The organism is Neorhizobium sp. R1-B (genome assembly GCF_004368875.1).
In the GTDB taxonomy this organism is placed as follows: domain Bacteria; phylum Pseudomonadota; class Alphaproteobacteria; order Rhizobiales; family Rhizobiaceae; genus Neorhizobium; species Neorhizobium huautlense.
In genome coordinates this window covers 115,343-173,013 of record NZ_SOEM01000011.1, presented here as the reverse complement: position 1 = coordinate 173,013, position 57,671 = coordinate 115,343, and the positions used below count along the sequence as shown (strand labels likewise).

The 57,671-nt window shown below is 59.4% G+C and carries 39 protein-coding genes and 1 pseudogene (1 of these 40 cut by a window edge); 12 read left to right on the top strand and 28 right to left on the bottom strand.

What is annotated here, in order from left to right; all coding sequences use genetic code 11:
- The first annotated feature begins 62 nt into the window (after positions 1-62).
- Together EDE05_RS16610 and EDE05_RS16605 are read left to right on the top strand one after the other, a co-directional pair.
- Positions 63-218 carry a DUF3309 family protein gene (locus EDE05_RS16610; protein WP_105374655.1) on the top strand — a complete coding sequence of 52 codons (156 nt, stop codon included), beginning with the start codon at positions 63-65 and terminating at the stop codon, positions 216-218.
- Positions 219-256: 38 nt separating this feature from the next.
- Positions 257-511 carry a YMGG-like glycine zipper-containing protein gene (locus EDE05_RS16605; protein ID WP_105374654.1) on the top strand — a complete coding sequence of 85 codons (255 nt, stop codon included), beginning with the start codon at positions 257-259 and terminating at the stop codon, positions 509-511.
- Between the two features lie 246 nt (positions 512-757).
- On the opposite strand, the gene EDE05_RS16600 is transcribed toward EDE05_RS16605, so the two are convergent.
- Both EDE05_RS16600 and EDE05_RS16595 read right to left on the bottom strand, forming a co-directional pair.
- Positions 758-1,486: a beta-ketoacyl-ACP reductase gene (locus tag EDE05_RS16600; RefSeq protein ID WP_132411352.1), complete on the bottom strand. Its 729-nt coding sequence runs from the start codon at positions 1,484-1,486 to the stop codon at positions 758-760.
- A 124-nt stretch (positions 1,487-1,610) separates the two neighbouring features.
- On the bottom strand, positions 1,611-2,792 hold the full coding sequence (locus tag EDE05_RS16595; RefSeq protein WP_105374652.1) for an acetyl-CoA C-acetyltransferase: 1,182 nt from the start codon (positions 2,790-2,792) through the stop codon (positions 1,611-1,613).
- Positions 2,793-3,040: 248 nt separating this feature from the next.
- Between EDE05_RS16595 and phaR the strand changes: the two genes are divergently transcribed.
- Complete coding sequence (gene phaR, locus EDE05_RS16590) at positions 3,041-3,616, top strand: polyhydroxyalkanoate synthesis repressor PhaR (protein WP_105374651.1); 576 nt, start codon at positions 3,041-3,043, stop codon at positions 3,614-3,616.
- On the opposite strand, the gene EDE05_RS16585 is transcribed toward phaR, so the two are convergent.
- From EDE05_RS16585 to mtgA, 4 genes are all read right to left on the bottom strand, one after another.
- On the bottom strand, positions 3,617-4,024 hold the full coding sequence (locus tag EDE05_RS16585) for a hypothetical protein (RefSeq protein ID WP_105374672.1): 408 nt from the start codon (positions 4,022-4,024) through the stop codon (positions 3,617-3,619).
- A 123-nt stretch (positions 4,025-4,147) separates the two neighbouring features.
- The gene (gene rpmF / locus EDE05_RS16580) at positions 4,148-4,333 is read right to left on the bottom strand and encodes a 50S ribosomal protein L32 (protein WP_003535764.1); all 186 of its coding nucleotides are present in this window, start codon (positions 4,331-4,333) and stop codon (positions 4,148-4,150) included.
- A gap of 148 nt (positions 4,334-4,481) precedes the next feature.
- A complete protein-coding gene (locus EDE05_RS16575; RefSeq protein ID WP_132411350.1) occupies positions 4,482-5,129 on the bottom strand; it encodes a glutathione S-transferase family protein in 648 nt (215 codons plus the stop codon).
- A 72-nt stretch (positions 5,130-5,201) separates the two neighbouring features.
- A complete protein-coding gene (gene mtgA, locus EDE05_RS16570; protein WP_207914851.1) occupies positions 5,202-5,948 on the bottom strand; it encodes a monofunctional biosynthetic peptidoglycan transglycosylase in 747 nt (248 codons plus the stop codon).
- Positions 5,949-6,078: 130 nt separating this feature from the next.
- Here mtgA and EDE05_RS16565 point away from each other — a divergent pair, with 130 nt between their 5' ends.
- Positions 6,079-6,993 carry a polyprenyl synthetase family protein gene (locus EDE05_RS16565; RefSeq protein ID WP_132411346.1) on the top strand — a complete coding sequence of 305 codons (915 nt, stop codon included), beginning with the start codon at positions 6,079-6,081 and terminating at the stop codon, positions 6,991-6,993.
- 15 nt (positions 6,994-7,008) lie between these two features.
- Positions 7,009-7,641 (top strand): LysE family translocator, encoded by a 633-nt coding sequence (locus EDE05_RS16560; RefSeq protein ID WP_207914850.1) that lies wholly within the window; start codon positions 7,009-7,011, stop codon positions 7,639-7,641.
- A 25-nt stretch (positions 7,642-7,666) separates the two neighbouring features.
- Here the strand turns inward: EDE05_RS16560 and EDE05_RS16555 are convergent, their stop codons facing one another.
- From EDE05_RS16555 to EDE05_RS16535, 5 genes are all read right to left on the bottom strand, one after another.
- Positions 7,667-8,326: an OmpA family protein gene (locus tag EDE05_RS16555; RefSeq protein ID WP_105374648.1), complete on the bottom strand. Its 660-nt coding sequence runs from the start codon at positions 8,324-8,326 to the stop codon at positions 7,667-7,669.
- Positions 8,327-8,499: 173 nt separating this feature from the next.
- Complete coding sequence (gene ispG, locus EDE05_RS16550) at positions 8,500-9,750, bottom strand: flavodoxin-dependent (E)-4-hydroxy-3-methylbut-2-enyl-diphosphate synthase (RefSeq protein WP_132411344.1); 1,251 nt, start codon at positions 9,748-9,750, stop codon at positions 8,500-8,502.
- Positions 9,751-9,879: 129 nt separating this feature from the next.
- Complete coding sequence (locus EDE05_RS16545) at positions 9,880-11,070, bottom strand: MFS transporter (protein WP_132411342.1); 1,191 nt, start codon at positions 11,068-11,070, stop codon at positions 9,880-9,882.
- A 217-nt stretch (positions 11,071-11,287) separates the two neighbouring features.
- A complete protein-coding gene (gene pyc / locus EDE05_RS16540) occupies positions 11,288-14,749 on the bottom strand; it encodes a pyruvate carboxylase (RefSeq protein WP_132411340.1) in 3,462 nt (1,153 codons plus the stop codon).
- Positions 14,750-14,877: 128 nt separating this feature from the next.
- A complete protein-coding gene (locus EDE05_RS16535) occupies positions 14,878-15,618 on the bottom strand; it encodes a LuxR family transcriptional regulator (RefSeq protein WP_132411338.1) in 741 nt (246 codons plus the stop codon).
- 306 nt (positions 15,619-15,924) lie between these two features.
- Here EDE05_RS16535 and EDE05_RS16530 point away from each other — a divergent pair, with 306 nt between their 5' ends.
- Positions 15,925-17,694, top strand: coding sequence for a glucan ABC transporter ATP-binding protein/ permease (locus tag EDE05_RS16530; RefSeq protein ID WP_105374644.1), 1,770 nt, complete (start codon positions 15,925-15,927; stop codon positions 17,692-17,694).
- 76 nt (positions 17,695-17,770) lie between these two features.
- Here EDE05_RS16530 and EDE05_RS16525 read toward each other — a convergent pair whose 3' ends face one another.
- A complete protein-coding gene (locus EDE05_RS16525) occupies positions 17,771-26,266 on the bottom strand; it encodes a glucoamylase family protein (protein ID WP_132411336.1) in 8,496 nt (2,831 codons plus the stop codon).
- A 406-nt stretch (positions 26,267-26,672) separates the two neighbouring features.
- On the opposite strand from EDE05_RS16525, the gene EDE05_RS16520 reads away from it, so the two are divergent.
- Positions 26,673-27,836, top strand: a complete 1,164-nt coding sequence (locus EDE05_RS16520) for a M20 aminoacylase family protein (RefSeq protein ID WP_245505148.1) — start codon at positions 26,673-26,675, stop codon at positions 27,834-27,836.
- Positions 27,837-27,909: 73 nt separating this feature from the next.
- On the opposite strand, the gene EDE05_RS27420 is transcribed toward EDE05_RS16520, so the two are convergent.
- The 6 genes from EDE05_RS27420 to EDE05_RS16495 form a co-directional block, all read right to left on the bottom strand.
- Complete coding sequence (locus tag EDE05_RS27420; RefSeq protein ID WP_281033654.1) at positions 27,910-28,044, bottom strand: hypothetical protein; 135 nt, start codon at positions 28,042-28,044, stop codon at positions 27,910-27,912.
- 176 nt (positions 28,045-28,220) lie between these two features.
- A complete protein-coding gene (locus EDE05_RS16515; RefSeq protein ID WP_132411334.1) occupies positions 28,221-29,195 on the bottom strand; it encodes a threonine/serine dehydratase in 975 nt (324 codons plus the stop codon).
- Positions 29,196-29,275: 80 nt separating this feature from the next.
- Positions 29,276-30,106: an endonuclease/exonuclease/phosphatase family protein gene (locus EDE05_RS16510; RefSeq protein WP_134101957.1), complete on the bottom strand. Its 831-nt coding sequence runs from the start codon at positions 30,104-30,106 to the stop codon at positions 29,276-29,278.
- A 73-nt stretch (positions 30,107-30,179) separates the two neighbouring features.
- On the bottom strand, positions 30,180-31,640 hold the full coding sequence (locus EDE05_RS16505) for a phosphatidylserine/phosphatidylglycerophosphate/cardiolipin synthase family protein (protein WP_132411330.1): 1,461 nt from the start codon (positions 31,638-31,640) through the stop codon (positions 30,180-30,182).
- Between the two features lie 74 nt (positions 31,641-31,714).
- Positions 31,715-33,070: an aspartate aminotransferase family protein gene (locus EDE05_RS16500; protein ID WP_105373081.1), complete on the bottom strand. Its 1,356-nt coding sequence runs from the start codon at positions 33,068-33,070 to the stop codon at positions 31,715-31,717.
- Positions 33,071-33,203: 133 nt separating this feature from the next.
- Positions 33,204-34,637 (bottom strand): M20 family metallopeptidase, encoded by a 1,434-nt coding sequence (locus EDE05_RS16495; RefSeq protein ID WP_132411328.1) that lies wholly within the window; start codon positions 34,635-34,637, stop codon positions 33,204-33,206.
- A 502-nt stretch (positions 34,638-35,139) separates the two neighbouring features.
- On the opposite strand from EDE05_RS16495, the gene EDE05_RS16490 reads away from it, so the two are divergent.
- The 5 genes from EDE05_RS16490 to EDE05_RS16470 all read left to right on the top strand — a co-directional run bounded on the left by EDE05_RS16490 (position 35,140) and on the right by EDE05_RS16470 (position 40,543).
- Entirely contained in the window at positions 35,140-36,735 is a 1,596-nt protein-coding gene (locus EDE05_RS16490) for an ABC transporter substrate-binding protein (RefSeq protein WP_105373083.1), read from the top strand.
- Positions 36,736-36,894: 159 nt separating this feature from the next.
- Positions 36,895-37,899: an ABC transporter permease subunit gene (locus EDE05_RS16485; RefSeq protein WP_105373084.1), complete on the top strand. Its 1,005-nt coding sequence runs from the start codon at positions 36,895-36,897 to the stop codon at positions 37,897-37,899.
- 15 nt (positions 37,900-37,914) lie between these two features.
- Complete coding sequence (locus EDE05_RS16480) at positions 37,915-38,832, top strand: ABC transporter permease subunit (RefSeq protein WP_132411326.1); 918 nt, start codon at positions 37,915-37,917, stop codon at positions 38,830-38,832.
- A gap of 2 nt (positions 38,833-38,834) precedes the next feature.
- Complete coding sequence (locus EDE05_RS16475) at positions 38,835-39,704, top strand: ABC transporter ATP-binding protein (protein WP_112800557.1); 870 nt, start codon at positions 38,835-38,837, stop codon at positions 39,702-39,704.
- Positions 39,701-40,543: a dipeptide ABC transporter ATP-binding protein gene (locus EDE05_RS16470; RefSeq protein WP_132411324.1), complete on the top strand. Its 843-nt coding sequence runs from the start codon at positions 39,701-39,703 to the stop codon at positions 40,541-40,543. Before EDE05_RS16475 ends, EDE05_RS16470 begins: the two co-directional genes overlap by 4 nt.
- Before the next feature lie 94 nt (positions 40,544-40,637).
- On the opposite strand, the gene pbpC is transcribed toward EDE05_RS16470, so the two are convergent.
- From pbpC to EDE05_RS16425, 10 genes and pseudogenes are all read right to left on the bottom strand, one after another.
- Positions 40,638-42,719, bottom strand: a complete 2,082-nt coding sequence (pbpC, locus tag EDE05_RS16465) for a penicillin-binding protein 1C (protein WP_132411322.1) — start codon at positions 42,717-42,719, stop codon at positions 40,638-40,640.
- A 15-nt stretch (positions 42,720-42,734) separates the two neighbouring features.
- Positions 42,735-48,170 carry an alpha-2-macroglobulin family protein gene (locus tag EDE05_RS16460; RefSeq protein ID WP_134101954.1) on the bottom strand — a complete coding sequence of 1,812 codons (5,436 nt, stop codon included), beginning with the start codon at positions 48,168-48,170 and terminating at the stop codon, positions 42,735-42,737.
- Positions 48,171-48,307: 137 nt separating this feature from the next.
- The gene (locus tag EDE05_RS16455) at positions 48,308-49,054 is read right to left on the bottom strand and encodes an SDR family NAD(P)-dependent oxidoreductase (protein WP_132411318.1); all 747 of its coding nucleotides are present in this window, start codon (positions 49,052-49,054) and stop codon (positions 48,308-48,310) included.
- Between the two features lie 9 nt (positions 49,055-49,063).
- Positions 49,064-49,381 carry a DUF296 domain-containing protein gene (locus EDE05_RS27240; protein ID WP_245505150.1) on the bottom strand — a complete coding sequence of 106 codons (318 nt, stop codon included), beginning with the start codon at positions 49,379-49,381 and terminating at the stop codon, positions 49,064-49,066.
- Positions 49,382-49,915: 534 nt separating this feature from the next.
- A pseudogene (locus EDE05_RS27235) lies at positions 49,916-51,559 on the bottom strand (acyl-CoA synthetase); the annotation flags it as partial.
- Positions 51,556-52,725: an acetyl-CoA acetyltransferase gene (locus EDE05_RS16445; protein WP_105373092.1), complete on the bottom strand. Its 1,170-nt coding sequence runs from the start codon at positions 52,723-52,725 to the stop codon at positions 51,556-51,558. The pseudogene EDE05_RS27235 and the gene EDE05_RS16445, both read right to left, overlap by 4 nt.
- Before the next feature lie 16 nt (positions 52,726-52,741).
- Positions 52,742-53,623 carry an IclR family transcriptional regulator gene (locus EDE05_RS16440; RefSeq protein ID WP_132411316.1) on the bottom strand — a complete coding sequence of 294 codons (882 nt, stop codon included), beginning with the start codon at positions 53,621-53,623 and terminating at the stop codon, positions 52,742-52,744.
- 35 nt (positions 53,624-53,658) lie between these two features.
- Positions 53,659-54,678 (bottom strand): TRAP transporter substrate-binding protein, encoded by a 1,020-nt coding sequence (locus EDE05_RS16435; protein WP_132411314.1) that lies wholly within the window; start codon positions 54,676-54,678, stop codon positions 53,659-53,661.
- A 47-nt stretch (positions 54,679-54,725) separates the two neighbouring features.
- Positions 54,726-56,582: a TRAP transporter large permease subunit gene (locus EDE05_RS16430; RefSeq protein ID WP_132411375.1), complete on the bottom strand. Its 1,857-nt coding sequence runs from the start codon at positions 56,580-56,582 to the stop codon at positions 54,726-54,728.
- A gap of 301 nt (positions 56,583-56,883) precedes the next feature.
- On the bottom strand, positions 56,884-57,671 hold the 3' portion of the coding sequence (locus tag EDE05_RS16425; RefSeq protein ID WP_132411312.1) for an SDR family NAD(P)-dependent oxidoreductase. It continues 16 nt past the right edge of the window; 788 of the gene's 804 nt are visible here — the last part of the coding sequence; its start codon lies off the right edge, out of view; its stop codon occupies positions 56,884-56,886.

Genomic DNA, 57,671 nt, shown 5'->3' with positions numbered 1-57,671 from the left:
AAAACGCCAAGCCACGTTTCCTCGCCACATCCGAACCGGATTGCCCAGTGGAGTAAAAAGCCATGCTCGGAACCATATTGCTTATCATCCTCATCCTACTGCTCATTGGCGCTTTGCCGAATTGGGGTTATAGCCGAGGTTGGGGCTATGGTCCGTCCGGCGGATTGGGCCTCGTAGTACTGATCATCATCATCCTGCTATTGATGGGCAGGATCTAAAACGGCGTAGCCGTGCGTAAAAGGGAAGGGAAAATCACATGAAGAAGATTCTGGTAGTAGGCTGCATGATCGGCACGCTCGCCTCCTGCACGTCCACTGAACGGGGCACGGCAATCGGTGCAGGCACCGGTGCCGTTATCGGCGGTGCTGTGACCAACAGCTGGGGCGGCGCAGCGGTCGGCGCTGTCGCGGGCGGTCTCGTCGGCGCGGCAATCGGCGAGTCCGAAAAGCGGCGCGGCTACTGCGTCTACCGCGACCGTTACGGCCGCACCTACGAGGCTCGCTGCCGCTAAGCCGCACGAGCGGAAGATATTGGCGACCGGCGTAGGGCAACCGACGCCGGTTTTTCTTTGCCTTAACGCGCTGGCGTCAACCTTTGGAGTAAAGCCGGAACAAATCGCTGACGAATCGGCGACATCGGCTGCTTCTCGGTTTGTTCACCACAATATCTCGTATTATAACAACACGTTAACCATATTGGCAGGCGGGATCGCCTGCCAATATGGCCCCTAGTCACGGCAGACGGTTAATGGCGGAAATTATCCGGCCATAAACTGGCCGCCGTTTGCCGAAAGCGTCGACCCGGTAATGAAGCCTGCTTCGTCGGAAGCAAGGAAAACGACGCAGCGGGCTATCTCCTCCGGTTCGCCAAGACGACCGACCGGAATCTGCGGAATGATCCGTTCGTTGAGCACCTTTTCCGGAACAGCTCGCACCATCTCTGTGCCGATATATCCCGGGCAAACCGCATTGACGGTGATGTTCTTCGCCGCTCCCTCCTGAGCAAGCGCCCTGGTGAAGCCGAGATCACCTGCCTTGGCCGCGGAGTAATTCACCTGCCCCATCTGGCCTTTCTGGCCATTGATGGAAGATATGTTGACGATGCGACCGAACCCGCGGTCACGCATCCCGGCCCAGACCGGATGCGTCATGTTGAAAAGTCCTGTAAGATTGGTACCGATCACCTCGTTCCATTGTTCCGGGGTCATCTTGTGGAACATGCCATCGCGCGTGATACCGGCATTGTTCACAAGGACATCGATCGGTCCGAGTTCTGCTTCGACTTTGGCGATACCTTCAGCGCATGCTTGGTAGCTCGATACGTCCCATTTGAAGACCGGAATTCCCGTCTCGTTATAGAAGGCTTTTGCCTTCTCCTCATTGCCGGCAAAGTTGGCCGCCACCCGATAACCCGCGGCCTTGAGCGCAATTGAAATCGCCGCCCCGATACCACGCGTTCCTCCCGAAACCAATGCAACCCTGCTCATGCCACTTCCCTTCCCTTTGTGATACGGTCCTTCTGCGTAACCAAATGCTTACGGATTTTGACAGACTCGCGCCAGGAACAACTCCGCCTTCCGGCTTCGAGCAAGCGGAGCTATCCCGCGAAAATCACATTGCTTCGAGACACATGGCAACGCCCATACCGCCACCGATGCAAAGTGTTGCGAGACCCTTCTTGGCGCCGCGACGCTTCATTTCGAAGAGAAGCGTATTAAGAACGCGGGCACCGGATGCCCCAATCGGATGGCCGATGGCAATGGCACCGCCATTGACGTTGACGATCGAGGGATCCCAGCCGAGGTCCTTGTTGACCGCGCAAGCCTGCGCCGCAAAGGCTTCATTCGCTTCGACAAGATCGAGATCATTGACAGACCAGCCGGCTCTCTCCAGCGCCTTGCGGGAAGCAGGAATCGGGCCGGTACCCATGATCTGCGGATCGACACCGGCGGTAGCCCAGGAAGCGATGCGGACCAAAGGCGCAATGCCTCGGCGCTTGGCTTCTTCTTCTGTCATGAGCACGGTGGCCGCCGCACCGTCGTTGAGGCCGGATGCGTTGCCGGCAGTGACCGTGCCTTCCTTGTCGAAAGCCGGGCGGAGCTTTGTCATCGCGTCCATTGTTGCACCCGCACGGATGTACTCGTCGTTATCGACGGTCACGTCGCCTTTTCTCGTTTGAATGACGTAGGGAATGATCTCATCCTTGAAACGGCCTGCAGCTTGCGCCGCTTCTGCCTTGTTTTGGGAAGAGACGGCAAACTGATCCTGCTCTTCGCGGGAGAGCTGCCACTGGCGCGCAATGTTCTCCGCCGTAATCCCCATGTGATAGCCGTAGAAGGCGTCTGTGAGCCCGTCCTTGATCATCGTATCGATCATCTTGAAATCGCCCATCTTCACGCCACCGCGCAGATGAGCGCAGTGCGGAGCCATGGACATGGACTCCTGGCCGCCTGCGACGATGATCTTTGCGTCACCCAAAGCAATCTGCTGCATTCCGAGTGCCACGGCACGCAGGCCCGAACCGCAAAGCTGATTCACTCCCCAAGCGGTTGCCTCCTTGGGAACACCGGCTTTCATCGCAGCCTGGCGCGCCGGATTCTGGCCTTCGCCCGCCGGCAGCACCTGCCCAAGGATGACCTCGTCCACGTCGGACGCATCGACACCGGCGCGGGCAAGCGCGCCTTTGATCGCCGCAGCGCCGAGTTCGTGGGCCTGGACATTGGCGAAGGCACCGTTGAACGAGCCGACGGCAGTGCGGGCAGCCGATGCGATCACGATGGATGGATTAGCCATGGGAGGTCTCCTCTTATTCGATATTGCTCACGAGACTGGCAAAGCTTGGCCGCAGAGTCAAACGCCGGGGCGCATCAGCAGGCTGTGTTGGAAATTGGCCTTGAGATTTCGCGGATTTGCTGCGCAACAAAGCAATCGCCGCGCCGCACAAATCGATTGTCAGCCTGCTTCATTTAGGCTTACATTCCTCTTGGGAGCGCAACGCCATCGACAAAAAACAACCACGTTGACGGGAGCAGGAGGCAATTATGGCGAAGACCGAAGGCGAAATCATAATCAAGAAATATGCCAACCGACGCCTCTACAATACAGGCACCAGCACTTATGTGACGCTGGAGGACCTGGCAAAAATGGTCAAGAAAGGAGAGGAGTTCCTGGTTCAGGATGCCAAGACCGGCGAGGACATTACCCATTCCGTTCTGACGCAGATCATCTTCGAGCAGGAATCAAAGACGGGGAACACCCTGCTGCCCATCTCGTTTCTCCGGCAGTTGATTTCCTATTACGGCGACCAGATGCAGATGGTCGTGCCGACTTTTCTCGAACACTCGATGAAGACCTTTACGGAGCAGCAAACGCAGATGCGGGAGCAGATGGCCAAGGCCTTTGGCGATACGCCGCTCAGCAAAAACCTGCAGGCGCCGATGCAATTGATGGAAGAGCAGGTGCGTCGGAACACTGAGATGTTCCGTCAGGCGGTGCAGATGTTTTCCCCCTTCACGGGCCAGCCACCAGCCGCAGCTCAAAAGAAGGCGGATTCGAAGGATATCGACGAACTGAAAGAACAGCTTCGCAACCTTCAAAGCCGGCTCGACAATCTCTGATTAAAGCCCGATCGATACATCCCGCCCGGCCGAACGGATCGCGACTGCAAAGCCGCCGATGACGTCGATGAATGTTATGATCATCAAGATGAAGAATATCTGCGTTGCAGCATCTCTGACCAACAGGAATTCCGTCAGATATCCGACGAAGGTCAGCATTGAGAGCATGTGATTGAAAAGCGAGCCGCGACCGTTGCGGCTCGCCTTCAGGATTTCCACGAAGAGAAAAAACAACGCAACCACGATCAGAACGTCGCCCAGCGTCATCGTCCACTCCGCGCCGGAGAGCATCCGCAGCGAGATCAAGACATTGTCGAGCGAAGCCACTCCGCCCCCGCCCATCGTTCCCAACATCGCAAGATTGTAGAGAACGAACGGAATGATCATCAACGGCAGGGCAGCGAGCATGGCAGACTCCAAACAATGATTGGTCGGCCGGACTGTGATGGCTGCTCGCGCTTTCCGCAAGACATCGCTGAAACAAAAAAGGCCGGCAAAGCCGGCCCTCATGCAAACTGCCTGCTAAAACGCTTACGCGTTTTCCTTCGGCGTCAGAACCTGGCGGCCACGGTACATACCGGTCTTCAGGTCGATGTGATGCGGACGGCGAAGTTCGCCGGAGTTCTTGTCTTCGATATAGGTCGGAGCCTTGAGCGCGTCGGCGGAGCGGCGCATACCGCGCTTGGACGGGCTCGTTTTTCTCTTCGGTACAGCCATTTTCGTTACTCCACTTTCGTGCAAAACATGATCCCCGGCCGGAACTGAGGCCGATTGGGCATGTCTCGATCTCGGAAATTTGGGCGGCTTATACATGCCCTGCAGGGGTTTGACCAGTCCTCAGCGGGATTTTTTGTAAATATGAGGCTTACGCCTCGTCTTCCGGCACGATCCAAGTTTCGGCAAGCGCCGCTTCCTGCCATTGGAGCCAAGCGGGATGGGATTTCATCGCCGCCATGTAAGCGAGCGTATCTGCATCCGACACAAGATCATAAACGTCAAACCGATTAACGACCGGTGCGAACATCGCATCCGCTGCGGAGAACTCGCCGAATAGAAATGGCCCGCCGGACGTCGCGCGCAGTTCCCGCCAGATCGCGGAAATCCGGGCTACGTCGTCCATCACGCCTTCGGCCAGTTCAATTTTGCGCTTTGGCCGTCGGATATTCATCGGGCAGGCGTTGCGCAACGCTCTGAACCCAGCAAGCATCTCAACCGAAATCGACCGGGCTATCGCTCGGTCGGGCGCCGCTTTTGGCCAGACGCGCCTTTCGGGGAAAAGCTCGGCGACATATTCAATGATCGCCAGCGACTCCCAGACGCGCAGGTCCCCATGATGCAGCACGGGCACCTTGCCGGTTGGCGATATCGGCTTGAACCTCGGATTCCCTGCTGGAAAATCGAACGGTATCAGCACCTCTTCGAACGGAATCCCAGCTCCCGTCATCGCAATCCATGGGCGGAAGGACCATGACGAATAGTTCTTGTTGCCGATATAAAGGATGAGCTTTTCCACGACGGCGCCTCCAGCAGGTTTTACCTGCCTATAATCGGCCCGCCGGACAACAACCAATGAAATTGCGCGAAGTCAGCCATAAATGCATTTGATATAATCGGCGGAGCTGCGGGCACGCCGCTCGACGACTGCGGCCAAGCGCTGCATTCCGCGGCCGGGCTTGCCCGCGGCCCGGGTGATGGGATTGGGAAGCGCCACAGCCAGAAGCGCTGCCTGCCGCGCGTTGAGCTTTGCGGCCGGCACTTTAAAATGATATTGGGCTGCCGCCTCTGCCCCGTAGATGCCAGGGCCCCATTCAGCGATATTGAGATAAATCTCCATTATCCGACGCTTCGACCACACGAAGTCGCCGCCGATTGCGAGAGGCAGTTCGAGACCTTTGCGGATGAACGAACGACCATTCCAGAGGAACAGGTTCTTGACCGTCTGCATGGGAATCGTGCTGGCTCCGCGTGTCGCTTCGCCGTCAAGGGCATCCTCCACCACACCGCGCATCTGGGCCCAGTCAACGCCACCATGGAAGCAGAACTGTCCGTCTTCCGACATCATGACCGAACGCACCAGGTTGGGCGAGATGTCGTCGAGACTAACCCAGCGCCGATCATAGCCACGGAAAAGGATCAGTTCTGAGAGCATCAAGGTCGAGACAGGGCGAGTAAACGGTATGGCGTAGACCAGGATCAACAGGTAGGGCAGCACCAGGACGACGACCGCAATTGAGAGAAAGCGACGCGTCAGCCTATTGGACAACAGACGGTCCCGCCGCGTCCTCATGACGGACTCCTCTTCGTCCGCGTGCTGTTCGGGTGAAATGTCCAATATCCCGCTTATCCCATGCTTAGCAATTTCATAACCGGTGAATGCTTCCAAGGCGAGTCCGGCGCCGAAACTTCCGGTGTACTGGTAAATCTCCGTTGCTTGCCAACGGTTGGCATGCCAAACAGCGGCCATGACGGACACCAAACCTGCATTTGACGAGCGCTTACGACAAAGCGCTTCCGAGACGGAAGCCTTGCTTGCTTCGGTGCTTTCCGATGCCGCCCTGCCGGATGAGATCGCACGCCCGGCACACCTGATGGCAGCCATGCGGCACGGCTCCTTGAACGGTGGGAAAAGGCTTCGGCCCTTTCTGTTGCGCGAAAGCGCGGTTCTTCTCGGCGGGTCATCCGATGCCGCGCTTCGTGTCAGCGTGGCGCTCGAATGCCTTCACTGCTATTCGCTGATTCACGACGATCTTCCGGCCATGGACGACGACGATCTGCGGCGGGGCCAGCCGACCGTTCACAGGGCTTTTGACGAAGCGACAGCTATCCTCGCCGGCGATAGTCTTCTGACCTATGCTTTCGACATCATCGCGGCTCCGGAAACCACGCTTGCGGACAGGCTCAAGACAGAGCTTGTGCTGGCACTGGCGCGGGCAGCAGGCCCTGGCGGCATGGCAGGCGGACAGGCTCTTGACCTTGCCGCAGAAAAATCAGCGCCGGATGAAGCCGGTATCGTGACCTTGCAGGCAATGAAGACCGGTGCGCTGCTGCGGTTTGCTTGCGAGGCAGGCGCCATCGTCGCCGGGTCGCCGGCGGCCGATCGGGAAAGACTTCGTCTTTTCGGCCAAAAGATCGGCCTTGCCTATCAGCTCGCCGACGATCTGCTCGACCTCACCTCCGATGCCTCCACCTTGGGGAAGGCGGCTGGCAAGGATGCCGCGCGCGGCAAGGGAACGCTGGTCGGCCTCCATGGCAGGGATTGGGCTGAAAAGAGGCTCGAAGTACTGACCAATGAAGCTATCGGCCTTCTTGCGCCCTACGGAGAAAAGGCGCTTATTCTGCAGGAAGCGGCGCGCTTCATCGCCAGCCGAGACAATTGACCCCGAGGGAAGACCTTGCCTGAGATCCTGATCTATATGTGGCCCGCCTATGTCGCCTATATCATCAACGTCGCAAGCCCCGGCCCGGCCAATTTCGCGATCATCGGCGCCTCGATCTCGCAAGGCCGCCGCGCCGGGTTGATCACCGCACTCGGTATCGGATGCGGTTCTTTCACCTGGGCCTGCGCCGCAGCGCTTGGCCTAGCGGCGCTGCTGCGCAACTATGCGCTTGCACTGGAGATCCTGAAAATCCTTGGCGGGCTCTACCTGATCTATCTCGCCTGGAAGGCTTATAAATCCGCACGCTCACCGGATGCAAAAGCCGCAATCGGCAATGCCCGGACGGATTATACGGCACGCCAGCTTTGGTTGCGCGGCTACATGATCCACCTGACCAATCCGAAGGCTATCTTTGCCTGGCTGGCGATCATTTCGCTGGGTCTGCCCGAAAACGCGTCGACTTCGGCGATCATCCTGATCATTGCCGTCTGTATGATATCCAGCCTGACGGTCTTCACCAGCTATGCAATGGTGTTTTCGACGTCCCGCGCGCTGCGCGGCTACAGGGGGGCGCGGCGCTGGATCGAAGGCACGATGGCCGTCTTCTATAGCGTTGCCGGGTTCAAGCTTCTGACGAGCCGCATCTAGACGACTCGTCAGAGTTTTTCAAAAATCAGCCCTGCGTAATCGGAGCGATCGCCACTTCGACGCGGCGGTTCTGCGCGCGACCATCCGAGGTCGCGTTAGACGCAACCGGTTGCGACGGACCAAAACCCATCGTCGACATGCGGCGCTGGTCGACCCCGCGGCCTGCCAGATAGTTCGCAACCGACGCAGCACGGCGTTCCGACAGCCCTTGGTTATGCGAGAGGCTGCCGGTCGAATCGGTATGCCCGTTTACATCGATAAAGGTCTTGTTGAACTTGTTCAGCACGACCGCTACCGAATCGAGGGTTCTGTAGAATGGCGGGATCACCTGATCCTGGTCGGTCGCAAAGGTGATGTTGGACGGCATGTTGAGGATGATGCGATCGCCGACGCGCGTCACGGAAACGCCCGTGCCCTGAAGCTCGGCACGTAATTCCGCTTCCTGATTGTCCATATAGGCGCCAATCCCGCCGCCGGCCAGCGCACCGATACCGGCGCCGATCAGAGCATTGCGACCCGCATGGCGTCCTCCCGTCAGCCCGCCGGCAAGTGCGCCCAGGCCGGCACCGATCACGGCACCACCAGCGGTGTTGGAAACCTTTTGTTCACCCGTATACGGGTCGGTTGTGGTGCAGGCAGAGAGATAGGTCGCGCAAAGTGCGACGATTGCGATTTTCTTGAGCATGAAGTTGAAGTCCCCGTCGTCAATGGTGACATCTCATTTACCACGAATTGCGGCAATAGCGAGGAGAGGCTTCGGCACTCGGTAGCCCCTTTTGTCCAACAGCTGGCATTCCGGGACTGACCAACCTCGTCGACGATTGCAACGTGTTGGCGTGGCGGCTCTTGGGAACCAAATTACTCTGCAGCCGAGCGGTGCCCGAAGCGCTGTTCGATATACTCGATGACGAGTTTCTCGAAATCGGCGGCGATATTCGGGCCGCGCAGCGTCATAGCCTTCTGGCCATCGATGAAAACCGGTGCCGCCGGCGTCTCGCCGGTGCCGGGCAGCGAAATCCCGATATCGGCATGCTTGCTTTCGCCGGGCCCGTTGACGATGCAGCCCATGACGGCGACGTTAAGCGCTTCGACGCCTGGATATTTCTCGCGCCAGACCGGCATGTTCTTGCGGATGTCGTTCTGGATGTTCTGCGCCAGCTCCTGGAAAACTGTCGACGTCGTGCGGCCGCAACCGGGACAGGCCGCGACCACCGGCACGAACTGGCGGAAGCCCATGACCTGCAGCAGTTCCTGCGCCACCTGAACCTCGCGGGTGCGGTCGCCGTTCGGCTCCGGCGTCAGCGAGACCCGGATCGTGTCGCCGATCCCATGCTGCAGCACATAACCCATTGCCGCAGACGAGGCGACGATGCCTTTCGATCCCATGCCGGCTTCGGTGAGGCCAAGGTGCAACGCGTGGTTGGAGCGCTCGGCAAGCATGGAATAGACAGCGATCAGGTCCTGCACCTGGCTGACCTTAGCCGACAGAATGATTCGGTTGCGTGGCAGGCCGATCTGCTCGGCAAGCTCTGCGGAAATTAGCGCGGATTGGACGATGGCCTCATGCATGACCTGACGGGCGGAAAGCGGCGAACCCTCGGTGGCGTTGCGGTCCATCAACGTGGTCAGGAGATCCTGGTCGAGCGAACCCCAGTTGACGCCGATGCGCACCGGCTTGTCGTAGCGGATCGCCATCTCGATGATGTCGCCGAACTGCTTGTCCTTTTTGTCCTTGAAACCGACATTGCCCGGATTGATGCGATATTTAGCCAGCGCTTTGGCGCAGGCCGGATGGTCGGCAAGCAGCTTATGGCCGATATAGTGGAAATCGCCGACCAACGGCACGTCCATGCCGAGCCGCAACAAGCGCTCGCGGATTTTTGGTACCGCTGCAGCACTCTCGTCACGGTCGACGGTGATGCGGACGATTTCCGAACCAGCCTTGTAGAGCGCGGCGACCTGCGCGACCGTCGCATCAATGTCGGCAGTATCCGTATTGGTCATCGACTGAACGACGACGGGCGCGCCGCCGCCGACGATGACGCCACCGACATCGACCGCAACGGTGGCACGCCGCGGCTTGGGATCATAATCGACGGGTGAGGACATGGAGCTTCTCGTCGCCTTGAAAATAGGAGCGCCTTTCAGGTGGCGTATGGTTTGCGGGTTGTCAACCGGCCCGCCACGCACTTTATCGCAGCAGGCGCTCTTCTTCCATCAGCGCGCGATTGCGCCTTTTTAGTGATGGGCGTTGTCGGCGTGCCTTGCAAGCGGTGACAGCAGCAAGGCCACTGCGATCAGGATGGAGAGGGCTGCAAAGATCACAGCAAGCCCGGTGTGCTCGGCAATGAAGCCGATTGCCGACGGCGCCACGAGAATGCCGGAATATCCCATCGTCGTAACGACCGAGAGACCGACACCGGGTGCCATCCCGGGCAGGTTGCCGGCGGCGGAAAAGGCGATCGGCACAATGTTGGAAATGCCAATACCCGTCAGCGCAAAGCCCGCGATCGCCATTGCCGTATTCTCGGCAAAGCCGATCAACAGCAGACCAAGGATTGCAATCACTGAACAGACGCGAAGCGTCATGACGGCGCCGAACCGGTCGCGGATGAGGTCACCCGCAAAACGCATCGCCGCCATGGTCAGAGAGAAAGCAGCGAACGCGAAACCGGACAGCGTGACGGAGGCCGCAAGTTCGTTACGGAGATAAAGCGCACCCCAGTCGAGGATGGCGCCTTCCGGTATCATGCAGAACAGGGCCATGATGCCAAGGAGCCAGGGAAGCGGCGAAAGCGGCAGGCGACTCTTGCCATGATGCCCCTCGTCGGGATGCGGTGCGTCATGCAACACCGTCCGCCAAGCCGCGACGATCATCAGCGCCGCCAGTGCTGTGACGAGGATCGCATGGGGGGAAACCCCTATATGCTCGATCAGGAAGCCGCCGGTCGAGGAGCCGATCAGGCCGCCTAAGCTCCAGAAGGCGTGGCAGGAGGACATGATGGCACGCCGCATGCGCTTCTCGACCGACACCGCATTCGCATTCATCGCGACATCCATTGCCCCGATCAGGCCCCCAAAAAGGAAGATGGCGATTGCCCCGGTCCAGATCCCGCCGACCCAGGTGAGAAACAGCAACGTCGGCGTGAGCAAAACCGCCGTCCATTTGGAAACCTGGCTCGATCCGAAGCGGGCGATCTGGCTGCCGGCGAGCGGCATCATCACGATCGATCCGAGCCCGAATGTCAGGATCATCAACCCGAGAGCCCCTTCGTCCAGGCTGAGACGGCTTGCAAATTCCGGAATTTTTGGAGCCCATGCGCCCACCATGAAGCCGTTCATCAGGAACAGCAGCGATACGCCTACCCTTTCGCGGGTAATGAATTTTTCAGACCGAATAGGAGGGTTGAGAGGTGCGCGAGTATCCATACGTCCAATCCTTCTGGTTGTCGCGACCATATTTAAATCGATTGAAATTGCAACGGCGCATTGGCGGCCCGTCTCTCACAAATTATGTGCGAACGAAACCGGCGACGATCCAAAAGGTTCTCAGGATTGGCCGCAGGACAAAAGATTGGAGGCGCCATTCCGAATGGATGGCGCCTCTGGCCTCGATGCATTTCAAGAAATAACGTCAGTAAAAGAATCAGCCGCCGTAAACGATCAGCAGATCCTTTGCATCGATCTGGTCGCCAGCCTTGACAAGGACCTCAGCGATCACGCCGTCCTTTTCCGCATGAAGCGCGGTCTCCATCTTCATCGCTTCGATAGAGAGCAACACGTCGCCAGCCTTGACCGATTGGCCGGTGGAGACGGCGACTGTCGAGATCACGCCAGGCATGGGCGCGCCGAGATGCAGACCATTGCCAAGCTCAGCCTTGCGGCGAATCGCGCCCCCGGATGCGCCATGCGCCCGGTCCGGCACCTTGATGCGGCGCGGCTGACCGTTCAGTTCGAAGAAGGCCGTCACCATGCCCTGCGCATCGGTAGCGCTCATCGCCTGGTTGACGATGACCAGCGTCTTGCCTTTCTCGATATCCGCAAACAGTTCCTCGCCATCTTTCAGCCCGTAGAAATACGCAGGTGTCGGCAGGACGGAAACCGGTCCATAGGTATCGATCGCCAAGGCAAAGTCGGTAAACACCTTGGGATACATAAGATAGGAAGCGAATTCGAAGTCGTCGATCTTTCTGCCGAGCTTCTCCTCGATGACCTTGCGTTCTGCATCGAGATCGGCTTCCGCCAGCAGCGAGCCCGGACGCGCTGTATAGGGCTCTTCGCCCTTCAGCGCCTTCTTCTGCAACGCTTCCGGCCAACCGGACGGCGGCTGGCCAAGATCGCCCTTCAGCATGGAAACGACCGATTCCGGAAAGGCGATATCCTTGGCTGGGTTCTCGACATCGGCCACCGTCAGGTCCTGGGAGACCATCATCAGCGCCATGTCGCCGACGACCTTCGAGGACGGCGTCACCTTGACGATGTCGCCGAACATTTGGTTCACGTCGGCATAGGTCTGGGCGACCTTATGCCATTTCGTTTCAAGGCCGAGCGAGCGGGCCTGCTCCTTGAGATTGGTGAACTGGCCCCCCGGCATTTCATGGAGATAGACTTCGGAAGCCGGTCCCTTGAGATCGCTTTCAAAGGCTGCATATTGGCCCCGCACCGCTTCCCAATAGAAGGAGATGCGGCGGATCCATTCCGGATCAAGACCCGGGTCACGCTCGGTGCCCGACAGCGCCTCGACGATCGATCCGAGGCACGGCTGCGAGGTATTGCCAGATAGCGCATCCATGGCGGCATCGACGGCATCGACGCCTGCGTCGACTGCGGCAAGCACGGTGGCAGCAGATATGCCGGACGTGTCATGCGTATGAAAGTGGATCGGCAGGCTGGTGGCCTCGCGCAGCGCCTTGAACAGGACGCGAGCGGCGGCGGGCTTCAGAAGGCCTGCCATATCCTTCAGCGCGATGATATGGGCACCTGCCTTTTCCAGTTCCTCGGCCAAAGCGACGTAATATTTGAGGTCGTATTTCGGCCGGGCAGAGTTCAGGAGGTCGCCCGTATAGCAGATCGCCGCTTCACAGAGCCTGTTTTCCTCCTGAACGGCATCCATCGAGACACGCATGTTCTCGACCCAGTTCAGGCAATCGAAAACGCGGAAGAGATCGATGCCGCCTTTCGCCGCTTGGCGGACAAAATATTTGACGACGTTATCAGGATAGTTCTTGTAGCCAACGCCGTTGGCTCCGCGCAAAAGCATCTGCAGGAGCAGGTTCGGAGCCCCCTCGCGGATCAACGCCAACCGCTCCCAGGGGTCTTCGGTCAGGAAGCGCATCGAGACATCGAAGGTCGCCCCGCCCCAGCACTCCAGCGAAAAGAGAGTGGGAAGCGCCCGTGCATATACGCCGGCGACGCGGGCGATATCATACGTGCGCATCCGGGTCGCGAGCAACGATTGATGTCCGTCACGCATCGTCGTGTCGGTCATCAGCACGCGCTGTTCACTTCGCATCCATTCGGCGAACTTCTTCGGACCAAGGGCATCGAGGCGTTGTTTCGTGCCGTCTGGGATATCACCGTTGATGTAAGGGATGATCGGCTTTGCCATCTGTTCTGAAGGCACTGGCCGGCCCTTGGTTTCCGGATGGCCGTTCACCGTTACGTCGGCAAGATAGGTCAGCAGCTTGGTTGCGCGATCCTGCCGTTTGACCTGCTCGAAGAGCTCAGGCGTCGTGTCGATGAACCGCGTCGTATAGGAATTGTCGCGAAACTTCGGGTGACCGATGATCGCTTCGAGGAAGGTGAGATTGGTCGCCACGCCGCGAATCCGGAACTCGCGCAGCGCCCGATCCATGCGGCTGATCGCCTCCTGCGGCGTCGAGCCGGCGGCTGTCACCTTGACCAGCAACGGGTCATAATAGCGGGTGATGACCGCGCCCGAATAGGCCGTGCCGCCATCGAGGCGGATGCCGAAGCCGGCCGCCGAACGATAGGCGGTGATACGGCCGTAGTCCGGAATGAAATTGTGCTCGGGATCTTCCGTTGTGATGCGGCACTGGAGCGCATGACCGTTGAGGCGGATATTTTCCTGGGTCGGTACGCCCGATTCCGGCGTGCCGATCGCAAAGCCTTCGAGGATATGAATCTGCGCCTTGACGATATCGATGCCGGTGACAACTTCGGTCACCGTATGCTCGACCTGGATACGCGGATTGACTTCGATGAAGTAGAATTTGCCGGTTTCGGCATCCATCAGATACTCGACCGTGCCGGCGCCGATATAATTCGTCGCCTTGGCGATCTTCAGCGAATAGTCGGCCAATTCCTGCCGCTGCGCTTCCGACAGATAGGGGGCCGGGGCACGTTCCACGACCTTCTGGTTGCGCCGCTGGATCGAACAGTCTCGCTCGAAAAGATGCACGGCATTGCCGTGGGTATCGCCGAGAATCTGGCTCTCCACGTGGCGTGCCCGCTCCACGAGCTTTTCCAGATAGACCTCGTCCTTGCCGAAGGCAGCCATGGCCTCGCGCTTGGCTTCAGTCACCTCGCGGGCGAGATCTGCTTCGGCGCGGATGACGCGCATTCCGCGCCCGCCGCCGCCCCAAGAGGCTTTCAGCATCACCGGATAGCCGATCGTCGCTGCCATTCTGGCCACTTCCGCCAAGTCATCCGGCAGGGGCTCCGTTGCCGGAACGACCGGTACGCCGACTGAAATCGCCAGATTGCGGGCAGCCACCTTGTTGCCGAGCTGACGCATCGTCTCGGCCCTCGGGCCGATGAAGGTGATACCGGCAGCGTCGCAGGCTTCGACAAATTCCGGGCTCTCCGAAAGAAGCCCATATCCGGGATGGATGGCGTCCGCGCCGGACAATTTGGCAACGCGGATAATTTCGGGGATAGAGAGATAACTTTCGATCGGGCCCAGGTCCCGCGGAAGATGCGGGCCGCGGCCAACCTGATAGCTTTCGTCGGCTTTGAAACGGTGCAGCGAGAGTTTGTCCTCCTCCGCCCAGATCGCAACCGTTTTAATACCCAGTTCGTTCGCAGCCCGAAAAACGCGGATCGCAATTTCAGACCGGTTGGCAACGAGAATCTTCGAAATCGGCAAAACGGACCTCCCCAGGCGCCATCGAAATGCTGCACTGCGAAGAACCCATATCGCCTTAATCGCCTCAGTGCAATTTCCCTGGAAGCCTGGCGCTAAATTAATGTCATAATTCGGTCATCGGCGGTTGCTCAAGTCACCAATCCCATGCGGAAGGCAGAGGCAACGACATGCTGACGGTTCTTTGCCCGCAGCTTCTCCTGCAAACCGTTGATATACCAGTCGACGGTATGGCTGGATATCTCCAGCGACTTTGCGATTTCGTTGGAGGTCAAGCCCTCTGCAAGCAATCCGACGACTTCCATCTCTCGGCGCGTAAGCTGCGTGTCGACTTGGGTTGCGGCCTCAAGCGCTGCAGCCTCACCCCGCATCTCCATAAAGCGCCAGAAGACCTTTTTCGCTGCCGCATCGAAAAGCGCTATCTCCGCAGGCGAAAGATCGACGGGCCTGCCACCGACCGTCATCGTTCCCAGAAGCCCGTTACGACCATAGACCGGAAAGATGTAGCCGTCCTGTAGACCGTAACGAATTCCTTCCTGCATCATTCGTTGCATGCGCTGCCGGTGCGGATCGTTCCTGAGCGTAAAAAGCGCGTCGCGCCAGCGGAACGGCCTTTGGGCGATGCTCAACATCCGGATGGTCGGATCAATGAGAACATATCTGCGGGTGACATACACCTGCGGCCAACCGCTGGGCCAACGGCCTGCCAACAGCAGGTCCATAGGATTTTCGTTGATCCGGGGCTGTATCAGCACGCCATAGTATTCAAAGCCATAGGCGGCCAGCAGGGATTCTAGCTGGGCCGTCAACTCCGCTTCCGCCTTGGTCTCGCCTGCCAATACCAGGAGCTGTATGATCAGCTGAATGTTCAAGACTGCCCCCGAAATGCCCATCTGGCGTCTTTGCTTGCGTGAAATTTCAGTTAATTCCCCGGGCCATAGTTGACCAGCATAGTTATCATTCGTTGAAGGTATACCGCAAAATTTAGCCTCTTGACGGCTTGAAAAGAGTTACTTCGGGGTTAGCCGGGAGGTCAGGTTTACAAAGGCTTGCCGTATAAGGAACATTTCTGGCAGAAGGGCTATTAATCGCCCGCTTCGTCGCGGAATTGCCGTTTCCGATCTTTAAGTACCAAGCACGACCGCAGTTGCGGCTCCATAAGAATGAGGTGGTATTCGTTGACGCTGTTCCAGGTTTACGCCCGAGCACTGAAATATCTGGCGAAGAACAAATGGCGGGTTACCGCAGTGGTTGTCGCCAATATCGTGCTCGCGATCATTACTATCGCCGAGCCGATCCTTTTCGGCCGAATCATCGATGCCATTTCCTCAGGTGGCAACGTTACCCCTGTGTTGATGCTCTGGGCTGGATTTGGTGTTTTCAATACAATCGCCTATGTGCTTGTTGCAAGGGAAGCTGACCGGCTTGCCCATGGCCGCCGCGCATCCTTGCTGACCGAAGCCTTCGGCCGAATCATCTCCATGCCGCTCGCGTGGCACAGCCAACGCGGTACGTCGAATGCTCTGCACACCCTACTGCGTGCCGCCGAAAGCCTGTTCGGTTTATGGCTCGAATTCATGCGCACGCATCTTGCCACGGCAGTCGCTTTGGTTCTCTTGGTTCCGACAGCCATCTCCATGGACTGGCGATTGAGCCTCGTGCTTCTGGTGCTGAGCATTCTCTACTGGATCATCGGCGTGACGGTGATGAATCGCACCAAGGAAGGGCAAGCCTCCGTTGAAAGCCACTACCACACAGTCTTTTCACATGTGAGCGACGCCATCAGCAACGTCTCGGTGCTGCATAGCTACAATCGAATTGAAGCAGAAACCAAGGCGCTAAAGAACTACACGAAAGACCTGCTCGCCGCCCAGTATCCGGTGCTCGATTGGTGGGCTCTTGCCAGTGCTTTGAATCGCACGGCCTCGACAGTATCGATGGGTGTTATTCTTGTGATCGGCACCGTGCTCGTCCAACAGGGCGAACTGCGTGTCGGGGACGTCGTCGCCTTTATCGGCTTTGCAAATCTTCTCATCGGGCGCCTCGATCTTCTGCGCCAGTTCGCCACGCAGATTTTTGAAGCCCGCGCCAAGCTCGAAGATTTTTTCGCACTTGAGGATTCGGTTGAGGAACGCGCTGAACCGGTCGATGCCGGTGAGCTCTCCGACGTTCGAGGCGAGGTGGAGTTTCGAAACGTCTCCTTCGGCTTCGCCAGCACGAGCCAGGGCGTCCACAACATCTCCTTCACCGCAAATGCCGGGGAGACGGTTGCGATCGTCGGCCCGACAGGTGCCGGCAAGACGACCCTTATCAACCTCCTGCAGCGGGTCTACGATCCCCAGGAGGGCAAGATCCTCATCGACGGCACCGATATCAGCAAGATCACGCGCAAATCGCTCCGCCAGTCCATTGCCACCGTGTTCCAGGACGCGGGACTGTTGAACCGTTCGATCAGCGAGAATATTCGCCTCGGGCGCGAGGGCGCCACCGAGGAGGATATCGCGAGAGCGGCCGAAGCAGCGGCGGCGACAGAGTTCATCGAAAGCCGGTTGGTCGGTTACGAGACCCCGGTCGGAGAGCGTGGCAATCGCCTCTCGGGCGGCGAACGGCAACGAATTGCCATTGCCCGCGCCATCCTCAAGAACGCACCTATCCTCGTTCTCGACGAGGCAACCAGTGCATTGGATGTGGAGACGGAGGCACGTGTGAAGGCCGCGATCGACAGGCTGCGCCAGGACCGTACCACCTTCATCATCGCCCACCGGCTCTCGACCGTTCGCGATGCCAACAAGGTGATCTTCCTCGACAATGGCCGGATCATCGAGATGGGCACCTATGACGAGCTCAGCCAGAGCGGTGGCCGTTTTGCTTCGCTTCTCAAGGCCAGCGGTATTCTCAATGACGAGGATGAGAAACAGCCCGAAGGGCCGCTGCCGCAAACGGCCTGAACCGTAGCGGACGACGCGACAAAGCCCGCCGTCATTTCCATGGCGGCGGGCTTTTTTGTTTCACCGTGACCTGATCTCAGTTGGTGAACTCAGTTACTCGTGTCGACGACGTATTGAGGAGGAACCCTTCTCCCTCGCTGACGGACTGCCCATTGATGGTGACTTTGCCACTTTCCACCGCGATCTTGTGCGCGACTTCATCAATGGTGATTTCAGCAGTGAAGCCGTTCCAGCCTGCCGGCAGCACGGGATTCACGAACAACCGGTCGCCTTGGCGCCGGATGCCGAGAATGCCTTCGACTGCAGCACGATAAAGCCAGCCGGCGGAACCCGTATACCAGCTCCAGCCGCCTCTGCCGGTATAGGAGCCGTGCCCATAGACGTCGGCGGCAACCACATAGGGTTCCACGCGATAGGTATCAGCCGCCTCACGGCTGAGCGCGTGATTGATCGGATTGAGGATCTGGAAGCATTTCCAGGCATCCTCTCCCCGCTTCAAAGCAGCAAGAGCCAGCACCACCCAGATCGCCGCGTGCGTATACTGGCCGCCGTTTTCGCGGACGCCGGGCGGATAGGCGCGGATATAGCCGGGATCTTTGCGCGTTTCCTGGAAAGGCGGGGCGAAGAGACGGATGATCCCTGCCTGCTCGTCAACGAGCTTTTCCAGAACGGCGTTCATCGCTTGGCTCGCCCGCTCGGGATCGCCTTCGCCCGAAAGCACGCTCCAGGACTGTGCCAGCGAATCGATCCGGCATTCGTCGCTCGAAATCGAGCCAAGCGGAGAACCGTCGTCGAAGTAACCGCGGCGGTAATAGCTCCCGTCCCAGCCCGCTTTCTCCAGCGCCTGCTTCAGAGTCTCCAGATGCGCCGTCCAGCTTTCGACACGCGGTTGGTCGTTTCGCTCGGAAGCGTATGGCAGGAAGCTCCGCAAGGCACTTGCCAGGAACCAGCCTAGCCAGACGCTCATACCGCGGCCGCCTATACCGACACGGTTCATGCCGTCGTTCCAGTCGCCGCCGAGGATCAAAGGCAGGCCTTTTTCCCCGGTGCGGGCAACGGCAATATCGAGTGCCTTGGCGGCATGCTCGTAAACGGTAGCCGTTTCTGAGGATATCTCCGGCTTGAAGAACGAGTCGTGCTTGTGTTTTTCGAGAATAGGACCTTCAAGAAAAGCAACCGGCTCATCCAGCAGCGATTTGTCGCCTGTCGCCGAGACGTATTGATGCGCCGCATAGGCGAGCCAGACCACGTCGTCCGAAATCATCGTGCGGACACCGGCGCCGGAATTCGGCAACCACCAATGTTGCACGTCGCCTTCGTGGAATTGGCGCGACGCGGCGTGAAGGATTTGATGCCGCGCCAGCGACGGCTCCTGAACCAAGAAGGCCAAAGTGTCCTGCAGTTGGTCGCGGAAGCCATAAGCTCCGGACGACTGATAGAAGGCGGTGCGCGCCATGATGCGGCAACCGAGCGCCTGATATGGAAGCCAGTGGTTGACCAGGTTATCGAGAGACTTGTCCGGCGTGGAAATCTTCAGGCGACCGGTAAATCCTCTCCAAAACTCGCGATTTGCGTCGAGAACCGTTTCGAAATCCTCTGCCCGCAGCTCGGCGACAAGCGCCCGAGCGTCTTCCTGGGTCTCGGCATCGCCCAGGAAGAAGGTTATCCTCTTCTCTTCGCCGGGCGCCAACTCGATGTCATAGGAGAGTGCCGCGCACGGATCGCCATCAAGATCGAGAGAACCGCTAAGAGCGGAAGCGGACACGACTGCCGCGGGCAGCTGTACCGAACCGAAGCGGCCGATGAATTCGCGCCGGCTTGTCGTAAAGCCGGATGGCATCTCCCGCATGGCCATGAAGGCAAAGCGGCGGTGGTCGATGCTGTAGGGATTCGTGGCAAAGAGCGTGCCCGCTTCCTCGTCGCGGGTAGACAGAATGAACGGGATGGTCCGGGCAGGATTGTTACCCAGCAGCCATTCCGCATATCCGTACACGCGCAGCCTGCGAACTTCGGAACCGATATTGCGGAGGAAGAACGACGTGAGCTTTGCCGGGCGCGTGCGGTCAACCGTCTGCGTCAGCTCGAGTTTCAAACCGTTGTCTTCTGATGCGAACACCGAATAGCCGAGCCCGTGCCGGGCTTCGAATTTTATTTCCGGCTTGCGCGACAGAGCCGCGAAGGGGGTCGACACAGTGCCGCTGTCCTGGTCGCAGACGTAGAAGGCCTCGCCCGGCCGATTGATGACCGGATCGTTGCTCCACGGCGTAAGCTGGTAGTCGCGAGAGTTCCGAGCCCAGGTGAAGCCTGCCCCTTCCGCCGACACATGGAAGCCGAACTTTTCGTTTGGGATCACGTTGATCCACGGCTGCGGGGTTGCCTGCCCGCCCCTGAGGCGCACGACATATTCGCCGCCGTCCTTTGAGAAGCCGCCATATCCGTTCCAGAACTCAAGGTCGGCAGGTGCTTCCGCCTCAGCGGGCGGCTGGAAGACTTCGCCGTTCAGCAGCGGACGCCGGTCTATCTCGATTACCTGATCCTTGGCGGGTGCGAAAATGGATGCTGTCCGGTTGAGCTGGTCACTGATCTTGCCGTTGCGCGCATGCAAAACGACGCGCGATGCGGCTACAAGACCTTCCGACGCCGTCTCGTCCAGGATGTCGCGGCGAAGGGAGAAGACATGCTGACGCTGCCCTTCCTGCTGACCGAGACGACGGGCATTCTCCGACAGATACTCGATCGCGTGCTGCATTTCCTGCGCATAGGAGGCCGCGCGTTCGTTGAAGATCACCAGATCCGAGATGACGCCACGCGAACGCAGGTATTCCTGAGCGCTCATCGCCTCCTTCGCGACCGCCATATCAGCATCGTCGTTGATACGCAGCGTGAAGATCGGGAAATCGCCCGAAATCGCCGAAGGCCACAGAGACGATTGCGGCTGCATTGAAGTCTGAATCGTCGCCTGGTCCGCCCGGAGCTGCATATCCGGATAGATCAGGTAACGCGCCAGATGCTGGAAGGCCGCGGCATCCTGGGACGATACGCCGAGATGGCGCATCTGCACCTGCGTACGGGTCCAAGCCTGCGTCAGTTCAGCCTGGAAAGCGTCCGGATGACGATACCGCTCGATCGCCTGGTCAAGTTCCTCGCGTTTGGGAGCGGCAATCGTCCAGAAGATGACGCTCACCTTCTTGCCCGCCGGTACCCTCACGACGCGGCGCAGCGACAGGATCGGGTCGAGCGTAAAGCCGTCCGTTCCGGAAAGCGTCGCGCCGGGGTCGAAGGCTGCCGCTTCCGCAAGCGTGCGACCACGGCCGAGGAACTTCCGTCTGTCGGTCTCGAACTCCGTGGGCCGTGCAGACCCTGCGTTGTCGGCAGCAAGATGCGCAATCACCATGTCGGGATCGCCGGGATTTCGCTTGTTGCGCCACGCCCGGATCACATCGCCGCGTTTGCCGATCTCGGTGCGGACAAACATCCGCGAAAAGACCGGGTGGGCATTGTCGTCATCTTCTGACGCCAGCACGGGCTCCATATAGGAGGTGACCTCGATGAAGCGGTCTTCCGTGCCCATGTTCAGCAAGGTCAGGCGGCGACCTTCCGCATCGTGCTCGGTCGCGACGATGCACTCCACGGTGCTGGTAAAATCGCCGATGGTCTTGTGGAACTCAGCGCGCTCGTCGCTGAATATCGCCTTGCTCGTCTCGCCCTCCGCACGACGGGGTTCCGACGTTGCAGACCACCATTCGCCGGTCGCGGTATCGCGAAGGAACAGGAACTGGCCCCATCGATCTTCCGTGGGATCCGGCTTCCACCGGGCAACCGACATGCCGTTCCAGCGGGAATAGCCGGAGCCGGTTGCGGTGAGCATCACCGAATAGTGACCATTCGACAGAAGAACCAGTTCGCGGTCTTTGGTCGCCGGATTGGTGATCGTGCGGATTTCTGGACGCAGCAGCTCGCCCTGACCCTTGCCAGGCGTTTCCTCGTGCTTTGCGCTCATGACCGGTATGTCGCGCGGAGCTTTTTCCTGCAGAAGCAGTTCGGCTGCCTCGATCACGGGATCGGAATGGAAGAATTCGCGCAGCAGACCGTTCATCACGACGTTGGCGATCGCAGCAATCGACATGCCGTGATGGTGCGCATAGTAGTTATACACCACCGCACAACGCTGCCCCTCCGGAACGCGGGTCGGCGTGAAGTCGACGGCGTCGTGGAAGCCAAACATGCCGAGCGCGCCGAGGGAGCGCAGCTCCGCCAGGTTTTCAGCAGCCGAGATTGGATCATATTGACTGGCGAGGATCGAGGCATAGGGAGCGATAACGGCGTTCTGGCCGAGCCCTCGCTTGAGACCGAGCGTCGGCACACCGAAATTCGTGTACTGATAGTTGAACAGATGATCGCGGGCGTTGAAGGCCGCTTCCGAAATGCCCCATGGCGTGCCAAGCCGCTTGCCGTGGTTCATCTGCTCCTTGACCACGAGATTGTTGGTCTGGTTCAGGATGCCCCCTTGCCGCTCCTGCATGACGAGCGGCGGCATCAGATATTCGAACATCGAGCCCGACCAGGAGACCAGGGCCCCCTGCGCACCGATCGGCACGACCTGACGACCCAGGCGATACCAGTGCTCCGTCGGCAGGTCACCCTTGGCGATCGCAAACAGGCTAGTCAGGCGGCATTCGGACGCCAGCAAATCATAGCAAGCTTCGTCCAATTCGTTGCTGTCGACACGATAACCGATCGAAAGCAGCCGGCGTTCCTTGCGGAACAGGAAGCTGAAGTCCATCGAGAACGCGATCGTCCGGGCACGGTCCCTCAACGCAGCCAGCCGCCCGCGCAGTGACTCCATATTGGAATTATCAAAGACGTTGTCGGCGATATGCGCTTCGCAAACGTTGACGAGGGATGCTGACCAGCGGGTTACCTCGTCACTCTGAACCGAACGAACCTCATGATCGAGATTGGTCGCCAGTTTCTGGATCTCACGCGCCAGAACCGTCAGGTTGATGATCCGGATCGAAGCAAACTCGTGCTCCCGTTTGACGGCGGCAAGCGCGTTTCCGAAGCCGGCGATGCGCTCCTCAAGCCGGCGGCGCAACGGGCGCACTGTCTTGCGGTCATCGGGCAGAGCGGTCAACGTTTCGGCGAGGATGCCGGCGACATCGCCGATACCATCGAGATTGCCCTGCAGGTGAGCTGACGGCGCTTCGGCCCACATGCGGCAGGCGGATGAAATCGCAATCAGATGACCGGCAAGATTGCCGCTGTCGACTGCCGAGATATAGGGTTGGCCAAGCGGCTTCAGCGTATCGCTATGATACCAGTTGTACAGATGCCCACGGAATTTCTCCATTTTTTCGATCGTCGAGATCGTCTGCTCGAGACGCTCGATCGTATCCGTGAAGCTGATCCAGCCAAAATGGCGCGCCGAGATCGTCGACAGCAAGTAGACCCCGATATTGGTGGGCGAAGTGCGCTTGGCGATGATCGGATCCGGGCGTTCCTGGAAATTGTCCGGCGGCAGGTAGTTCTGCTCGAGCGTTACAAAGGTCTCGAAATACCGCCAGGTGCGGCGAGCGATCTTGCGCAGTTCAACGGAGACCGTATCCGGAACGAAAAGGCGATCTTCCGTTTCCGCCGACTGGCTCACATACCATGCAACGAGCGGCGAGAAGATCCAGAGCACCGCGAAGGGAATGCCCACCAGGAACGCGTTGTCGCCGGGCAAAGCTGAGAGAATGATGCTGAGAACGGCAATCGTGGGCGCGTGCCACATCGCGCGATAGTAATCCTGAGGGCTTCCCTGAGCGCTCGACTGGATCGATGCGGCCGTACGCCATTCCAGCATCAGCTTGCGGCTGAAGAACAACCGGTAGAGGGAGCGAGCGGTCGCGTCCGTCATGATGCAGGCGGTATCGGCAATGAAGACGATGCGAAGCGCAACCTGAGCGTTGGCCGAGCGCATATCCGACCAGAGCGAATAGAAATGCGCTCCGGGCACGATATCAGTCGAGCGAGGCAGCAGACCAGTCACCAGAGAAAGCGTCGGTGCCACAAAGAGCAGGAAAATCAGCAGGATCTGCCAGATCAACGCACCGAGCGGGTCCATGAAATACCAGCCTAGAACCGATGCGAAGAACCAGGCGATCGGAGTAAGCGAGCGACGCAGATTGTCGATCATTTTCCAGCGGCCGAGTGCAGTCACGCCGCGCGTCGGATCGAGAATATAGGGAAGCAACTGCCAGTCGCCACGGGCCCAGCGATGCTGACGGGAAACCTCGACCTCGTATCGAACCGGGAAGTCTTCGACCAGTTCAACGTCGGTGATGAGCGCGCAGCGCGCGAACGAACCTTCCAGAAGGTCGTGCGAAAGGACGGAATTTTCGTCGATCCGGCCTTTGAGCGATGCTTCGAAAGCATCGACATGATAGAGGCCTTTACCGGTAAACGTGCCCTCGCCGGTCAAATCCTGATAAACGTCGGACACCGTGAAGACATAGGGATCCAGCCCTCGGCCGACAGAGAAGACGCGCTGGAAGACGGATGCCTCCTTACCGGTCGTCAGCGATGGCGTGACGCGCGGTTGCATCAGCCCATAACCATGGATCACGCGATTGCTCTTCGGATCGAGCACCGGCCGGTTGATCGGGTGATGCATTTTGCCGACGAGCTTCGTCACCGCATCCCGCATCAGGCGCGTATCGGCGTCGAGCGTCATGACGTATTGGACGTCCGCGGGAACCATGTTGGCGCCCGGCAGATAGGTTGTATCCTGGTCACCCCGAAGCAGCAGGTTCAGTTCGTGCAGCTTTCCGCGCTTGCGCTCCCAGCCCATCCACGCGCCTTCGTTCGGATTGAAGAGGCGACGCCGATGCAGGAGATAGAAACGCGTCTTGCCGTCATGAGCATATTTGGCGCTGAGTGCCGCAATCTCGCGCTTGGCATAGTCGAGGATTTCCAGATCCGCATCCGTCTCCTCGAGCTTGCTGTCACGCCAATCGCTCAAAAGCGCGAAGTAGATTTCACCGCGCGGGTTGGCGAGATAATGGACTTCGAGGTTGCGCACGAGCTCGTCAACCGTGTCGCGGTCGGTGATCAGGCAGGGCACGGCGACGAGCGTTCTGGCGTCGTCAGGAATGCCTTCCTTGAATTCATAGCCCACAAGGCGGGCCGGACGCACCACATAGGTCACGAGCGTATTGAAGAGGCCGGTGGCACCTTCCGAAGCAGGGAGGGCGAACATCAGCAGAAAGAAGAACACGACCGGCAGCGGCATATTCGCCTGGACGAGGAACCAGCCGGCAATTGCCATCGCCAGCACGGTCAGGAATATGACCGGACCCGCAATTGCGAACCAGTTGAGCCGTCGAACAAGACGGACCGTCTGCTGCACGATAAGCGGCTTGTAACCGACTGCAGCTTCCAGTTCCCTGCGCCGGCGTCCGACGATGAAGGCGCCGATATTGCTTTCGCGTGGATCGTCGCTTTCCCCGGCTGCTTGCTCTGCAAGGCTGATGGCCGCATTGGCGACCTCGCTTTCGCTCCTGCGGGAGCGGCGGGCGATCTGTTCGATACGGTTGCGGTAGGCGTTTCGCGAACCGAAATCGAGGGCTTCGTAATCCGTGCGGTCTCGGAAGATCTTGTCGATCTGCGAAACTTGTTCGAACCAGACGCTCCACTCCGTGTCATCGATGTGACGCAGGCTCTTGATGATATTGCCCATCGTCACATTGCCGGACGAAAGCCGGTTCTGTTCGGCGAGCATCACCTCTTCGACATCGGTGCCGGCCTGCTCGAGCCGCTGCTCCAGCCAGGTTACCGCAAAACCTGAGGTCTGGGAGGCATTGCGCAGACGATAAAGAAACTGGGTGATGAACGTGTTGTCGCTGGTGAGCGCCTCAATGCTCTTGAGCACATCCGCACTGGCGGCCTCGTCGTTCAGCCTGATGACTTCGTCGGCTACATCGTTCGCACGACGGCGCATGTTGCGGGAACGGTCGACGCGGGTGGCGATACGACGAAGGTTTTCGATTAGAACGAAGCGGATAAAAGACGGCAGAGCCCAGAGTTCACCGATCTCGAGCGGCTCTTCGACCTGGAATCCGTCGACCATGGCAGCCAGAGCGTCCTGTGAAACGCTGCTGTGGGTGTGGGCGACATAGAGCCATGCCACCGCGAGCACGCGGGGAATTTCCTGCCCCGCGACCGTCATCGTCGGAAGCTGCCGATAGAACTTTTTGGGGAAGTCGCGGCGGACTTCCTGGATCGCTTCCTCGACAATGTAATAATTGTCGAGAAGCCACTCGGCGGCGGGCGTGATCGACGCTCCGGCATCCACATCCGCAGCGGTTGCGCGGTAGACCCGGAAGATTTCCTTCTCGTTCTCCTGATGGCGCTTGAAGAAGTCGAACTCCAGGAAACCGGGTAGGCTGGAAGTGCCCTCCTTGCCGAGCTTTTCGCCGCACTCCCTCAACGCGTCTATGTTGAAATAAGTCGAACGGATCGAATCGTTATGATCGATCTGCTTGGCTTCGGTATCGCGCGAGGAAGCTGGCTGCGGATTCTGAAAGGACATGGACACGGGCTTCTGGGTGAGAAAACTTTAAGGGTTCGTCGGCCTCGCCTTACTCGGCCTGCATTGGAAGCGCCAGTCATCATTTTGATTATGGTGACTGGCCCGACGCAAATTCGCGAAGAGGGGAAATAGAGGGCAGTAACGATATTGCAAATAACTGACCAAAATCTATTGCCCGCTTCTGGCGGATTAACACATCAACGCCTCTAATGGCGCAAGCCTGAATGAAAGCTGAACAACAGCAGGGCCTTGATAAGACGGAAGATTCACCTTCGGCGACGACCACGGGCCGCCCACACGAAATTTGATCCGGAACTGGGTTACCTCCGTACGACGGCGCTGCTATCCATGGTGGAGCGGAAGGTTTTCAAGCGCCGCAGACAAACTAGCGAAGGCAGTTTTTGCGATGACGGTACAATTTTCAAACTACATGGCCGAGGTGGTGGCAACCCGCCGCTATCTTCATCAGCATCCGGAACTGGGACTTTCGGAGTTCAACACGTCCGATTTCGTGGCCCGGCAGCTCACGGAGTTCGGCTACGAAGTCACGCGCGGCCTCGCCAAGACCGGACTTGTAGCGACCTTGAAAAACGGCACAGGTAATCGGTCGGTCGGTATCCGCGCGGATATCGACGCCTTGCCGATCGAAGAAGAGACAGGCGCCGAATACGCCAGCAGGAACAAGGGTCTGATGCACGCCTGCGGGCATGACGGCCACACGGCGATGCTGCTCGGCGCGGCGAGGATTCTCGCTGAACGAAGGAATTTCGACGGTACGATCCATTTGATTTTTCAACCGGCAGAGGAAAATTTCGCCGGCGCAAAATTGATGATCGAGGACGGCCTGTTCGATCGCTTCCCCTGCGATGCAGTGTTCGGCCTTCACAACGACCCTACTTTGCCATTCGGAAAGATCGTTGTGAAGGAAGGACCGATACTGGCCGCTGCCGACGAGTGCCATATCGTCATCAACGGGCGGGGCGGCCACGGCGCGGAACCTCAATCGACATCCGATCCGATCGTCTGCGGCGCAAGCATCATCATGGCTCTCCAGACAATTGCCTCCCGGAATATCCATCCGCTCGACCCGGTGGTAATCACCGTCGGGTCTTTTCGTGGTGGTATGGCGAGCAACGTGATTCCGGAACGCGCCGAGATGCGCCTTACGATCCGGTCCTATGACCCTGCGGTGCGCGACAGACTGGAGGAACGTGTCCGCATGATAGCGCAAGGCCAGGCCGCAAGCTTCGGCATGACGGTCACGATCGACTACGAGCGCGGTTACGACGCGACGATCAACCATCCGGCCGAAACCGACTTTGTCCGCGAGCTGGCAAAAGGGATTCTCGGGGAAGAGAATGTCGAAGATCTGGAAAGGACATCGATGGGCAGCGAAGATTTTGGTTTCATGCTGAAAGAGCGTCCCGGCAGCTATTTCCTGCTGGGCACGAAGCGGACCGACAATGACCCGCCGTTGCATCATCCCCAGTTCGACTTCAATGATGAGGCGCTGCCGATCGGGACAAGCTTTTGGGTAGAACTCGCGGAAGCGTATCTGCCGGCGAAATAGCCTTGAAGAACAAAACACCTCCCGAGCCGGCGGAGCGCGGGAGGTGTCGCACAGTCTTGGGAAGACCGGAAGCTTACGGAAAGAGCCCAAGCACTACGGCGCCGACGAAGATGAAGGCTGCGGAAACCAGTGCGGTATTGGCTGCCCACTGCCATTTGCTGGCGCTACCAACGGGAAAGGACCGTGTCTGATGTTGTAGCTGGCGCATAAATGCCTCCCGGGTTCTGGTGCCGCCCTTTGCGAGCGTTCTCTATGCTACCTTATCTCGATAAACCCGATAGAGATAATGTTTCACTCAGCTATGCGTTCCGTAGAAAATCCTTTTTTCTTAACGAGCATTCCAAGGGATTAACGGTTTGTTATTCCCTGAGCCTCGTATCGCTTCTAAATTGCACTCTGGTCGAGGGCCAGACGAAAGACATTCGGGTCAATATTCCCGCCCGAGCAAATGGCTATCACCGTTTCCCCCAGCGTTTCCCCATGGAACAGCGCTGCGGCCAAGGCTACAGCACCTCCTGGTTCCACGACGATCTTAAGGCGGTTGAAGGCTAGCGCCACCGCATGAAGCGCTTCACTTTCCGTCACCACAAGGCCCGAACCGCAAAGCCGCGACATGATTGGAAAAGTAATGGCACCTGGCTGGGGGGTGATGATTGCATCGCAAAGCGAGCCCGACTGGGTAGAATTACGCTCAATCTTCCCGGACGCCAGGGAACGCGTGACATCGTCGAAGCCTTCCGGTTCGCACGGATGCACCACAAAATCGGGGGCTTTGGCTTCCAGGGCCAAGGAGACACCCGAAATAAACCCGCCGCCGCCGGTCGGCACCAGCACATCTGCCTTGTCGATGCCCAGTTCTTTCGCCTGCTCGGCGATTTCCAATCCGGCAGTGCCCTGCCCGGCAATCACATATGGCTCATCGAAAGGCTTGATGAGGGTGAGCTGACGCTCCTGCGACAATCGAGCGCCGATAGCATCTCGATCCTCGCTGGCGCGATCGTAAAGCACCACCTCGGCGCCATAGGCGCGGGTGTTGTCGATCTTGATGCGAGGTGCGTCGGACGGCATGACGATAACGCTCGGAACGCCATGGATCTTCGCCGCCAGCGCGACGCCTTGCGCATGGTTACCTGAAGAGAAGGCGATCACGCCTTTGGCACGCACCTCAGGCGAGAGAGCCGATATCGCCGACCAGGCGCCGCGGAACTTGAAGGAACCGGTATGCTGCAGACATTCCGGCTTCACGAATATGCGCCGCCCTGCAATCTCATCGAGGAATGGAGAAGACAGCAACGGCGTGCGGCGCACCTGCCCATCCAATCGGGCCTGCGCGGCTTCGATCATGCTGATATCGGTCATATGGAAATTCCAAGGAAAGACGAAGCAGATGGCCGACAGCCTATCGACGCTTTCCGTCCTGGTAAAGGCTGTAGAACATATCAGCCGGCTTCAGCGTGATCGCTGGCAGGCAGCATGCCGAGCTTCAACACTGCCTTGATCGGCAGGTGGTCGGAAGCAAGCCTTGCGAGGGGCGTGTCGTGGGTCTCTACGGTGTCCAGCAGACCCGGCCGGTTCGCCATGATTCGATCAAGAGCCAGCACCGGCAAACGCGACGGAAAGCTCGGCACAGCCGCCGGCAAACCGAACACGCTCGCGAGCGTGTTGAGGGAGGACCGGTCTCCCCGCCGCCATTCGTTGAGATCGCCCATCAGAACGGTCGGCTGTTCATCACGCGATCGCAGGATGTCGATGATGACGCGGGCCTGCTGGTGTCGCGAGCGGTTGAGAAGCCCGAGATGGGCGGCGATGATGCGGAAGGCACTGCCGTCCTTCAATTCCAGTTCGGTGATAAGGGCCCCTCGTGGCTCGAGCCCCGGCAATTTGACCTGATGCACGTCGCGCACCAGCCCTTCACGAAAGAAGACAACATTGCCGTGCCAGCCATGCGCCTTGGCAACGCCGCTGATCGGAACAGGAAAGAGCCCGGTTTCACGCTCCATCCAGGCGAGGTCGAGCAGCCCGCGCCGTTCGCCGAAGCGGGTATCCGCCTCTTGAAGAGCGATCACGTCGGCGCCTATCTCGCGGATGACATGGCTGGTTCGAGCGGGATCGAACTTGCCGTCGATGCCCACGCATTTATGCACGTTATAGGAGGCAACCAGCATGCCCTTGGCCCGGTCATGCGGTGCATGGACGCCGGCTCCGCGGTCCTTGCGGGCGCGGATTGATGCCAGGATGTTTGTGGGAAGATTGGTGCGCTTTTCCCGCATGGTTCCGAAGGTTATTCGCAAAGAGGTGGATTATACGACAATCCGCTCATTGATCTAACATTTCCAGCTCAGTCTAAAGATAGGGTGACCCGAGCCATAGCACGCGCTCAATGAGACGTACCACAAAGGGTCTTGCCATCAACGCCTCAAGCGTCACTTCAGTTGCGGAGGAAATCGCCAGGTCGATCCTTCGCTCCAAAGCTACCACAAACGCGCAATCCAGAACTTCGAGATCCACCTCGAAATTAAGCCGAAGGGAGCGGGGATCGAGATTGGACGAGCCGACATAGCCCCACCGACCATCGATGGCCATGAGTTTCGAGTGATTGAAGGGACCGGAAGCTCGCCAGATCCGACAATGGTTTTTCAACATCTGGTCGAATTGCGCAGTCATCGCCCGGTCGACTAGAACGAGATTGTTGGCAGTCGGTACCACTATATCAACCGTTACACCTCGTCGCGCCGCAGTGACCAGCGCGGTGATCAGCTCCCGATCCGGCAAAAAATAAGGCGAGACAATACGGACGGAGGACCGCGCCACCGAAAAGGCGCCCATCAACATCTTGTGGTTCGTCTCCACGCTGCGGTCGGGGCCGGATGACACAGCTCGCACGAAGACGGCTTTTCCCGGCTCCGTTTCCGGCGGATCAAGAGCCCAGGCCTCCTCGTCCAACATCTCGTCGGTAGCGAACCGCCAATCGGCTGCCGCAATCGCGAAGAGATCGGCCACGACCGGACCGGTGACCCTGAAATGCGTATCGAAGGAGCACATGTCTCCGCTGAATTCGCTTGAAAAGCCTTCGCGGATGTTCATGCCGCCCGTAAAGGCTGTCTTGCCATCGATCACCAATATTTTCCGGTGCGTTCTGAGATTGGCATAGGGCAATCTAAGTCCCATGATGACATTGCCGTTGAAGACGTCGACGATGACGCCGCCGTCGCGCAACCGGCCGAGAACGCTCGGGACGGAATACCGAGCGCCAACCGCATCAATGAGGACACGGACCTCAACGCCGCGTTTCACGGCCTCGATCAAGGCGCGGGCGAAACGCTCACCGATCCTGTCGCGATCGAATATGTAGGTTTCCAGGATGATGCTTCGCTGAGCACCGTCGATGGCACTGAGCATCGCGCGATAGGCCTCGTCCCCGGTATCAAGCGCAATGATCAGATTGCTGGTCGTCAAGCGATGATGCGTCACACGATCGCCAAGCGTCTTCATGGCTACGAACCGGCGGCCGAATCCGTCGGCGACTAGGTCGTCCGTAGCATCATAAGAAGCGAAATGGGCACGAATCTCCCCCTGAAGCAGCGCGCGGCGATCACTGATGACGGTGCGTCGGATGCGGTTGATCCCAGCAATCAGGTAAAGCAGGGCTCCGATGATCGGGGAAAGGATGATGACGCCGACCCAGCCCACGGCCGAACGTACTTCCTCCTTTGTCATCGCGGCGTGAATTGCCGCCGCCGCCCCCGCCAGGACCGATGCAGTGAAGAGGATGTGCGGCCAATAGCCCTCGGCGAGATCAAGCATAACGCTCAATATAGGAGCGCAAGTGCTTTCCGCAATCGAGCCGGATCAAGAGGTTATCCAGATCCGGTACGATGTCAGGCGGCGAGCTGTTTCTGGAACAGGTCAAGCGAAGCTTCAAAGGTGTCGAAAATGGCGTCTACCTGCTGCTCGTTGACGATCATCGGTGGGCAAAGTGCCATGGAATCTCCGATCGCGCGGGAGATGAGGCCCTTTTCCACCATGATCGAAAACAGCTTCGGACCAAGCTGTCCGGCGGCAAAACCGTCACGCGGCTTCAACTCCAATGCGCCGATCAGGCCGACGCCGCGCGCTTCGATCGCCAGCGGATGGCCTTCCAGCGCCTTCAGGCGGCTCTGGAATTTCGGCGCCAAGGCCCGCACGTTACCGACGAGATCGCGCTCCTCTATGATCGCGATGTTTTCCAGCGCTACGGCGGCCGCCACTGGATGCCCCGCGGCCGTCACCCCATGGCCGAAGGTGCCGATCTTCGCCGATTCATCGGCGAGCGGTTGGTAGACGTTCTCGTTGATAAGCAGTGCCGAAATGGGTTGATAGGATGAGGAAATCTGCTTGGATAACGTCATGATATCCGGCTGAAGCCCGTATGTCGTCGTGCCGAACATCTCGCCAGTCCGGCCAAAACCGCAGATCACTTCATCGGCGATCAGAAGAACATCATATTTCTTCAACACCTTCTGGATCGCTTCCCAATAGCCGGCCAGCGGCACGATGACCCCGCCGGCACCCATGACCGGCTCACCGATAAAGGCCGCCACGGTTTCCGGGCCCTCCTTCAGGATCAGATCCTCAAGGTCCTTTGCGCAGCGCTCCACGAACGCTGCCTCGGTCTCGCCTTCCTGCTTGAAGGTGCGATAATGCGGGCAGGTCGTGTGGAAAATTCCGGGCAATGGAAGATCGAAGGAACGATGATTGTTCGGTAGGCCGGTCAGGCTCGCAGCTGCGATCGTCACCCCGTGATAACCCTTGATGCGGGAGATTATCTTCTTCTTTTCCGGTTTGCCGAGCGCATTGGAGCGGTACCAGACCATCTTGATCGCGGTATCGTTGGCCTCCGAGCCGGAATTGGTGAAGTAAGCCTTCGACATCGGAACCGGCGCCATCTGGATCAGCTTTTCGGCGAGCTCAATGGAAGGTCCGTGGCTGCGGGCCGTAAAAGTATGATAGTAAGGCAGCTTCGCCATCTGCCTGGTGGCCGCATCAACGAGACGGCTTTCGCCAAAGCCGACGGCGACGCTCCAAAGCCCTGCCATCGCTTCAATGTATTTCTTGCCGTTGTTGTCGTAGACGTAGATGCCTTCGCCGCGATCCATCACCAGGGAACCGTCCCGTTCCAATGCGCGGGCATTGGTATAGGAGTGAAGGTGATAAGCCTTGTCCCGGGCTTCGATGGAGTTCGGCTGAATAGTCACGGGTGACCTCCTTTGAGACATACCACGATAGATGGATTTTCATAGGAGCAAACCACGGCGTTGGACAGTCCCAATTGCCGTTTTCAGCCCAGTGAACGGTCAAAAGAATTGACGGTTCGATCAATGGATTTGGCTATTTCACCGTCATCGCCGCGACTGGCGGCTCGGCACCCGGCGGAATTGGGCTTGTATAAACCTGTCCCTTGCGCCGTCTCTTCAAGTCGGCCCAAGCGGCTTCGCGGAGCTGCTCGCTCTCGATCGCGGCAAGACCGGTAGCAGCCATAGCCTTGGCTGCAGAGATCATTCCTTTATGGGCAAGCGGGCTCTTGCCCTGCGCGACGACCTGCCACGTGTGAAGTTGGGTCCCTACGGCAAGCGTTGCGCCGTAGGCCTGCACCGTCGGCACCACCCAGCTGACATCGCCCACATCGGTGGAACCGCCCATCTGGCGATTTTCGCTGTGAGCCGGCAGGATGAAATCCGCAAGCGGGACATCCCGTTCCTCCAGCCGCTCCTGGTTCCAGCTCGCCGAAATGTCCTCCGGGGTTAATGTTGCGCGGATTTTTTCCGCGAATATTCGATCTTCCTCATCGAATGGAGGCGGGCCAATGCTGTCCCAGACGTCCTGCATCACGTCCATCAACGGCGTGTTGACGATGAGGTTGGATACGCCCGCAAGGATGGTGCTCTCGACCTTCGTCTCGGTCATCAGAGCCGCGCCCTCCGCGACTTTCTTCACGCGCTCGATCAGTGAGAGGAGGCCCGGCAGTTCCGGCGCGCGGACGACATAACGAACCTTGGCATAAGCCTGCACCACATTCGGCGAAATGCCGCCGGCATCAAGCACCGCATAATGTATGCGGCAATCGGACGGCATGTGTTCACGCATATAGTTGACGCCGACATTCATGAGTTCCACCGCATCGAGGGCGCTGCGCCCAAGCTCCGGCACCGCGGCTGCATGAGCGGCGCGTCCAGTAAAGCTGAAATCGATCCTGCAATTGGCGAGCGAAGTCTCGCGCTGCACGCCTGCAAAGTTGCTGGGGTGCCAGCTGATGGCAATATCCACGTCTTCGAAGGCGCCGGCGCGAACCATGAAAGCCTTGGCCGCACCGCCTTCCTCCGCGGGGCAGCCGTAGTAGCGCACGCGGCCGGGCGTTCCCGTCTCTTCCAGCCAATCCTTGAGCGCCGTCGCCGCAAGAAGCGAGGCGGAGCCGAGGAGATTATGGCCGCAGCCATGCCCGTTTGCGCCAGCAACGATCGGCTCGTGGTGGGAAAGTCCCGCCTTCTGGCTCAGTCCTGCCAATGCATCATATTCCCCGAGGAAGGCGATGACCGGACCACCTTCACCCGCTTCCCCGATCAGTGCTGTCGGTATGTCGGCCACATCTTCAGTAACGGCGAAACCTTGAGCTTCCAGCATTTCCCGATGCGCCGACGCTGACAGCTTCTCCATGTAGCAGGTTTCAGGCGTCTCCCAGACCCGGTCCGCCAAATCGATAAAAACCTCGGTCTTGCGGTCGATGAAATCCCAGATAAGCGGGAGATTGGAATTGCCTGTCCTCATGAACCATCGCCTCGATGCAAGTAATGCTGATTGGAGGGCCGAACCGTACTCCATTCTCACCCGATGGCAATGCGCCAATGCAGCACTCGTCAGGATCACACATCTGAAATGAAAAAGTGACCGAAAAGGCGAATTTTCGCATCTCGACAACAGAATGATAATCGCTATGCTCCCGCGCCGTTGCCGGTCGAGAATCTAAAGATCGGGCCAAAAATGGTAAGAACACATGGGGATTGTGTCGAACTTGCGGAAAATTTTCTAAGAAACGCTGTCGCTACAAAAATAGACGGAGCTGTAGCCTTGCGAAAACTTGGCGCTCTGGAATTACGTGGACGTAAAATGACATCCGCCGGAAGGAACAATCGAAGCACACGCGGGTCCAATTCGCCCACCGGGAGGTAAATAACAAGAATATCAAGCTTGAAGCGCACCGTTGCGCATCTAGTTCAATGACAGATTACCTGGGCCGCAAGAGGCCACAGGTCACACGGGAGAGACTATCATGAAATACAAACTGACCCTTGCCGCGGCGCTGCTGTCGGCGACCTTCTTCGCGGGCGCTGCCAGCGCCAAGACCTTCGTTTACTGCTCCGAAGGTTCCCCGGAAGGCTTCGACCCCGGCATCTACACGGCCGGCACCACATTCGACGCTTCGGCTCATCCGATCTACAACCGCCTTCTCGAATTCAAGCCCGGCACGACGCAGCCGGAGCCAGGCCTCGCCGAGAGCTGGGAAATCTCCAGTGACGGCACTGTCTACACCTTCAAGCTTCGCCCGAATGTGAAATTCCAGACCACCGACTTCTTCACCCCGAGTCGCAACCTGAACGCCGACGATGTTGTCTTCTCGATTGGCCGCCAGATCGATACCAAAAACGCCTGGAACCAGTATATCCCGGGTGCCGCCTGGGAATATGCCGCCGGCATGGGCTTCCCGGAACTCATCAAGTCGGTGGAAAAGGTCGATGACCTCACCGTCAAGATCACGCTGAACAAGCCGGAAGCGCCTTTCCTCGCCAACCTCGCCATGCCGTTCGCATCGATCATGTCGAAGGAATATGCCGACAGCCTCGACAAGGCCGGCAAGAAGGAACAGCTTAACCAGATGCCGGTCGGCACCGGTCCGTTCACGTTCGTCGGCTATCAGCAGGACGCGGTTATCCGCTACAAGAAGAATGCCGACTACTGGGGTCCGGCTCCGAAGATCGACGATCTGGTCTTCGCAATCACCACCGACGCAGCCGTTCGCTATCAGAAATTGCAGGCTGGCGAATGCCACCTCATGCCGTATCCGAACGCAGCCGACGTCCAGTCCATGAAATCCAATCCGAACCTCACGGTTCTGGAGCAGGAAGGCCTGAACGTCGCCTATCTCGCCTACAACACAACCCAGGCTCCATTCGACAAGGTCGAAGTCCGCAAGGCGCTGAACAAGGCGATCAACAAGAAGGCGATCGTCGATGCCGTCTTCCAAGGCATGGCGACCCCGGCGAAAAACCCGATCCCGCCGACCATGTGGTCTTACAACGAGGCCACCCAGGACGACGCCTATGATCTGGACGCTGCAAAGAAGATGCTCGCCGACGCCGGCGTCAAGGATCTTTCGATGAAGCTCTGGGCGATGCCGGTTTCGCGCCCCTACATGCTGAACGCCCGCCGCGCAGCGGAAATCATGCAGGACGATTTCGCCAAGATCGGCGTCAAGGTCGAGATCGTTTCGTATGAATGGGCCGAATATCTCGATCGCTCCAAGGCCAAGGACCGTGACGGCGCCGTCATTCTCGGCTGGACCGGCGACAACGGCGACCCGGACAACTTCCTCGACACCCTGCTCGGCTGCAATGCCGTGGGCGGCAACAACCGCGCTCAGTGGTGCAACAAGGAGTTCGACGAACTCGTGAAGAAGGCCAAGGTCACGTCCAACGACGAGGAACGTACGAAGCTCTATGAGCAGGCACAGGTGATCTTCAAGAAGGAAGCCCCCTGGGCCACACTCGATCACTCCCTCTCCATCGTTCCGATGCGCAAGGGCGTGACGGGCTTCACCCAGAGCCCGCTCGGCGACTTCACCTTCGAAGCCGTCGATATCACCGAGTAATTTAGCGGCTCACAATGTTTTTGCCGCGGGGCGCGTTGCGTTTCCCGCGGCATTTTCTTATGAGACGCCAAAAAATGTGGCACAGACGCCTCAATCGCCGCTTCCATGGCTTGACAAAGCCTTGAACCGGCCAAGACCGAAACCATCGAAGGTTTTAGAATGTTTGGCTTCCTTTTGCGGCGCCTCGCCGTGCTGGTCCCGACTTTTATCGGGGTCTCTATCATCGCCTTTGCCTTTATCCGGCTGCTGCCGGGCGATCCCGTGGCCCTTCTTTCGGGTGAACGAGTCATGTCGCCGGAGCGCCATGCCGTTATCAGTCAGCAACTGGGTCTCGATCGGCCGCTGGTGGTCCAATATCTGGATTATCTAGGCGGCGTGGTGACCGGCGACTTCGGTTCTTCGATCGTGTCGAAGAAACCGATCCTCGACCAGTTCCTGGCCCTCTTCCCAGCCACGATCGAACTATCACTCTGCGCAATCATCATCGCGGTTGCACTTGGCATTCCGGCTGGCGTAATCGCGGCCATCAAGCGGGGATCGTTCTTTGATCAGGCGCTGATGGGCGTCGCTCTCGTCGGTTATTCGATGCCCATCTTCTGGTGGGGCCTGCTACTGATCATCCTCTTCTCGGGCACCCTGCAGTGGTTCCCGGTCTCCGGACGCATCTCGTTGATGTTCTTCTTTCCGCCGGTGACGGGCTTCATGCTGATCGATTCGCTGCTGTCTGGCCAGAAGGGTGCTTTCGCATCGGCACTGAGCCATCTGGCGCTGCCGTCGATCGTGCTGGCCACGATCCCGCTGGCAGTCATTGCGCGGCAAACGCGCTCGGCCATGCTGGAGGTCCTGTCTGAAGATTACGTCCGCACCGCCCGGGCAAAGGGGCTTTCGCCCTTCCGCGTCGTCGGCATCCATGCTCTGCGCAACGCCATGATCCCGGTCATCACCACCATCGGCCTGCAGATCGGCGTCATGCTCGCCGGCGCGATCCTGACCGAAACGATCTTCTCGTGGCCCGGCATCGGCAAATGGATGGTCGACAGCGTCTTCCGCCGAGACTACCCGGTCATCCAAGGCGGCCTGCTGCTCATCGCCGCCATCATCATGTTCGTCAATCTCATCGTTGATTTGCTCTACGGCCTGATCAACCCCCGTATACGGCACTAAGAAGGAGAAAATCCCATGGCCGATACCATCATCGACAAGCCGCCCGCGGCCGTTTCGACCGCCGCCATGCGCCGCCAGATGCTCAAGGAGTTCTGGTTCTATTTTTCCGAAAACCGCGGCGCCGTCATCGGGCTTTTCGTCTTCCTGGCGCTTGTCGTGATCGCGGTACTCGCACCCATCATCGCGCCGCACTCACCCTTTGAACAGTATCGCGATGCGGTACTGGTGCCGCCGATCTGGACCGAAGGTGGCCGCGCCGGATACCTGCTGGGCACTGATCCTGTTGGACGCGATATTCTTTCACGCCTGATCTACGGCGCTCAATATTCGCTGTTCATCGGCGTCTTCGTAACCACACTGTCGCTGGTGGGCGGTATACTGGTTGGTCTGATCGCCGGCTATTTCCGTGGCTGGGTCGACACAGTTATCATGCGCCTGATGGATATCATCCTGGCCTTTCCGTCGCTGCTGCTCGCCCTGGTGCTCGTTGCCATCCTGGGACCCAGCCTGACGAACGGAATGATCGCCATCGCGCTAACGCTCCAGCCGCATTTCGTGCGTCTCACCCGCGCGGCTGTGATGGCCGAGAAGACGCGCGACTATGTGACTGCGGCCCGCCTTGCCGGTGCCGGCCCGTTACGCCTGATGTTCCGTACGATCCTGCCGAACTGCACCGCGCCGCTGATCGTTCAGGCAACCCTTTCCTTCTCGAACGCCATCCTGGATGCGGCTGCCCTCGGCTTCCTCGGCATGGGTGCTCAGCCACCGGCGCCGGAATGGGGCACGATGCTCGCAGAAGCACGGGAATTCATCCTGCGTGCCTGGTGGGTGGTCACCTTCCCTGGCCTGGCGATCCTCATCACCGTCCTTGCCATCAACCTGATGGGCGACGGCCTGCGCGATGCGCTCGACCCGAAACTGAAGAGGTCCTGATCATGGCGCTTCTGCAAATAGACAATCTCACAGTCGAATTCGAAACCGCAACCGGCTGGTTCAAAGCCGTGGACGGGGTCTCGCTGTCGGTCCAAAAGGGTGAAGTGCTGGCGATCGTCGGCGAATCCGGGTCCGGCAAGTCGGTCGCCATGCTTGCGGTCATGGGGCTTCTCCCCTGGACTGCGAAGATCACCGCAGACCGCATGCTCTTTGAAGGCCGCGACATCCAGAAGATCAGCCCGGCCGAGCGGCGTAAGCTGATCGGCAAGGATATCGCCATGATCTTTCAGGAACCGATCGCCAGCCTCAATCCGTGCTTTACGGTGGGCTTTCAGATCGAGGAGGTACTACGCGTCCACCTCGGCCTCGACAGACAAGCCCGCCGCGCCCGCGCCATCGAACTCTTCAAGCAAGTGGGCCTGCCTAACCCGGAAGAGCGGCTGGGCAGCTTCCCGCACCAAATGTCGGGCGGGCAGTGCCAGCGGGTGATGATCGCCATCGCCATCGCCTGTAACCCGAAGCTCTTGATCGCCGACGAACCGACCACGGCTCTCGACGTGACGATCCAGAAGCAGATCCTGGACCTCATCATGTCGCTGCAGGCCAAGAACGGCATGGGCCTCATCATGATCACCCATGACATGGGCGTCGTGGCCGAGACAGCCGACCGCGTGGTGGTGCAATACAAGGGCCGCAAGATGGAGGAAGCCGACGTGCTCTCCCTCTTCGAAAACCCGAAGAGCAATTACACGAAAGCCCTGCTGGCGGCGTTGCCGGAAAACGCCACCGGCGACCGCCTCACCACCGTTTCCGCTTTCTTTGACGGAACTCCGGAACCTGCCCAGGAAACGGGATTGGGAGTAAATGCATGACCGATAACACCATGCTCGAGGTGCGCGACATCAAGCGCGATTACGAACTCTCCAGCGGTCTCTTCAAGCCCAAGAAGATCATTAACGCGGTGAAGGGTGTCTCCTTCAAGCTGGAACGCGGCAAGACGCTGGCAATCGTCGGCGAATCCGGCTGCGGAAAATCGACGCTTGCTCGCATGATCACCTTCATCGACGAGCCGACTGCCGGCGACCTCCTGATCGACGGAAAGAAGGTCGATACGCGCCCGGGGCGCCTCACCCATGAAATGCGTCAGAAGGTGCAGATCGTCTTCCAGAATCCGTATGGCTCGCTCAATCCGCGCCAGAAGATCGGCGATGTGCTCGGTGAACCGCTAGCGATCAATACGGATATGTCGGCGGAAGAACAGCGGCATCGCGCAAACGAGATGCTGAAGAAGGTCGGTTTGGGGCCGGAGCATTATAACCGCTATCCGCATATGTTCTCTGGTGGTCAGCGCCAGCGTATCGCGATTGCGCGCGCATTGATGCTGAATCCAAAGCTCCTCGTGCTCGACGAGCCGGTCTCGGCGCTTGATCTTTCGGTCCAGGCACAGGTGTTGAACCTGCTTGCCGACCTGCAGGACGAGTTCAATCTCACCTACGTCTTCATCAGCCACGATCTCTCCGTCGTTCGCTATATCGCTGACGAGGTCATGGTGATGTATTTCGGAGAGGCGGTTGAATACGGTACGCGCGATGAGGTCTTTTCCGACCCCAAGCACGAGTATACCCGGACACTGTTTGCAGCGACACCTCGCGCGGACGTCGAAACTATTCGCCAGCGTATTGCGAAAAAGAAGGCAATGGCCGCGGCCTGACTACTCCCCTGAAGGAGGTGGGGTGATCCATCTGAAAGATTACACCCCACCCACCGTTTCGCGGCGACCTCCCCTTCGGGGAAGGTTACAGCTTTCACTCCACGAATACCCTGACGCTCGCGGCTCTTCCCACGGCATCAATCACCGTCAGTGTCGAAAAGCCTGCCCCTTCCGGCATCCATTGATTGGTTCGCCGACGCGACAAATCGGTGAGCGGTCTTCCATTCGCCAGCCAGCGGAAGGGCGCCCGCCCGCCCTGCAGTTTCAGTGCCAGCGGCGAGATTTGCCCGGACCGAGCGCCAAGATCGACCCTTGCCCCTTCGGGGGGATAGACGATCTGCGGCGGCGGCTCTCGAGTTGAGGCCGAGATGAGGCCGGCCGCCGTCATCGAAAAGCGTCGCTGGCTGATCGGAAGATCGGCCTGCGCAAGCCGCACGACACCAGCAGGAGCCGACGGCAAAGGCGCGATCGGAACGCCTGATTTGGAAAAGGCTTCGAAGAGGATCGGCGCAGCGGTTTGATAGCCGGCAATGCCCGGCACCGCCCCATTGTCCGGCCGACCGACCCAGACTCCGAGCACATAACGACCGTCATAGCCAACGGACCATGCATCACGATAGCCGTAGCTCGTGCCAGTCTTATAGGCGATGCCGAGTCTCGGGCTCCCCTGTGGCGGCAGAACGTCCGACAGAATATCTGCGACGTGCCAGACAGCCTGCGGCTCGAGCAATGGCTCGCCCTCGATGAGACCCGGCGCCCGATCGACCCCGTTTCCGAGCAAGACGGGCTGTCCCTGATTTGCCAGCGCGGCATAAGCCTGCACGAGATCCTTGAGCGTGATGCCGACGCCGCCAAGCCCGATTGCCAGACCGGGTGCCTCATTTGGTGGCAGGACCGGCCGTATATCGGCTCGCCGGAAACGGATCATCAGCCGTGACGGCCCGACCGCATCGAGCAGACGCACGGCCGGCACATTGAGCGACAATTGAAGTGCCTGCCGTATGCTGACGTCGCCCTGGTAGCTCATGTCGAAATTTTTCGGCCGGTAGCCGAAGAAATCCGCCGGCCGATCTTCAATGATCGTCTCCTGGGAGACGATCCCCTGCTCGAAGGCTAGTCCGTAGATGAATGGTTTCAGGGTCGAGCCAGGCGAGCGCAGAACCCGCGTCATATCGATCCAGCCTGAACGGCTCGCATCGAAATAGTCCGCGGAACCCACCTCGCCGACGATTGCGCCGGTCGTCACATCCGCCATGACCATCGCGAGCGAAACCCGGGGGCTGAGCCTGGAGGTCGCCTCGCGGGCGACTTGTTCCAGTCCCTGCTGGATGCCGCGTCTGAGCGTCGTCTTGTGCTGTTTGATATCCGGTCGCTTTCGAGTAGCCGCTTCGGAAAGATGCGCGGCATAGGCCGGCAATTGCAGCCGCCGCAGCGGGATTGCCTCGCTCAGGGCACGCTCCGCCTCGCCCTCGCCCGTCAAGTCCGCGACGGCCGACCTCACCAGCACCCGCTCACGCGCTGCCTTCGCGCTTTGGGCATGCCGATCCGGACGCCGGCCTTCAGGCGATTGCGGCAGGGCCACGAGCAGGGCTGCTTCCGCCACCGTCAATCGGCGCGGCTCCTTGCCGAAATAGGCGAGGCTTGCGGCACGAATCCCTTCCAGGTTGCCGCCATAAGGCGCGTGGGTGAGATAGATTTCGAAAATCTCCTGCTTGCTCAAGCGCCGCTCTATTTGCAGAGCACGGACAAGCTGAATGAGCTTTGCAGAAAAGGAACGGGTTTCGCGCGGCTCTATCAGCCGAGCCACCTGCATGGAAAGCGTGGAGGCTCCGGAAACGATGCGGCCGTTCGTGATGAATTGCAGCGCCGCCCGGCCGAGAGCCAGAGGGTCGACGCCTGCATGGTCGTAGAAACGCTGATCTTCATAGGCAACCAGCATTTTGATAAACCGAGGATCGACGTCCTCCGCTGCGGTCTTCAGTCGCCAGCGACCTTCCGGCGTGGCAAAGGCCCGCAACAGCACACCATCCGCGTCCAGCACTTCGGTCGAGACGACCTGCGCCTTTTCAAGCGGCGGCGGGAAGGCCCGGTCGGCGGCATCAAGACCGGCGACCAGCCCGGCCACGAGGACCAAGCCGGCACCGATGCCGATCGAGAGCTTCCACCTGCGTTTCATGGGATCGAGCCGCCGCTATTGCGCGGCGAGCACCTCCATCTTGCCAGTTGCAGTCCGCGCCGAGAACTGCGGCCGGTACATATCTTCGACCTGCGCCGCCGGATGGTCATAAACGCCCGGCGTCACGGCGCGCACGACATAGGCGAGCGTGATCTGGCGATTATCGCCGGCGCTGCGATCGAATGCGGCAACGAAACGGTCGTTGCGGAACTCCGTATGCGCAGCCTGAACCTCCTCCAGCCAATCGAAATTCGAAAGGTTGGCGCTGTTGACGACGCTCGGATTGTCGATCTCAAAACCGGCCGGCAGCAGATCGGTCACGACGATGCGCGACGGCCACTCGTTCGTCTCGGTGATGGTCAGCACCGCCACGTAACGTTCATTCTGCTGCGCCTCGCTGACATTCACTTCCTCGCCATCCATATTGTAATAGGTTCGGGAGATTTCGAAACCTTCGCCACCGGCAGGAAGCGGCTGGGCAGGCGCCGCAACCGTGGTGATCGCCGCGGAAAGGGTTTCGCCGCTGTCGTTCCTGATCGTTACCGGATGGTCGATCAGCGCGTCACCCGTCATCTGCGACATCAGCGTCCCGCGGTGAGAAGCGCCATTGACGTTAAGCCGCAGGCTGTCGTCGCCGTTCTGCAGAGCACGGGCGGCGAGCAGCATCCAGGTCTGTTCTTGGGTGCTGGTATATTTCTTGGCGGCCCACTCCTTGGCAACGATATTCGCCAGCGCCGGCACGATCGGCGGCACGGGTTTGCTCTCGGCGGCCAGTGCCAGGACCGCTGCGCCGTCCCGCAACGACGAACCATAGTCGGAGCGAGCCAGGCTCACCTTATGGATCTGCGCCTGTTCCGACATCTGCAGGGAATCTGCAAAAATGCTCTTTGAGCGCTGGGCATCCCCGTAAAGCGCCAGCGCCGCAGCAATATGGGCTTTGGCGAGAGGCGTCGGGAAGTCATTGAGCGCCGTGTCCGCGTAGTAGCGCAGATCGCTGATCGCGGCTTTCCGGTTTCGCGCGAGCACGTAGAGCGCATAGGCGATTTCGTTGCCCTGGTCCTTGATGTTGTTGGTATAGCCGAGCGTATTCTGCAGGTTCTCCAACGCCTGAACCAACGTCTTTTCCGGAACGTCGTAACCTTGCTCTCGGGCACGAGAGAGGAAGTCCGTCACATAGGAATCGAGCCACAAATCGCCGCCGCCCGGAGCCCAGAGGCCGAAACTGCCGGCCGAGGACTGGTACGAAAGCACGCGATAGATGGCGTCCTGCACCCGCTTCTTGATATCCGCATTGTCGGCCAACCCGTTCTGCACCGCCATTTCGCTGAGATAAAGAAGCGGAAGCGCGCGGCTCGTGGTCTGTTCGGCGCAGCCGTATGGATAACGGCTGAGGCCCATCAGCAGCGCCGGAATGTCGAAGGCGTTCGACCGGCTGACATTCACACTGACGGAGCCCCCGGGCAGGACACTGTCCGCAAGCAAGTTGGAATCAACTGTGAGGCTCGCCCCGGGCCGAAGCTCAACAAGCCGACGCTCCGTAATGGGCATCGACGCCGGCCGCACCGGGATATCAAGCTGCTGATACACGGAAGGTCCTGAAACGCTCGCCAGACGCACATAGACCTCACCATTGCCCGGTTCGATACCGGAAAGCGGGATTGTGAGATTTGCCTTTCCGCCTGCTGCGAGCTTTAGGTTCTTGCTCCCGTTCTGCCCGACTGAGACCGGATCGGTCGTCATGACAGTAAGCTGATAGTCGCCGGCCGGCGCATCCGTGTTGGCGATATCGAGACGCAGATTGCCCTGATCTCCAGGGGCGAGGAAACGCGGCATGCTTGCGGTTACCACGATCGGGTCGCGGATGATCACATCCTTGACGCCATGTCCGACCCCCAATTTCGACCAGGCGACCGCCATTATGCGGGCGGTGCCGTTGAACTGCGGAATATCGAAGGAAACTTTTGCTTTGCCCTCGGCGTCGAGTTTTACGGGGCCTGAGAAAAAGGCCACCAGCTTCTCCTTTGGCGGGCTCGCCTGCAGGGCAATGCTGCCGCCATCACCGCCGGTGCGCAGGCGGCCGGTGGCGCCGAGCGAGCCGTCGATAAGCCGGCCGTATATGTCGCGAATCTCAATCCCGAGGCGGCGCTGGCCGAAATACCAGTCGTCCGGTGCCGGCGGCTCGTAGCGCGTCAGGTTGAGGATACCGACATCGACCGCGGCGACCGTTACATAGGCGTTTTCATTTGCCCCGGCTCCGGCTACCTGCACGGAAATATCGAGCGGCTGACGCGGCAGCGTCTTTTCAGGCGCATCAACCGAGACCTGCAGGTCCCGATTTTCCGGATCGACCTTCAACCATGTGATACCGATCGCGCGCATCGGCATCCGGCTTTGCTGTGCCTCGCCCGGACGATAGAGCGTAGCTGTTACATAGGCGCCGGCGCCCCAAGCCGCCGTGACGGGAATTTCCACCTCACCGCCCTGCTCGCCCATGCTCGCCGCCTGCACGGTGATCAGCTCTTCAGAGCCTGCCGTCAGCATCAGTTCTCCGGCATAACGCGAGGAGACTTTGAGCTTCGCAGTGTCGCCGATTTTGTAGCTCGGCTTGTCGAGAGCGATTTCCAGTGCATCCGGCGTTTCGGTCGAGGTCGCGGTCACGAACCAGCCGGCGTCGAATTCCACGCTCGACGCGGGTCCGCCGACATCGGCAGTCTCGACCTCGAGCCTGTAACGTCCCCAGCCGACCGGGACGGAGATCCGGCCGCCATCGGCGGTGACGTTGACGGCACCATCGGCAATCTGGCTCGTGCGCGTTACCGGCTCGAAACGCCAGGAAGACCCGTCGCGATACCATTGGTAGTCGCGGTCGACCTTGATGAGCTTCCACGAAAGGCCGCGCATCACCTGCTTATTGCCGTCGGCGCCCACGACGATGACCGTGAAATTGCCGACCGAATTTTCTGCCAGATCTCCCGTAAACTCCGGCTTGATCCCGATACGAGAGCCCTCTGACTTGACGGGTAAGGTCATCGTGCGCTCGACGGCCCGGCCACCTGCCTCCTGCATCCGCACGACAATATCTGCGTTGACAAGCTGCGTGATCGATGGGATTTCGCTCACCAGCGCTTCGATGATCGATTTCCCATCCTCATCGGTCGGCTCCAGCTCATCGAGCGGTATCCTTACCGTCTCGGTTTCCTCTTCATCCGCCAATCCGAATTGATAGCCGGGAAACGCCGAATTTTCCCGGGTAGGCTTCAGCGCAATCTCACCTTCCAGATTGAGACCGGCTGCGGGCGCACCATAAAGGAAGCGCCCGTCGACGTTGATCGACGCCGGCTTGCCCGCTTCGATCTCCTTCGCATCGCTCGCCATCTCGAACTCGATGCGATCAGGCACGAAGTCATCGACGAGGAACGTCTTTTCGCCGATTGCGGAGCCCTTCGGATCCGTGAAGATCTGCATTGTCCAGGTGCCACGCATGGACGTCTGCTGCAGCGGCAGGCTCACGGCATAGCCGCCGAGCAAACCATTGCTGACCATCCGTCGATCCTCGACGCCGTCCGGACGCAGGAAGACAAAGGTGAGCGGTAGATTTTCGATGGCCGCGGCATCGACATCGCGGGCGAGGGTACTGGCGTAAACCGTTTCGCCGGGGCGGTAGATGCCCCGTTCCGTCCAAGGCAGGACATCGATGGCACCCGGCGCCGGGCGGCCTGTTACGCCGCGGTCCGAGAGATCAAAACCGGCGCGGGTCATATCGAGGAAGACGAAATCCTGGCCGCTGTTCTGTGCCGTCAGGACCGCCGGCACCATCCCTGCGGTGCCGCGCATCAAGCCGGCAGTGAAAACCGCGCGGCCATCCGCATCCGTCTTCGCGGTGCCAAGGATTTCATTGTTCTTGGCAAGAAGCTGAAGATCGACGCCGCTGATCGGCTTGGCGGAACCAAGCGAGCGGGCGAAGACATGCAGGCCGTCCGTACCGGCATAGGTGGTAAGACCGATATCGGAAACGACGAACCATTGCGTCGCTTTGCTGTCCCATTCCTGCGAGACCGTATTGGAAGCGGCCGCCGTCAGCACATAGACGCCCGGCTTTCGGGCGGGCAACGCTTCATCGACCGGCAAGCTCGTCACCACATCCTTGTTGAGTTCGGTGCCAATATCAATCGTTCCCTGCCAGACGAGCTCGCCGCTTTGCTGCTCGATCTGGCCGGCATTGTAGCCGTCCATCTGGGTGAGAAACTGCGAATTGGCGAGAAGCGAGGCGATATTCCGGTCGCCTATCCGGTAGAGCTTCAGGTCTGCCTTTTCCGTATTGACCGAAACGATCGGAATGCCGCGGCGGGCCGTCGAAGGCAGGACGAAACTGTCGCCGGTGAAGCGTACCGTCGCCGACCGGTCCTTGACGTAGAGATCAAGATCGATCTGGGCGACGAGCGGCTCGTCGACCGATGACGGGAGGCCGCGGCGGAGCGATAGCTTGTATCGCTGGCCGTGCGTCAGACCTTCGACGCAGATCTGGTTGTCCTTGGCTTCCATAGCCTTCGGCGCCTGGCCGTTGAGCACCACGAACGGAGCGTAATCGACACCGGCTTTCACCAGCGGCTCGGAAAATTGCACGCAGGCGCGCGGATTGGCGCTGTCCGCATCGACCGTATTACCCGTCACGCGGAAACCCTGGCGCTCGCGAAGGTCATTGTAGGCCGTCTGCACGGTACGGGCCTTCACCAACGCGAGGCTCGCTTTATAGGCATTCAGTGCAGAGCGGTAATTCTGCTGCTTGGTAAGCGCTGCTCCAAGAACCGCCAGTGCATCGGCGCGGCTTTGGGCCGTGCGGGACAGCTGGTAGCCGTTGATCGCAGCAAGGGTACCTTCGCTATCGTCCCTTGCGGTGCCGGCAGCACGCGCCAGCTCGATCCAGAGCGCACCATTATCGGGGGTCAACGTAAGCGCACCTTTGAGATTGTAGATCGCGGTATCGACATTGCCGCGGAGGAGTTCCGCCTGGGCGATCGTCTTCAGGTTTTCGACACCATAACCCTGCTGGTTATCCCCGAGCGTCAGGCCCTCTTTCTGCTCCCTGGCCTGCTGCAGCAGGTCCTCGGACAGGAAAGAGAGCTTTTGTGGTGCGCCTATGTCCGGCTCCGTGGCGACGTCAACGATCTTGCCCGCCACGGCGCCGGGAAAGGGATTGAGCTGGCCGTAGTCCGTCTTCAGGAAACACCACTTGGCCTTGACGTTATAGGTGAAGGCTTTGCATGCATTGTCGCCGATGCACGCCGCCTCGCATTGCGGCTGGCTGACGTTCTTCACGGTTCTGAGATCGAAACCGAGATAGTCGCTATCCGGTGTGCTCTCGATACGCCGCTCCGCAGCCGTCAACGGCAAGGCGAGAGCGAATGCGGAAAAGAGAAGAGCGGAAAAGCCGAAAAACGCGCGCCTGGACATGAACCGTCCCCCCAATGGCTGTCGTTGAATGCGCCAGTTTTCCGATGTGTGCGGGAACTTGTCAAACGAAACTAAGGCGGTTCACGCACCCCTTTTCATGAAGATATTGTCATACAGGAAAACTGTGCCGGATCGGATCAGGCCATCAGTCCGGCTGCCGTAAAACCACCATCTACGGCCAGGATCTGGCCGGTCACATAGGAGGACTGTTCGCCGTCAACGAGGAAGGCGATAGCCGATGCAATCTCCTCCGGTTGACCATAACGACGCAATGGAACCGTGCGCTGCCATTCCTCCCGTGTCACCGCAGTATGGTTTTCCTTGACCATCGGGGTTTCTATCGGCCCGGGTGCGATCGCGTTGACGCGGATCAGGTCGTCAGCGAGTTCAACGGCCATGATCTTCGTCAGCGTGATCAACGCGCCCTTGGAAGCGCCATAAGCCGAGCGACCGAGATTGCCTTTTATCCCGGAAACCGAGGCAATATGGACAATCGAACCGCCGCCATTCTCCCTGAGAACCGGGGCCAGCGCCTGCGATAGCGCAAAGGCGCCGATAACGTTGACCTCATAGATCTTCCGCAGCATGTCGGTCGTCGTATCGGCAAAACGCGCATTGGCGGCAATACCTGCGCTATTGACGAGCGCGGCCAGCGGCGCATTGAGCGTTCGGCATCGGTCGGCCAACTGCGCGACCGCCGCTTCGTCCGTCACATCAAGCGGCGCAAGCGTGATCGCGTGACGATTGCTAAGCCGCTCGCCCAGACGCGCGAGGGCCGAGGCATCCCGGTCGGCGGCAATGACATGCCAGCCGGCGTCAATCAGAAGCTCCGTCGTCGAAAGGCCGATACCCGATCCCGCACCCGTCACGACGACACTTCGCATGCCATTCTCCTAGTTTCCGACAATGACCAATTCGAAGGTGACGCCAACCGGATTATCGCCGCGCGCAAGCCGCCCCTGGTAGATGACGCCGTCCGTATCGACGACCGCCGCATCCAGCGTTGCGCGCGGCCCCTCGGCTGTCTGTTCCAGCAGCCCCGTCTCGACAGCGATCTCGGTCGCCAGGCAGGCAACTCGTCTCCCATCCTCGAACACCGGCTCATTGATGCTGCCGATGCCGAAGATCCTCCCGCTTTCAATCCCGTGCTGATGACACACGTCCTCGATTACCGTTGCGATATCTTCGTTCGGCCGCACCCGCAGCAGCATGCCATTGCCTGACCCGCTTTCGCCCTTGGCGGAAAACAGGGTGAAATTTGTTTCCGGGTCGGGGATCGAATGGAAGGTAGCGGTTGCGCTGCCGTAGCCCTTGACCGTGACTGGCTCACTCACCACGCTGTCGAACGGCAGGACATGGCCCATTCGAAGCCTGTTCTCGCCTGTATCCCAGATACCGTGGCAATGAAGGAAGGGCACACCATCGCGTTCGCCGAATATGGCGGTGGCCTTCTCGAATCTGCCGCCCGCCGACGGCGCAAAAGTCGCGCTGTACCAGGCGGCATGGTCCTCGTCCGGGGAAAAGGCCGGAAGCACGTAGCTGAACGGGTCGCAGGCTCCGCCTTCGATATTGACGAAACCGCCTTTGCAGCCCGCATCTGCAAAAACTCGCGCTACGCCGGCGAGAAAGACTTCGCCCGGTCGCAGCTCGCCTTCGACAGGCCTCAATTCAGTCCGCACCGCCTCATGCCGGATTGGCGCTACAGGTCCCGGATGTTTGAGCTGACGCAGCATCGGTTTTTCATGAGCCGGCTTGTGATCAAGCTCGCCTCTCGCCTGAAGTTCTTCGCGGATCATCTTCTTGGTGATCTTGCCATAGGCGGATTTCGGCAGCACATCCCAGAAGATGAAGCGTTTCGGGATCTTGTAGCGAGACATCTTGCCGTCGATGAATGCAAGCATCTCTGCTTCTGTAACGGTCGTGCCGGGCTTTACGACGCAGACCGCATAACCCACCTCCCCCCAAAGCGGGTCCGGCACGCCGAGCACCGCCACCTCACTGATCGCAGAATGGGTGAGCAGCTTCTCCTCGATCTCGCGGGGATAGACGTTCGAGCCGCCGGATATGTACATGTCGGATGCACGCCCGGTGATATAGAGAAAGCCTTGATCGTCCATGTGGCCAAGGTCACCCGTTCGAAACCAACCGTGGCGGAACGCTTTTTCGTTCGCTTCTGGATTATCGTAGTATCCGGCGAAGACCGCCGGTCCGACGACGCAGATTTCCCCAGTCTCGAAGGGCGGGACCTCTTCACCTGTATCATTCTGGATCGACACCTGCATGCCGGTACGTTCCATACCGCAGGTCCCGATCTTCACGCCTTCCCCGTCTTCCGCCGAATGAAGAGCCGGCGGCAGAACGGTGATCGCGCCCGTTACCTCACCGAGACCGAAATACTGCACGATGACGGATCCCAGGCTCTTCAGCGCCCGTTTCTGATCCTCGCGGTACATCGGCGCACCCGCATAAATCACATACCGCAGCGAGGAGTGATCGTATTTCTCCGCCGCCGGGTGCTCGACCAGGAGCTTGAGGATCGTCGGCACGGTGAACATGGTCGAGACGCGCCATTTCTCGATCAGCGCCCATGCCGCATCGATGTCGAACTTTTCGGTCGGCAACAGGATCGTCTTCGCCCCATGCGCAACCTGGGTCAACTGGTGCACGCCGGCCCCATGCGACAGCGGCGCGACGACCAAAGCCGCATCGGCGGAAGTAACGCCCGGCATCAGGTCGCAGAGATGGTTATTAACCACGAAATTCATCTGGCCATGGGTCAACACCGCCGCCTTGGGCCGCCCCGTCGTACCCGAGGTGAAGAAGAACCAGCAAGGATCATCTCTCTCGACCCGCTCATCGAGAGCCGCCCGTCCAAGAAATTCCTCGACAATTTCGTCGTATGAGGGACCGAATTCCGCTTCGCCGATGGCGATCACGAACCCGATCTGGGCACTCGTCTCGCGCGACACGCGCGCGTGATCGGGAAAAGAGACGTTGCAGATCATGCCCTTGGCGCCGCTGGCCTTGGCGAGATAGGCCACTTCTTCCGGGGTCTGCCGAAAATTGGTCGGCACCCAGACAGCGCCAATCCGGAAACAGGCGAACATGGATTCGAACATCTGGTTGCAGTTCTGCGACTGAACCAGGATGCGGTCACCCTTGGAGACCCCAAAGCGCTGTTGCAAGGCAGCGGCCATGGCATCGATACGCGTCTCGAATTCCTCCCATGTCCAGGTCTTCTCCGCCCAGACGAGTGCCACCCCCCGGGGATCGCGGCGCCTGGCCTGCGTCACGAAATGCGCGAGATTCATGACTCGTGTCGAGCAGGGCACAAGCCCTCCCTTCGGCTCGGCAGGATTACTGGCAGACACCGAAGTGACGGCGTTCATTTCGTCCGCTCCAGAATGGAGACGTAGTTGGCGACAGCCGCACCGCCCATATTGAAAACCCCGGCAAGGGTGGCGTTCGGAATCTGCATCTCGCCTGCGTCGTCACAGAGTTGCATTGCCGCCATCACATGCATGGAGACGCCAGTGGCGCCGATCGGATGCCCCTTGGATTTGAGCCCGCCCGATGGATTTACCGGCAAACGGCCATCCTTGCGGGTAATGCCTTCACGAATAACCCGATAACCCTCTCCGGGTGCCGCAAGTCCCATGGCTTCATATTCGATGAGTTCTGCGATCGTGAAGCAGTCGTGCGTTTCGACGAAATCTAGATCGTCGAGCGACACACCCGCCTCACCAAGCGATTTCTGCCAGGCCCTGCGCGCTCCCTCGAAGGCGATCGGATCGCGCCGCGACATGGCGAGGATGTCGTTGGCATGGTTGCGCGCCTTGAAGGCGACAGCCCGTTTCATGCCGGCGGCAACTTCGGGTGTCGCGATGACCAATGCGGCTGCTCCATCCGATACCAGCGAACAATCGGTACGGCGCAGCGGCGCTGCTACGTAAGGATTCTTGTCCGACACGGTGTTGCAGAAATCGAAGCCGAAGTCCTTCTGCATATGCGCATAAGGGTTCTTCACGCCGTTTGCATGGTTCTTCGCGGCGATCATCGCCAGCTCTTCTGAACGGTCACCGTACCGCTGAAAATAGTGGCTGGCGATGCGTCCGAAGAGGCCTGCAAACCCCCCTTCGACATCCGCCTCCTCTTCGCGATAGGAAGCGGAAAGCAATATATCGCCCGTTTCCTTTGTCGGGAGCGCCGTCATTTTCTCCGCGCCCACGACGAGGGCGATCTTGCCTCGGCCGGAGGCGATAAAATCGAGCGCTGAATAAAGGGCCGCCGAACCCGTTGCGCAGGCGTTCTCCATCCGCACCGCAGGCACGTGGTCCAATCCGTCGGCAGCCATCGCGACGAGAGCGCCTTGAAAGTCCTGCTTGGAAAAGCCGTTGTTGAACACCCCGACGAAGATCCCGTCGACGTCCCTTGCCGTGATCCCCGCGTGTTCGAGCGCCGGATTGATCACCTCGGCCATCAGCTCCCTGGTCGATCCGGCTTCGGACTTGCCGAATTTCGAATGAGCCCAACCGACGATCTGTGCTCCTGCCATGACCTTCTCCCTTGTTTCAGACCCGTTCTGGCGCCCGTGTGCGCGCCGCCAGCTGCGGCTTTGGAATCGGCGCTTTTTCGCCGCCGAAAAGCGCCTTCAGCTTGCCTTGGACTCGCTCCACCTCCTGGCGCAGCAGTGCCATCAGTTCTTTCTGCCGCATTTCATTCATGCGGCTGTCGATGGCCGCTATGGACAACGCCCCGGCGAGACGGCCATCCGGCAGCAGGATCGCCATTCCTATTCCCCAGGAATTGGCAATCACTCTTCCTGGGTTCAAGGCGTAGCCCTGTTCGCGCGTCCGGGCGACATCTCTGCCGATGATTTCCGGAGAATAGCCGGGATACTGGGCCGCGACGACCCCTTCTATTCGGTCGATTATCGCCGCCACTTCTGCATCCGGCAGAGCCGCGAGCATAGCAAGCGACCCCGCACCGACACCCAGTGGATTTTGATCGCCCGCGAGAAGAGCGTGCGTTCGGACTGGAAACGCCCCTTCCTCGCGATGCAGGCAGACGGCATAATCGTCGCGCCGCATGGAAACGAAACTGGTGTCGCCTGACGCGGCGGAAAGCCGCTTCAGGCTTTCGCCAGCCATTTCCAGCAGGCCATGCCGGCGCGAAGCCAGCATGCCGAGCACGTAGAGCTCCCCTCCGAGATAATACCGGCGGGTTAGCTCATCCTGTTCCACCAGGCGGGACCGCATCAACGCCATGAGCAATCGCCGGGCGGTGGGTTTGTTCAATCCGCTTTCGGAAACCACATCGCCAAGGGCAATGCCCTTTTCCGCACGGCGGCCGACGATGGAAAGTAGCTGCAAAGCCCGTTCCACCGCTTGCGCGCCGGTTCCCGAAGCCGCGCTCTCCGACAGGATCGACGGGATTTCCACATTCCGCTCCATAGATGAGCCTCTATCTGGCGCCTGGTTAGTCCTGCTTAGCCCAGCGTTTTGCCGACGGCTTTTTCCAGGATCGCCCAGGCTTCGTCACCATACTTGGCTTTCCAGTCCTTGTAGAAATTCGCGCTGCGCAGCTTTTCCTGGAAAAGCGCACCGTCCGGCTTGTTGAATTTCATACCCTTACTCTCGAGCTCCACTTGGACGGTGGCATTCAGTGCCATGACGTCCTTGCGCTGCAGCTCGGCTGCCGCGTTGAAGTGCTTGGCGACGATCTGCTGCAGGTCTTCAGGTAGCGCCTGCCAGGAGCGGCGGTTGAGCAGGATCCAGAAACCGTCCCACATGTGGTTGGTCAGCGAGACATATTTCTGCACTTCGTAAAGCTTCGCAGTCGCAAGGATGGCAAGCGGATTTTCTTGGCCATCGACGATGCCGGTCTGCAGGGCCGTATAGGTCTCTGCGAAGTTAATCGATGCCGGTGCCGAACCAAAGGCGGTGAACATCGAGGTCCAGAGCGGGCTGACCGGCACGCGAATCTTGAACCCTTCGAGGTTTTTCGGAGACTCGATCGGTCCCTTGGATGAAGTGATCTGGCGGAAACCGTTGTCCCAGATCTTCTCAAGCGTCAGCAGGCCCTTCTTCTCGATCTCTCCGCGGACGTATTTGCCGAGCTCGCCGTCCATCGCCGGCCAGACCTGATCGTAGCTGGGGAACGCGAACCCTACACCGTTCAGCGACGCATTCGGGACGAGCGTCGAAAGAATGATCGGCGACAGGCTGAACATTTCGACGCCGCCGGAACGCACCTGGCTCAGCATGTCGGTATCGGCACCGAGCTGGCTCGAGGGAAAGATGTTGATCGCCATGCGGCCGCCGCTCTCCTCCTGAATCTTCGCCACCGCTTCCTTGGCGCGAATGTTCATCGGGTGGGTCAAAGCCTGGTTGTTCGCGAACTTGTAGGTGAACTCGGCGGCATTCGCGGGCCGCGTGCGGATCGAAAATGTGGTGGCGAGACCGGTCGTGGCCGCGCCCAAAAGAATAGTTCTGCGATTGACGTTCATGAAATCCTCCTCCGATTTCAGTTCCCGGTTATGCGTTTCCTGCCCTCTCACAAAAAGGCGGTGGAAAAATAGGGCACAGCTGCGATCACCAGAAGGCCGATCATCAGCGCGCCGATATAGGGCCAGATGGCCTTCATGGCTTCGTCCGGCGAAACATTGCCGATTTTACACGCGATGTAGAAACCGATGCCGATCGGAGGGGTCATGAGACCGATATTCATCGCCGTCACCACCACCATGGAATAGTGAATGTCGTTGATGCCGAGCGAGCGAGCGACGGGGAACATGATCGGTGCCATCAGCACGATCGCCGGCAGCCCTTCGAGCACGCAGCCGAGCACCAGAAAGATGAGGATGGTGACGCCCATGAAGGTCATCCAGCCGCCCGGCAGTCCCTGCACCGCATCAACGAGCTGGGCGGCAAAACCGGTCTGCGTCAGCGCCCACGCCATGGCCGAAGCAGCTCCCAGGATCATCAAAATTGCACCGGAAAGTGCCGCGGTCTCAACCAGCATCGAATATAGCCGGCCATAGCTGATGCCGCCATAAAGCAGGACGCCAATGATCATGGCGTAAAGCACGGCGATGGTCGAAACTTCGGTAGCGGTTGCAATGCCCTCACCGACCGCCGTGCGGATCAGGAAAGGCAGCACGAGGGCCGGCGCCGCGACCAGAAGGGCTTTCTTGACGACCGGCAACGGCGCCCGGCGCACGCCGGCCATGGATTCATGCCGCGATTTCCACCGGGCAAGGACAGCCAACACCAGGAGCAGCACCATGGCGATTGCAAAGCCGGACGTAAACAGGCCCGCGATGGAAACTCCGGCTGCTGATCCCAACACGATCAACACGATCGAAGGAGGCACGGTCTCGGCCATGGCCGCCCCGGTCGCGAGCAGCGCAATCATCTCCGGCGGCTTGTGACCGCGCCGTTTCATTTCGGGAAACAGCGCCGGCGCAACCGTCGCCATGTCCGATACTTTAGAACCGGAAATACCGGAAACGAGAAAAAGCGACCCGAGCAGCACATAAGACATGCCGGCGCGCACATGCCCAAGCAGCGAGGCCAGGAATTCGACGATCGCCTTGCCCATGCCTGTCGCGTCGAGGATGCAGCCGAGAAGGACGAAGATCGGCACCGAGAGCAGGATAATGCTCGACATGCCTTCGTCGATGCGACCGATCATCACGAAAACCGGTACCGAAGTGGTGAAGGTGAGAAAGGCGAGCGTTCCGAGGCCGAAGCAGAAGGCTATCGGCACGCCGAGCACCAGAAACAATCCCACGAAGCCGACCAGAAAGATTGGAATATTCCAGTTGCCGATCTGCTTGAGACTGGGTCCCGCAACCCACAGAAGACCTGTGATTGCCGCGATCAGAATTATACTACCGGCAACGCGCCTGACGCTTGACCCTCTAAGCCCCTTGGCCAGCGCCAGGATCAGCATCAGGGCGATACCAACAGGCAAAGCGGCTGCTCGAAAACTCATCGGGATATTGAGCGCAGCAGACGTAATGAAGGACTCCTCGATTGCATATTCGTAGGCGGGCAGCAGCATGGCCGCGAGGAACACCGCCATTAATAGCATCGTCAGGGTATGGGCCAGGTCCTGCAGCCTTCCGGGCAGCATCCCCACGAACAGGGTAAGCCTCAGATGCTCATTGCGGTCGACCGCCATTGCGGCTCCGAGCATTGCGAGCCAGAGGAAGGAAATCGAGGCAACCTCGTCGATCCAGACGATCGGAAGCGAAAAGACATAGCGCGAAACGACCCCGGTCAGAAGCAAGCCAATCACCGCCACAAGCAGCATGGCTGCGACCCACTCCACGGGACGCATCCAGATCGACCCGCGCTGCTGTGGAGCTACACCTTCAAGGCCGGCAAGCAACGAAGCCTCGTCCATGGACTCGATCACGTTGTTCGCTGCCGTCACAACTCACCCTCCTCCGAACAGGCGCACGCGAAGGCCGAAAGCAGACGGGGAAAGCGGCTCACCGCGAATTTGAAACCGCAACGCCTCCTCACCGGCGTCGCCGTTCCTCCCTGTCTCAGGCTCCTCCAGCCTCAACAATAGTCCACTTTCTGGACCTGGTTCTCTCCGAACTCCCCAAACTCTGCGCGAGCTTCGTCAACTAGGCAAGCGTAAAATCGGTACAGAAGGAAAAATCTTCTTTTCTGGTTCATATCATGGAACAAGAATCAGCTCAGGTGATGCTCCCGGAGACCGTGACATGCAGACCTCCGTCCACCGGCAATTCCACGCCGGTGATGTATTTCGCCTCATCAGAGGCAAGGAAGACGGAGGCCCAAGCAATGTCCCAGCCGTCTCCCTGCTTTTTCATAGGTGCCAGAGCATCGCGTCTGGCTTTCATTTCTTCCGCCGAACCATAATAGCCACTTATCTGCTTCTGGATGTGAGGCGTATCCATGACGCCGGGAAGGATCGTGTTGGCGCGGATGCCTTTTGCGGCATATTCGATCGCGATGGCCCGCGTGAAGTGGTTGAGGCCTGCCTTCGATGCATAATATGAAACATAGGGATAGCCGGTCCACCTGATGGATGCGAGCGACGAGATATTGATAATAGCACCACCTCCCTGCCGCTCCATAATCGGCAAGACCGCCTTGCAGGTCAGGAAAGCGCTGGTCAGATTGACGTCGATCACGCGCCGCCAGCTTTCCTCGGTCGCCTCCGCGGCACCGCCCGGAAGATTGATGCCGACATTGTTGTGCAGCACATCAATGCGACCGAACCGCCCCATGGTCTTTTCGATTACGGCAGCGATATCATCGGATTTGGTCACATCAGCGGCAAGCGCCAGACCGACGCCACCCTCGGATTCGATCACCTCAAGAGTATTCTCGGCAGCGTCCCTGTTGACGTCGACACAGACGACGCTTCCGCCTTCGCGAGCGTAGGCAACAGCCGCCGCCTTGCCGTTTCCGAAGCCAGGTCCTACTGACCCCGCGCCGAACACGACGACGATCTTGT

Coding starts and splice junctions, on each gene's coding strand:
- EDE05_RS16610 (WP_105374655.1), top strand. CDS start 63: ATGCTCGGAACCATATTGCTTATCATCCTCATCCTACTGCTCATTGGC.
- EDE05_RS16605 (WP_105374654.1), top strand. CDS start 257: ATGAAGAAGATTCTGGTAGTAGGCTGCATGATCGGCACGCTCGCCTCC.
- EDE05_RS16600 (WP_132411352.1), bottom strand. CDS start 1,486: ATGAGCAGGGTTGCATTGGTTTCGGGAGGAACGCGTGGTATCGGGGCG.
- EDE05_RS16595 (WP_105374652.1), bottom strand. CDS start 2,792: ATGGCTAATCCATCCATCGTGATCGCATCGGCTGCCCGCACTGCCGTC.
- phaR (WP_105374651.1), top strand. CDS start 3,041: ATGGCGAAGACCGAAGGCGAAATCATAATCAAGAAATATGCCAACCGA.
- EDE05_RS16585 (WP_105374672.1), bottom strand. CDS start 4,024: ATGCTCGCTGCCCTGCCGTTGATGATCATTCCGTTCGTTCTCTACAAT.
- rpmF (WP_003535764.1), bottom strand. CDS start 4,333: ATGGCTGTACCGAAGAGAAAAACGAGCCCGTCCAAGCGCGGTATGCGC.
- EDE05_RS16565 (WP_132411346.1), top strand. CDS start 6,079: ATGACGGACACCAAACCTGCATTTGACGAGCGCTTACGACAAAGCGCT.
- EDE05_RS16555 (WP_105374648.1), bottom strand. CDS start 8,326: ATGCTCAAGAAAATCGCAATCGTCGCACTTTGCGCGACCTATCTCTCT.
- ispG (WP_132411344.1), bottom strand. CDS start 9,750: ATGTCCTCACCCGTCGATTATGATCCCAAGCCGCGGCGTGCCACCGTT.
- EDE05_RS16545 (WP_132411342.1), bottom strand. CDS start 11,070: ATGGATACTCGCGCACCTCTCAACCCTCCTATTCGGTCTGAAAAATTC.
- EDE05_RS16525 (WP_132411336.1), bottom strand. CDS start 26,266: ATGTCCTTTCAGAATCCGCAGCCAGCTTCCTCGCGCGATACCGAAGCC.
- EDE05_RS16520 (WP_245505148.1), top strand. CDS start 26,673: ATGACGGTACAATTTTCAAACTACATGGCCGAGGTGGTGGCAACCCGC.
- EDE05_RS27420 (WP_281033654.1), bottom strand. CDS start 28,044: ATGCGCCAGCTACAACATCAGACACGGTCCTTTCCCGTTGGTAGCGCC.
- EDE05_RS16515 (WP_132411334.1), bottom strand. CDS start 29,195: ATGACCGATATCAGCATGATCGAAGCCGCGCAGGCCCGATTGGATGGG.
- EDE05_RS16510 (WP_134101957.1), bottom strand. CDS start 30,106: ATGCGGGAAAAGCGCACCAATCTTCCCACAAACATCCTGGCATCAATC.
- EDE05_RS16505 (WP_132411330.1), bottom strand. CDS start 31,640: ATGCTTGATCTCGCCGAGGGCTATTGGCCGCACATCCTCTTCACTGCA.
- EDE05_RS16495 (WP_132411328.1), bottom strand. CDS start 34,637: ATGAGGACAGGCAATTCCAATCTCCCGCTTATCTGGGATTTCATCGAC.
- EDE05_RS16490 (WP_105373083.1), top strand. CDS start 35,140: ATGAAATACAAACTGACCCTTGCCGCGGCGCTGCTGTCGGCGACCTTC.
- EDE05_RS16485 (WP_105373084.1), top strand. CDS start 36,895: ATGTTTGGCTTCCTTTTGCGGCGCCTCGCCGTGCTGGTCCCGACTTTT.
- EDE05_RS16480 (WP_132411326.1), top strand. CDS start 37,915: ATGGCCGATACCATCATCGACAAGCCGCCCGCGGCCGTTTCGACCGCC.
- EDE05_RS16475 (WP_112800557.1), top strand. CDS start 38,835: ATGGCGCTTCTGCAAATAGACAATCTCACAGTCGAATTCGAAACCGCA.
- EDE05_RS16470 (WP_132411324.1), top strand. CDS start 39,701: ATGACCGATAACACCATGCTCGAGGTGCGCGACATCAAGCGCGATTAC.
- pbpC (WP_132411322.1), bottom strand. CDS start 42,719: ATGAAACGCAGGTGGAAGCTCTCGATCGGCATCGGTGCCGGCTTGGTC.
- EDE05_RS16460 (WP_134101954.1), bottom strand. CDS start 48,170: ATGTCCAGGCGCGCGTTTTTCGGCTTTTCCGCTCTTCTCTTTTCCGCA.
- EDE05_RS16455 (WP_132411318.1), bottom strand. CDS start 49,054: ATGCGAAGTGTCGTCGTGACGGGTGCGGGATCGGGTATCGGCCTTTCG.
- EDE05_RS27240 (WP_245505150.1), bottom strand. CDS start 49,381: ATGCTGCTGCGGGTGCGGCCGAACGAAGATATCGCAACGGTAATCGAG.
- EDE05_RS16445 (WP_105373092.1), bottom strand. CDS start 52,725: ATGGCAGGAGCACAGATCGTCGGTTGGGCTCATTCGAAATTCGGCAAG.
- EDE05_RS16440 (WP_132411316.1), bottom strand. CDS start 53,623: ATGGAGCGGAATGTGGAAATCCCGTCGATCCTGTCGGAGAGCGCGGCT.
- EDE05_RS16435 (WP_132411314.1), bottom strand. CDS start 54,678: ATGAACGTCAATCGCAGAACTATTCTTTTGGGCGCGGCCACGACCGGT.
- EDE05_RS16430 (WP_132411375.1), bottom strand. CDS start 56,582: ATGGACGAGGCTTCGTTGCTTGCCGGCCTTGAAGGTGTAGCTCCACAG.